The sequence below is a fragment of the Rhodococcus sp. IEGM 1318 genome (assembly GCF_033142465.1).
GTDB classification, from domain to species: domain Bacteria; phylum Actinomycetota; class Actinomycetes; order Mycobacteriales; family Mycobacteriaceae; genus Rhodococcus_F; species Rhodococcus_F qingshengii_B.
Window position 1 is genome coordinate 312,900 of the sequence record NZ_JAWLSC010000006.1, and the last position, 57,505, is coordinate 370,404.

The window sequence follows — 57,505 nt, forward strand, 5'->3', positions numbered from 1 at the left end:
TTCGCGCTGGGCGGCGATTTTCGCGGCTTCGCGGAGCGCGGTGGACGCAGTGTCCGAACCCTCGACTCCGACAACAACACTGTTATGTTCGCGTGAACTCATGTGCCCACCTTCCTGAAGAAGTAACCGAGCCACTTTCACTCTAACCATCCCACTTGTCCGGCTTTTTTGGGGTCGCCCCCTCTCGATTTCGGGGACTTAAGTCCCCGAAACTGTTGACGGATAGGAGAATTAGCAGAGCAATCAGGACCAGGTGTGAACAGGATCTCCCGTGCGCATGTTCTCCACGTAACCGCGGAGCATTCCGGTGAGCGCAGTCGAGCGGTCCGCGCCCGAGGCCTCCGCCCGCGCAACGTGCGCTCGCTGCCAGGCCGCACCGGTCTGCCTATTCATGCACCGCCCCTCGATGACGCCGAGGTACCGATCGCGGGCGGCGGCGGACAATCCGAAGTCCGCCAAGCCCTCGTGCGCCAACGGCAGCAACCTTCGCAATATCAACTCGTCGGCGCCGACCCAGCCGATCTCCGGCCAGTACAGGGTCGCATCCAGTCCGTATTTGGCGCCGATGTGCAAGTTCTCTTCCGCCGCCTGAAAGGACATGTGCGACCACAGTGACCGCTCCGCGTTCACCAATGCCCGAACGGTTCCGTAGTAGAAGGCTGCATTGGCCATGATGTCGACGACGGTCGGTCCGGCCGGCAGTACGCGATTCTCGATACGCAAGTGCGGCTTGCCATCCGAGCAGTCGTACACCGGTCGATTCCACCGGTAGACCGTGCCGTTGTGCATCTGAAGCTCGCTCAACTCCGGAATCCCGCCCGCCGCCAGCACTTCCAGTGGATCGGTGTCCGACACATCAGGCAGCAGGGCCGGGAAATACCGCGAGTTCTCCTCGAACAGGTCGAGCACCGAGTGGATCCACCGCTCACCGAACCACACCCGCGGACGCACACCTTGGTTCTTGAGCTCGAAAGTTCGGGTGTCCGTGGCCTGTTCGAAGATCGGAATGCGTGATTCGTGCCAGAGTGCCTTGCCCGCCAGGAAAGGAGAATTGGCGGCCAACGCCACTTGCACTCCGGCCAGACACTGAGCGGCATTCCAGTGCGCGGCAAATTCTTCCGGCGCCACCCGCAGATGCAACTGCATGGACGTACACGCCGCCTCCGGCACCACCGAATTGGTATCGGCCCGAAGAAGTTCCACGTCGCCGCCAGGTAGCGCGACACCTTCGACGTCGAGTTCGATGTCCTCTCCTCGCGCGGCAAAAATCTGCTCGTTGAGCAATTCGTAGCGCGGGTTGGCCGTGATCCACTCTCGATCGAGATGCTCGAGCTGCAATGTCGGCAGCATCCCGATCATCACCATCTCAGCGTCGTGCGCATGGATTCGTGCGTCTGCGACGTCAAGGGACGCCCGCAGTTTCTTTTCCAATTCGAAAGTCGCGTCACCGGTGAGAGGGCCGGGTTCGACGTTCATCTCGACGTTGAACTGTCCGAGTTCGGTTTGGAAAACCGCAGCGTCGTCTATCGATTCGAGTACTTCACGATTCGACATCGCAGGAGCCATGTCCCCGTTCACCAGGTTGAATTCGATCTCCATACCCAGCAGCGGCGCGGGCCTGTCGACGGCGTCCCGAAAGTCACCACCGTCGAGCATCTGCTTCATGGCGTCGACGCACGAGCGCACCTTCTTACGAAAGAGCCTGCGGTCGGCTCTGGTGAATTCTCTTGCCGTGACCTCTGCACCCATCGCACGTTCCCCCTTCGACGATCAACGTCACTGAAGGCTATCCGGCCGGGGTCACCGACAAACGGGAACTGCGGTGGCACCAGGAAGAATTTCCCGGTACCACCGCAGTTCTGCAAGAAGTTTTCTTACGAGTTGTCTACCCAGGTGACCGCCACGCCGCGGGCCTGCAGCCACGCTGCCGGATCGACCTTTGCGCCGTTCTCGGCGACCTCGAAGTGCAGGTGGGGGCCGGTGGACTGGCCACGGTTACCCACGGTGGCGATCTGCTGGCCGGCGTTGACTCGCTGACCGACGTTGACCTGGTAGTCGTTGACGTGGCCGTACGTGGTGACGGTGCCGTCGTCGTGCTGGACACGGACCCACAGGCCGAAACCTGACGCCGGGCCGGCGTCGATGACCTGGCCGTCGGCTGCAGCCAGGATCGGCGTACCGATCGGGGCTGCGATGTCGAGACCGCCGTGGTGTGCTCCCCAGCGCGAACCGAAGGTGGAGGTCAGCGTTCCGGACACCGGCTGTACCGTGCGAGCCGACGGGCCGGGATTGATACTGCCGAGGAACTGCTGTGCCTGCGTGTTGAGGTCAGCTGCAAAATCGGGAAGCTCAGGAATGTCGAGAGCGGGAAGAGCTGCCAATTCAGCCGGAACGACAGCGCCCTCGGGAAGCAGACCCTGCGGGATTTCGAAGCCCGCGATGGTCTGTGTTGCCGGCGCCGCAGCAGCGGTTCCTGCACCCATCTGGCCTGCCCCGACGAGGAGTGCACCGGTAGCCGCAGCTACGACGCCTGCCTTGACACCGGCACCAGGGCCAGACGACGCGGTGCGGTGGCGGCCGCTTGCTACCTCGGGATCGATCTCGAAGACAACATCGTCATTGCCCGTGCGGTGGTGGTTTCCCACAGTGTGTACTCCGTCAGTCGTCGGCGTGCAGCGTCCTTCTGATGAAGCCCGCTCCTCTGTCTGCCGAAGAATGTAACAGTTTGATCAAGGCGGCCGCCACCGTTACCCGATCTTGACCAAAACTATTTCTCGCCGTTCTGTCGGCTGGCGTCCAGTTCTGACTTGAATGCGTCGTATCGTGCCCGGTGAGCGGGTCGGCGACGAATGATCGCCCACGCGATACCCAGAACCACGAACCAGATCGGTGTGACGACAAGTGCCTGCAGGGTGTCGTCCTTGGTTGTCAGCGCCCAGAGGATGAAGACGAAGAACGCGAGCACGACCCAGCACATCACGACGCCGCCGGGCATCTTGAACTTCGACGCCTCGTGCAGGTGCGGACGACGCTTCCGGTACACCATGTAGCTCGCCAAAATGATCGTCCACACGAACATGAACAGCAGCGCCGAGATGGTCGTGACGACGGTGAAGGCCTCGATCACGGAATCGCCCGAGAACAGCAGGATCAGCGACGCCAGCAAGAAGATGCAGGAGAACATCAGGGCGTTCGCGGGGACCTTGCGCGAGTTCAGCTTGCCGAGTGCCCGCGGTGCGTCGCCCTCCTGCGCAAGGCCGAACACCATGCGCGAGGTGGAGTAGATACCCGAGTTGGCCGAAGACGCAGCGGAGGTCAGCACGACGAAGTTGATGACAGATGCAGCGATGCCGAGGCCGGCGAGTGTGAACATGGCGACGAACGGACTCTTGTCTGCGCTGATTTCACGCCACGGTGTCACCGCGATGATCACGGTCAGCGCAATGACGTAGAACAGCAGCACACGAATGGGGATGGAGTTGATGGCCTTCGGCAGGTTCTTCTCCGGGTCCTTCGCCTCGGCTGCTGTCGTGCCGACCAGTTCGATACCCACGAATGCGAACACCGCGATCTGGAAGCCGGCCACGAAGCCCATGAATCCGGTCGGGAACATGCCGCCGTCGTTCCAGAGATTGTCGATACCGGAGGTGGCACCGTTCGGCGCCGTGAACCCGGAGACGACCATGACGATGCCGACGATGATCAGGCTGACGATGGCGATGATCTTGATCAGCGCGAACCAGAACTCGGTTTCACCGAAGGCCTTCACCGTCGGCAAGTTCAAGAGGAGTAGTGCCGCGATCGTCAGCAAAGCGGGAATCCACGCCGCGAGACCTGGCCACCAGTATTTGAAGTAGCCGGAAATCGCGATGACGTCAGCGATGCCGGTGACGATCCAACAGAACCAGTACGTCCAGCCGGTGAAGAATCCTGCCCAGGGGCCCAGCAGATCAGCGGCGAAGTCCGAGAACGACTTGTACGCCATGTTCGAGAGCAGCAACTCCCCCATCGCACGCATGACGAAGAAGAGCATGAAGCCGATGATCATGTATACGAAGATCACGGAAGGCCCGGCGAGAGAGATCGTCTTGCCCGATCCCATGAAGAGTCCGGTACCGATGGCCCCACCGATGGCGATCAGCTGGATATGCCGGTTGGACAGCTGACGTGAGAGGTGGGGGTCTTCGCCGGACAGCTTCGTCAAATCTGGTGTATTCGCGTGGTCGGACACGGAGGATCCCCCTCGTCGTTCGGTTCATCCGGAGCGTCGAAAACACGCCCGTCGGGGGAACCTCGGAAAATGTGCCCTCTCAAAGTACGCGTGCACTGGCTCACATCACGCATCGGAAAGCGGACGCCGATAACCTGTCGAGGTGAACACTGACAGCACGGCCCATCAAGACGGACATATCGCCGCGACGCTGTTCGATTTCTCCGGAACCCTCTTCCGTTTGGAAGAGAGCGACGATTGGAATGGGCACCTCGTCGATCACCAAGGTGACCCGCTCGACGTGCATGCTCAAGCCGAGCTGATGCGCCGGATGACCGCGCCGGTGGGTAGAACCGTCGAGATGGACGAAGCCGGGATCTATGCGTGGGAGAACCGCGACCGGGATCCGAAGTTGCATCGTCAGGCTTACCTCGACGTGTTGAGCAAGTCCGGAGTGCCCGATCCGGTTCGCGCCGAGGCTTTCTACGCCCTGCTGGTGGATCCGGACCAGTGGTCGCCGTACCCGGATACCGGCGAGGTCCTGAAGTCATTGTCGGAGAAGGGTATACGAACCGCAGTCCTGAGCAACATCGCCTTCGACATCCGACCGGCGTTCGTCGACCGAGGCTGGGATGTCTGGGTCGACGAGTTCGTCCTCTCGTTCGAGGTGGGTGCCGTCAAGCCGGAACCCGCAATCTTCGAATACGCCCTGGCACAACTCGATGTGGATGCGGCACAGACATTGATGGTCGGCGACAGCGACGTGGCCGACGGCGCTGCCCGAGACGTCGGTTGCCAGTTCGCACTCGTCGATCCCCTGCCGACGACCGAACGCCCGCACGCACTGCTCGACGCAGTCCGAAAGTTCGGCCTTCTGTAGGGAGCGCTCAAACGCCTTCGGTGAGTTCGCGCAACGACGCGTAGCGCTCGCGCACGTGGGGAGCTGGTTCGGCGTCGAATCGTCGCTCTTCCGGTTTCGGCCACACCGGCGGCTGTGCGTCCCCGGACAGTGCCCATGCTGCTTGCCTGCAGGCCCCCTCGGCGACGTACTCACCCGGAGCAGGGATCACGACCGGCACCCCGAGAATTGCCGGCGCTATCTCACAGAGAGCACGAGACTTCGCTCCGCCTCCCACGAGGAGAACTCGCTTCACCTCGACACCCTGACGAACCAGATCGTCGACGCCATCGGCCAAGCCGCACAGGAGACCTTCGACTGCGGCTCGTGCAAAGTGCGCAGGCGTCGAGTTCTGCAAACGGAAACCGTGCATGGCTCCCGTGGCATCGGGCCGGTTGGGCGTCCGTTCACCCTCGAAGTACGGAATCATGACCAGACCGTCGTTTCCGAGGGGCGCGGTCAGCGCCAACCTGGACAGCTCGGCGTGATCGACGCCGAGAACGGATGCCGTCGCATCGAGGATGCGGGCGCCGTTGATAGTGCACACCAACGGCAGGTGCAGTCCGGTTGCGTCTGCGAATCCTGCCACGTTTCCACTGGGATCGTTTGTGGGCGTGACTGATACAGCCGACACGACGCCGGAAGTTCCGATCGAGATGATCACGTCACCGGGGACTGCGCCCAAACCCAGTGCGGCTGCGGCATTGTCACCCGTACCCGGTCCGATGATTCCCCCGGAGTGAGTGCTTCCGATCTTTTCGTTCGGCGCTGCAACTCGGGGAACCTGTGGGATTCGATCACGAAATGCCAACGCCAACATATCGGTACGGTATTCGCGCGTCGAGGCAGCGTAATAGCCGGTTCCACTGGCGTCGCCCGCATCTGTCGCAAGTTCCTTCAACGAACCTGACCCGCCCAATTTCCAGGACAGCCAGTCGTGCGGAAGACACACTGCGGCAGTGCGATCGGCGTTGGCCGGTTCGTGATCTGCCAGCCATCGAAGCTTGCTTGCCGTGACCGCGGCGACCGGAACGACTCCGACGGCGTCGGCCCATTCCTTCGATCCGCCGAGTTCGTCGACCAGATCGGACGCAGCCTTCGCCGAACGAGTGTCGTTCCACAGCAACGCCGGCCTGACGACCTCGCCGCCGTTGTCCAGACACACCATGCCGTGCTGTTGAGCTCCGACGGAAACGGCTGCAACGTCGTCCAGCCCACCCGCCGCGGCGATTGCACTGTCCATCGCCTCGAGCCAGCGTGCCGGATCGATCTCGGTACCGACTGGATGAGCCGCTCGCCCTTCTCGTACCAGTTCGCCCGAATCGGCGTCACGGACAATGACTTTGCACGACTGGGTAGACGAATCGATACCGACAACGAGCGTCACACTGGAGTCCTTTCCGAAGGACCGTCAGCTCGCGTTGGCGACCGCGGGCATCCGGTTGCTGCGCTTACGCAGCGATCGCACATATTCTGCGCGCTCGGTCTCCGTCATTCCACCCCAGATGCCGTACGGCTCGTGGACGGACAGTGCGTGTTCGCGGCACTGCTGGAGTACAGGGCACGTCCCGCAGACCTTCTTGGCGTTGCGTTCACGGTTCTCGCGAGCATGTCCGCGCTCGCCGTCCGGGTGGAAGTACACCGCGGAGTCATGCCCACGGCACGCTCCCTGCAGCTGCCAATCCCACACTTCGGCGGTCGGGTACGGCATCGGTAGGTGCTTGTGCATGATGGCGACCTCAATTCCTTACTCAGATGAAACGAATTCGGGTGACTCGGGGCTTACGCCGGGTCGGACTTATCGACGCCTGGCCGATCGGCCGAGTCGATGCGCACAGACGGTTGCGAGTTCGCCGGTGACCGGCGGAGTCAGCGCTACGACGCCGTCATCGAGAATCGCCTGCAGCCTGCGGAAATACTCGTCCGGGGCGAGGCCGAAGGTTACAAAGATCTCTTCGTCAGGTCCACCGTCGAACTGCTGCCACTTACGTGCGAACTCGACGATCTCTTGTGTATCGGTGCGGCTCATCAGGCTCTCCCCTGTTTGTGCGCCCTGCTTCACAGAAACTGCGACTCGTCTCCTCGGACGCCCGTGGCAGTGAGTCAAGACACAGACTATGCCTACTTCTGCTTTTTAACAAGACCTACTTACGTCTTTTTGTGGACAAAGTACGGGAACTTTCGCACGCTGAAGTTACTGACGAGGAATGCTTGAATAGGACAATGACCCGACCGTCCACGACTCCGGCTACCGCGGGAGAGGTATTCACGCTGATACGCAGCGGTTCCGCGACCACGCGCAGCGAGATCGGGAAGCTCACCGGGCTGTCGAGGACGGCGGTATCGGCCAGGGTTGCAGCACTTCAATCGCTTGGTTTGATCGCCGATGACGACGAGGGCCCGTCGACAGGCGGTCGGCCGCCATCCACTCTCACGTTCGCGAACTCGTCCGGCGTGGTTCTCGTCGTGGCAATCGGTCGATCGCGGGCACAACTTGCAGTCACCGACCTGGCGGGCACGATCCTCGCTGCAGAAGACATCGACAAGTCGGTCGGGGTCGGCCCCGACGAACTGATGCCCGAAATTGCCGAGCATCTTTCGTCACTACTGACCCAGGTCCAACGCACGTCTACCGAGGTCATCGGAATCGGACTGAGCATTCCCGGAACGGTCGACGTCGCCGCAGGAGCGAGCCTCGACTCTCCGATGATGGCGGGATGGGACGGAGTTGCCCTCGCCCCCTACTTGGCATCGGTGACGACGGCACCACTGTTTGCCGACAACGATGCCAACGTGATGGCTCTGGCCGAATTGAGCGAACGCCGCGAGAGCGCGCCCAACCTCCTGATGATCAAGGCATCGACCGGCCTGGGCGCGGGAATCGTCCTGGGCGGAGTCCTCCAGCGCGGTTCACTCGGAGCCTCCGGCGAGATCGGGCACACGAAAACTGCTGCGGCACGGGGCATGAAATGTCGGTGCGGCGACGTCGGCTGCGTCGAAACCGTCGCCAGCGGTTGGGCTCTCGTGCATGCCCTCCGAGATCAGGGCCGAAGCGTCGGGCACGTGCGTGACGTGGTCCGCCTCGCTCTGGACGGCGACAGCGAAGCACGCCGGCTCATCAGAAGCAGCGGTCGACTGATCGGCGACGTCATTTCCGGCGCGGTCAACCTCCTCAATCCCGAGGTCCTGATCATCGGCGGCGACATGGCCGAGGCAGACGAACTCTTCCTCGCCGGGCTTCGAGAGTCCGTGTACGGCAATGCAACGGCGCTTGCCACCCGAAAGCTGCAGATCGCATCGGTCAGCCACGGCGCACAATCCGGCATTCTCGGCTGCGCGGTTCTTGTCCTCGACCACCTCCTCAGCGCCCGGGAAATCGACCTGCGCATTGCCACGTCGCCCCAAAACTGAGCACCTGATTTCTCGCACGCTCCGCACCGGATAATCAGACCTTCCCGACACCTCTTGTGTTGACGCGCACACTTCTGCATAATTCATTACCTACCGATCATTCGGTTGCCGATATTGACAATGGGATCGCGCAGGAACGCTCCGAGTCCGCCACAAGCATGCACCGAGCACACCGGCAACGTCGCAGATCGAACAGTATTTCTCCCCTGTTCCGACTTCGCAGTTCACCCCTTCGGTGGACCACGTGACTGGCAGAAAGTAGCTCGATGACCACTACCAGAACTGGCACCAAACCCGCCGCGAAGGAGTACGACCGCGCCGCGATGGCGTCGATGGTCGGCACCACCGTCGAGTGGTACGACTTCTTCATCTACGCCCAAGCCGCAGCGCTGATCTTTGCGGACCTGTTCTTCAGGCCGATGGGCTCGGCAGGTCAGATCGTCTCCTACGTCACGGTCGGCATCAGCTTCGTCTTCCGTCCACTCGGCGCCATCGTCGCCGGCTATCTCGGTGATCGACTCGGCCGAAAGCGCGTACTGGTGGCAACTCTGGCAATGATGGGCGCCGCGACGGTCCTGATCGGTGTGCTGCCGACGTATGCCTCGATCGGAATCTGGGCGCCGATCCTGCTGATACTTCTCCGAATCGTGCAGGGATTCTCGACGGGCGGTGAATGGGGCGGGGCCGCTCTTCTTGCCGTCGAACACGCACCCACCAAACGCCGAGGGTTCTTCGGAGCATTCGTCCAGATGGGTGTACCGCTCGGAATGTTGCTCGCCACCGGCGTTTTGGCACTGTGCACGTTCACCCTCACGGACGAACAGTTCACCACCTGGGGATGGCGAGTGCCGTTCCTGCTCAGCGTCGTGTTGATCGGCGTCGGCTTCTACATCCGAAGCAGGGTCAGCGAGTCACCCGTCTTCGCCGAACTCAAGGAACGCCGCTCCGAGAGCAATACGCCTATCCGCACGCTGTTCAAGAAGCACCCGAAACAGGTCGTACTCGCTGCCCTGTCCTTCGTCGGCACAAATGGCAACGGCTACATGGTGATCGGTGGATTCATCGTCGCGTACGCCACCAAGACGTACGGCTTGGGTAAGACGGAACTACTGATTGCCACGCTCGCCAGTGCCGTCACGTGGGGCGTGTTCACCATGATCGGCGCCTACTGGTCGGATCGGCGCGGCCGCACCACGGTGATGAACGTGGGCAACCTCGCAATGGTCCTGTTCGCGGTGCCGTTCTTCCTCCTCATCGACACTGGAAATCTCGGCTGGATCTATGTGGCGATGATCCTCTTCTCGGTCGGACTCGGGCTGTCGTACGGACCTCAACCGGCATTGTTCGCCGAGCTGTTCCCGGCTTCGATCCGTTACAGCGGTGCGTCGATCTCCTACGCCGTCGGCACCATTTTCGGTGGCGCTTTCGCGCCAACCGTTGCGCAGTGGCTCCTCGGCAGAACAGGTGGCACTCTGGCCATCTCGATCTATCTCGCCCTGTTGGCCGCGGTGTCCTTCGTCGCCACGATGCTCATCAAGGATCGATCAGGACGAGACCTGATGCTGTGATCAACCTCGACGTGGACGCCGCACGGCGCCGCGATGCCGGAGTTCGTCAGCCGAATTTTCGAATGGCGAACTCCGGCAACTTCTTCGCACCGTTCGCGGTGCGCACGATCTTGTGGTTCTTGCCTCGCATCAGCGCCAGTTGGATCCGCGATTCGATCCAGAACGCGCCGCGAGGCGAGCGGTTCCAGGTCTTGTGCAACAACGTCTTCGTTGCTGCGACCGCGTCCGGTGAGCGAGTCATGATCTGCGACAGCAGTTCCTGCGCCGGCTTGAGTGGATTGTCGCTGACTCCGCTCACGAACCCCCACTCGAGAGCCTGATTTCCGTCGAACAGTTCAGCAGTCATGGCGAGGCGTTTCACGACGTCCATTGCCGCGAGTTCGCGCATCGTGACCGTTCCGGTCATGTCGGGGATCAATCCCCACTTCGCCTCCATCACCGAGAACGTGCAATCGGGGGTGGTGAATCGAAAGTCTGCGGCGAGCGCCAATTGCAGTCCCCCGCCGAAGCAGTGCCCGTGAACGACCGCGATGACGGGCACGGGCAATTCGCGCCACACCCAGCACGCGCGTTGAAATAGGTTGGTCTTCTGACCTGGAAATTTTGCAAAGGCCTTGGCCATCCGCATCGGTTGCTTGCCCGCAGAAGCGAAGTCCAACCCGGCAGAGAATGCGTCACCCGCGCCTTGCAGAACTACACCCCGAATCGAACGATCGGTTTCGATCGTTCGAGCGGCATTCACCAGTGCGTCGAGCATATCCAGATCGAGACCGTTGAGTTTCTCCGGTCGGTTCAGCGTTACGTACGCCACCGACTGCACTACCTCGACACGAACACGATCACTCACGGCAACTCCTCCGATTCGACATATCCTCGACGAACTTACCTGAGAGTAAGTTCGTCGGGGATATGTCATGCCATCTCGGCAAGAAGTTCCATGGTCGCTTTCCCGGCCGGATCCGAATCAGTGGATGAAGGCACGGCCACGACGGTGTCCACACCCGCCGCTCGGTACGCCTCGAGCTGCTCACGGGCATCGGCCGGAGTTCCGACGATTCCCACCGTCGCCACCATGGCGTCGGAGACCTGACTCAAGAGCTCGCGAGGCGCGGTCCCGGCCCTGGCTGCCTCGATCACGTCCGCGAAGCCTGCGCGGACGAACATGTCCGAGTATCCGGGGGCAGCGAGATACGGCACGAGTCCACGTCGGAGTTGATCGATCGACATTTGAGTTGGGCCTTCGGTTGCCACGGCCGCCGGCGACCAAACCGACACCTGGGGCATCGCCGTTTCCATTTCAGCCGCGATTTCCTTGCACCGTGTGATCAGACGACCGGCCTGCTCCGCACTCACCAGATTGAGCACTAGTTCGTCGCCCAACTCCACCGCGGCGCGAAGGGCCCGGTCTCCGAAAGCTGCAACTATGAGCCGGCCGCCCGGCGGTTGAAGACGCAGCCTGTATCCACTGGTGCGCATCACCGTGCCGGCGACTTCGCCCCGCTCGCCGTTCATGAGCGATCGCACACCGCGGGCGGACTCCGCGAGCGCTCGAGCTGCCCCGGATCTGCTTCGTCCATGCCATTTTTCGACCACGACAGTGCTGGACGTGCCCAACGCTATCGACACAAGACGCCCGGTCAGGCCGGCCACCGACGCCGCCCCGATCGCGATCATCGCCGGATCACGAACCGTCACCGCGAGCGGGCCGACCACCAGTTCGGAGTGCTCGAAGCCGACGCCGACTGACGTCGCCAGTGCAAAGGCGTCGTACGTCGCCATCTCCCCCACCCACACTCGGCCGAACCCCAGTTTGTCGGCAAGGCGCGCAGTGACAGTCACTTCACGCGGCGGACGGTCCTGCCACAAACCCAGGGAGATGTCGATAGTCGGCAATCCTCTTTGTGAAGTCCCTCTACTCGAAGTCCCGCTACTCGAAATCGTCGACAAGACCCATTCCCTTCAAGAGTGTCGGACGGTCGTAGTATTCGAGCCACTCGGTGATCCGTCCGTCTGCCATGGTGAGGATTCCGACAACAGGCACGACGCCGTGGGTACCGTCGAAGTGGAAGTCATCGACTCGCTGCACGAATACCCTGCCGTCGATCACGCCGAGAGATTCGATCGTCAAGGTGATCCGTTCGCACTTGCTTGCCAGCAACGCAATTCGGCCCGCGACAGCTTCCTTGCCGACAAGAGGTTCCTGCATCACGCTGTGGAGCACACCGTCCTCGGCGAACAGATCGACGACGCGTGTCCAATCCATGACGTCCCAGGCCTGGAACATCTCACGCGCCAGCGCAAGTTTTTCACTGTCGTTCATCACACTCATGCCACACTCTTCTGTCGAAGTTCACGCTTGAGGATCTTTCCGGTCGAATTGCGCGGCAACTCTTTCCGAATTTCCAGCCGTTCGGGAAGCTTGTACGACGCGATGCGCTTGTCCTTCAGGAACGCGACCAGAGCGTCCAGCTCGAGTTCCGTCTCGGGCCGCAGCGTGACCACTGCTGCGACGCGCTCACCGAGCACTTCGTCGGGGTCGCCGATGACGGCCACATCCGCCACGGCCGGATGCTCGGCGATCAATCCCTCCAGTTCGGCTGGGGCGATGTTCATTCCGCCGCGGATCACGAGGTCCTTCCCCCGGTCCAGGTAGCGGAGGAACTGCCCGTGATCACCGGCAATCTCGAAGATGTCTCCGGTGCAGAGGAATCCGCGTTCGTCGAACGGTGACGGCCGATCGCCGAGATAGCCGGCAAAGACCGTCGGTCCGCTGATGCGCAACTCACCCGGGTGCCCGACTTCGGTGATGTCCTCGCCGGTGACCACGTCGACCAAGCGAACGTCCATCCAGTCCGAGATCCTGGTGCTCCAGCGAAAGTTCTCGACACCGAAGCGGGGGAAGTACCGTGCGCGGTCGTCCGGATCCGGCATGTCCGCAGGCGAGGAGAGCAGACTGATTCCTTCGTTGGATCCGAAAAAGTTGATGACTCCGATTCCGTACCGCTCCTGCCATCCCCGCACCATCGGAGGTTGCAGTGGCACCGAACCCGAACCGATCCGAGTCAAGCTCGACAGGTCGACTGCCGCGAGCATCGACTCGTCGGCGAGCAGCATCCACAACAGCGCAGGCGGCGCTACCGTGTACGTCACTCGCTCGGCCTCGATCTGCCCGAGGAACACTCGAAGGTCGAACGGGTGGTGCTGTACCAGTACACATCCCGTGCGGAGCCACGGCAGGAACATTCCGTTGATTCCGGCCATGTTGACCATCGGGAACGGGTTCAACAAGACGTCGCCGACGACGATGTCGGGAGCGTCGATCGTGGCCCAGCAGATGGCCAGCCACTCGTAGTGCGAACGTGGGACACCCTTCGGCTCGCTTTCGGTCCCGGAGGTCCAACAGATCGTCATCGCATCGTTGGGGTCGTTCGGATCTTCGGTGTTTCGTTCATCCAGTTCACTTCGCTGCGCTTCGGTCGCAGTCCGAGGACTCAGCCCCACGACGCCGGCGGGAAGCTGAGCCGGAAGCTCGGACGCGGGAGCGTAGGCGAACACCGATCTCAGAGAAGGAATCCGGGATCTGATTGCAGCGATCTCCGTAGCAGGGAGTCTGTCACCAAAACTGGGTACGGTGACAAATGCTGCAAACGCAGCCTGGTTTGCCATTCCTTTCACTTCGCGTTCGCGGTACTGCATCGGCAAGGGTGAGACCACGATCCCCAGCGACCACGCTGCAAGATAAACCTCGACCAGTTCGACGGTGTTGGGCATCTGCACACCCAGAACATCGCCCCGGCCCAAACCCACCTCGGAGAAGCGGGCAGCGAGCGCGATGACTTCGCTCTCCAGTTGGTTCCAACTGAGGCGTCGTGGATCTCCGCCGGACAACTCGCTCCGGTTCGCCGGATCAACTACCGCGAGTTCGTCGCCGCGGGCCCGCACCTGTGCCCGGAACACCTGATCGATTGTCTCGTCGGACCACCACCCCTTCGAGGTGTATTCGTCCACCTTGCCGCGAGGATGCAATCCCCTGTGTGTCTTGTTCATTCGCGCACTCGCCTCAGTTCTCGTAACGGCCGGAAATGTCGATCACGTCGCCTTGCTTCTCGAACGCCTGGGTAGTGGCATTCCACTCGAACGGCTGGAATGCCAAGATGCCCAGCGCATGATCGGCGGTCATGGTGAACTTGATTCCGTCGATGAACATCGGCGGGTGGTAGTCCTGCGTACGCGCGGCACTCATGATGGTGGCGCGAGAGAGTCCGTCAGAAGACTCAGAGGCCCGAGTGAAGTTGTCCACCAACAGGTCACCGATGGCCCATCCGTTCACGGTGTAGCTGTTGGTCGGGGAATCGGCACCGTGAGCCGCCGCTCCGGCAAGGTAGTCACGTACTGCCGCGTCGTCCTTGTAGAGAGCGTTGTTGGGATCCTTGAGCCACACCATCACCTGCTGCCCGTCTGCAGCATCACCGGCGGGCGCGTACAGGGTCGCACCGTCGACGCAGTTCGACGGCTGAATCACGGTGTCGGGCTTCCATCCGACACGTCCGATCGCCTGAGTGATCGCGAGGCAGTCGGTAGTGACACCGGCGACCACCAAAACCTCGGCGCCGCTGGCCTTGAGAGTCGAAGCCGCCGTCTTGGGGTCGGTCAGCGCCTCCTCCGCCGTGATCTCGAAGTTGGTTCCTTCGATCGCGGATTTGAAGCCGTTGGCGATTCCCTGTCCGGATTCGGTCTGGTTCGTGGCCAGTGCGACCTTGGCGCCGTTCGGATACTTCTTCTTCAAGCTCTCGACCACTACCTCCATCTCGACGCCCGGATCCGGTAGATACTCCGTGGTCCACGGGAAGTCTTCGATGACCCGGAACTCGGGCATGCCTGCCTGCGCGAAGAGCAGCGGCACGCAGGCAGTGGTCTGATCATCCGCGATGGCGTTCAACTGTCCGGCCCCGAAGGTACCCAGAACGTCGACCTTATCCTTCTGAATGAACTCTCCGACGTTGGCTTTGGCGCGCTCCGGGGAGAATGCATCGTCCTTGACCACGACGTCGAGCTTGACGCCGCCGACGCCGCCGGCCGCGTTCTCCACCTCGAACCGTGCTCGCATTCCTTCGATCACGTTGCCGACGGCATCGGCGAGCGGGCCTGACGTCGGCCCACTCCATCCCACCGTGAGTTTGTCGGTGATCGGCGCTGCGGCACCGCTGGGATCACTGCAGTCGTCGACCGATACTGCGCCGGCCGATGTCGACGTGTTGCTCTCTGCGTCGGAGCTACCTCCGCAGGCCGAAAGGAGTAGTGCCGCAGCGGCGATGACTGCGGGAATCGTGGTCTGCCTTTTCATATCGTCCAGTTCCTTGCTGTGAGTTGAGGGAAACGAGAGTGGGCGAGGGAGACGGCACTCAGGTGCGAGGTTCACCCTCGCGATACTTGGGATGATCTGCGGGAACCACGAGGACGAACCGTCGGAGCACGCTGTTGATCCGACCGACGATTCCGTCCGGCATCAAGAACACGATCGCGATCAGCACCGCGCCGAACACCACTCCCGACACGGGGCCGTCTGTGACGCTTCCGGTGTAGTACGGCAGGAACACCACTGCCGTTGCCCCCACGATCGGGCCGAATTGGGTTGCGATTCCGCCCAACACCAGCCCGGTGATGAACTCGATAGACTTCATCAGCGAGAAGGACTCGGGAGAGAGCGCGCCGATGTACATCGTGAACAGCGAACCTCCCAGGCCGGTGATCGCGCCGGAGAGCCCGAAAGCGAGAATCTTGACCCGCGCGACGTTGATGCCGTTTGCGCTCGCCGCAATCTCGTTGTCGCGCACCGCGACCATAGCCAGACCGAATCGACTCTTGACGAGATTGCGAATCAGGAGCATGACAATTGCCAGCGTCACGACCGAGATCCAGAAGATCCAGAGATAGGTGTCCGCGCGAGTCAAACCCGTCCATTTCGGCGGGACCAGTAGATTTGCACGAACCACCATTCCAGCGGCACCACCGGTCAGATCCCCGGTCTTGCGGATCACTTCGGGAAACGCCACAGCGACGGCGAGTGTCACGAGAGCCAGATATAGCCCCATGATCCGCAACGACGGAAGCCCGACGAGAAGCCCTAGTACAAAACATAATACGACTGCAATCGGGATCGTGGTCAACGGCGAGTATCCGCGATCGACGATCAGCACGCCGGTCGTGTACGCGCCGAGGCCGAAGAAGGCAGAATGGCCGATCGACAGCAGTCCGGTGTATCCGCTGACGATATTCAGTCCCGCAATGGCAATCGCGATGATGAAGACGCTCGTGAACTGCCCCACGCGAAACGGCGCACTTTGTGAAGCGAGAAGCAAGGCACAGACGGCTGCCACCAGCAGAACCAGTTGGAGTATCCGGTACGACGTCGAACCGGCGACCACCACGCGCGGCTGCCTGACCGCCTTTTCGGCGACGGCGGGTTCATTTCTCTCGGCAAGCGTCGTCATACTCGCTCCAGTTTCTTGGTACCGAACAGTCCATTGGGTCTGACGAAGAGGATCACCACGATGATCAGCAGAGCGGATGTCTGCTGAAGCGAACCGCCGATGGCCGAAATGTAGCCGCTGAGCATCGATTCCAGGACACCGATCGTCAACCCGCCGACCACGGCACCGACAAGACTGTCGAGTCCACCGAACAGTGCGGCCGCAGATGCTGCGATGAAGATCGGAAACATGGTCGTGAGACCGAGTTGTTGCGGCGAGAGCGGAGTGACCAGGACACCTGCCAGTGCGCCGATCGCTGCCGCAACACCCCAACCGATTGCGAGTATCCGGCTGGTCGGAACTCCGGCGAGAGTGGCAGATTCGGCATTGTCCGCGACGGCACGCATGTGCAGACCGACTCTCGTCTTGCGAAAGAGCAAGGACATCAACACAAGTAGGACAACGAGCGCCACCAGTACGCCCAGTGCGTCGCCGTAAACACGCGCACCCCCCACCGAGATGTAATCGGTCGGACCGTTGGGGAACGGGCTCGGCATGATCTTCGTATCGCTCCCCCACAGCATTCCGGCCAACGAGTTGAGCCCGGTGAACAATCCCAGTGCCACGATCAGCACTGCCATGTCGCTTCGACGCTGAACCGGCCGAATGAGCAGACGCTCCATCAATGCTCCGAGCAGGAATCCCAAAGCCAGGGCCGCTCCGATCGCCGACCAGATCGGCCAGGACATCGTCGTCAGCCACCAGGCGACAAAGGTTGTGAACAGGGCCAACTCGCCCTGAGCGAAGTTGATCGTGCCGGTGGCGCGAAACACCACCACTAGTGCCAGCGCGAGAATTGCGTAGATCGATCCGTTGGTCAATCCGGAGATGAGTCGTTCCAGAAAGAGTGTCACCGTTTACTCCTGGTACCCGAGGTAAGCGCTGCGCACGACGTCGTCGGAACGAAATTCCTCGGGCGTTCCGGCAGCGACGATGGTGCCTACGTCGAGCAGGAAGACCTTCGACGCGAGTTTCATTGCGAGATCGGCATTCTGTTCCACGATCAGCAGTGCAGTTCCGTCGCTGCGGTTGATCGCACCGAGCGTGTCGAACAATTCGGCAATGACGATGGGTGCCAGACCCAGGCTGGGTTCGTCGCACAGAAGCAGTGTGGGACGACTCATCAGTGCGCGCGCGACCGCAAGCATCTGCTGTTCGCCACCCGAGAGTGAGCCCGCCAGTTGCGTCGAGCGACGACCGAGTACCGGAAATGTCTCGCACCACCGCTCGATGTCGGCTGTGATCTCAGCCTTGTCCTTACGCAACGCAGCGCCGACGAGCAGGTTGTCCCGCACCGACAGTTGACCGAGAGTTCCGCGGCCTTGCGGGACGAGGCTCACGCCGGCGGCCACGGCGCGTTCCGGTTTGGAACCCAACGGCGAACCGTTGAAGGTGATCGTTCCCTGATGCGGAATCAAACCGGCCAGCGCACGCATCATGGTGGTCTTTCCGGCGCCGTTCGCACCGAGAACAACAGCGACCCCACCAGGTTCTACATCGAGCGAAACCCCGTGCAGTACATTGCCTCGCCCGTAGCCGGCATGCAGATCGTCGACCTTCAAAAGCGTCATGCGGCACGTCCCAGGTACGCGTTGATAACGGCGTCATCCTGCTGGATCTCCACCGGAGTTCCCTCGGCAATCTTGTGGCCGAAGTTCAGGGCTACAACGTGATCGGAGATCCCGAGCACCAATCCCATGTGGTGTTCGACCAGAAGCGCACCGAAGCCGAAGTCGTCGCGGAGCGAGACGATCAGTTCTCCCAGTTCCTTGACTTCACTGTGCGTGAGCCCACCGGCAGGTTCGTCCAGCAGGAGTAGCGACGGCTCGGACATCAATGCTCGCGCCAGCTCGACGCGCTTGAGTGTTCCGAACGGAAGGCCTGCCGCAGGTGCGTTCGCGACGTCGACGAGTTCGAGGCGTTCGAGCAGATACCAGGCCTTATCTCGCAGTTCTCGGACTCGAGCGCGCGCTGGAGGCCAGCCGAGAAGCCCGCTTGCCAGACCGAAGCGACCCCGAGACGATCCACCGACCATGGTGTTGTCGAAGACGCTCATGCCGCTGAACAGTGCGAGATTCTGGAAGGTTCGAGCGATCCCGGCCGACGCGAGCGCATAGGGGCGCAGCCCGAGTAGATCGGTTCCCTGCCAGGTGATGACGCCCCGGCTCGGCTCGTAAATCCTTGTGATGCAGTTGAACAGCGTGGTCTTACCAGCGCCGTTGGGTCCGATGAGCCCGCAGATCTGACCGGCGCGGACGTCGAAGCCGACGTCGTCGAGAGCGGTGACACCGCCGAATTCGATCGATACGCCGGAAAGCGTGAGTACAACCGGCGCATTCCCGGGTTGTGCGGGTGGTGTGGTTCCAAGCATTGGTTTCACCTCCTCGTGACACTTCAATTAACAGTGTGATAGAGATTACTACAGTAAGCAGAGGCACTCCGTCAACGTGCGACTCCTCTCCGGAGCCGAGAAGGGACATCATCGTGAGGTCCAACGACATTCGCGCAGTCGATACCGGCGGGGGCCCGGGCACTCGGGAGTACAGCCCGATCGAAGCCCTGGTCGCCAAGCAGGAAATCTACGAGGTTCTGGCGCGTTTCCTCCGAGCCGCAGATCGCGGCGACGTCGAGGGCGCCCGGCAGTGCTACCTACCAGGTGCAACCGAAGACCACGGCGGGGTCTTCACCGGCACTGCCGACGACTACGTCGACCACATCGCCGGGGCCATCACGCACCCGCGGTCGCTGACGACCCACGCCCTGACCAACGTCTTGATCGAACTCGACGGGGACACCGCACACGTCGAGTCCTACGTGCTCGCATTCGCACGAATCAAGCACTCGCACGGCATAGCCGACACACTCACCTCGGCGCGCTTGATCGACCGCTTCGGCTTCGAGGACGGCAGGTGGGGAATCCGCCACCGCGCACTGCGGTGGGACTGGAACCACGACATGGCCACAGCCGAAGGCTGGATCTTCGGGATGCTCGCACCCGAATCGTCATTGAAGAAGAGCAAGAAATATCCCGACGACCTCATCTACACCCGACAGGCACAGGAGCACTCATGACAACGTTTCGCGGAACTCCGATAGGGGGCGCTACCGTCCTCGTCACCGGCGCCAATCGAGGCCTCGGGTTGGCCTTCGTCCAACAGGCGAAGTCGATGGGTGCAACCAAAATCTATGCGGGGGTGAGAAATCCCGACGATGCACCGGCCGAGCTCCGAGCCACCGGAGCACACATCGTCGAACTCGACGTCACCGATCCAGGACTCGTCGACGCTGCCGCCGCGAAGTGTGGTGACACAACGGTCGTCGTCAACAACGCCGGACTGTTCACCGGGAATCGGCTGATCGAGGCCGACGACAAAGCGGCTGCACGAGCCGAGATGGAGGTCAACTACTTCGGGCCGCTGACGATGATCCGAGCCTTCGCGCCGGTGCTCGCCGCCCGCGGCGGAGGATCGATAGTCAACGTCCTCTCGGTGGCCGCAATCGCTCCAACCGCCTTCATGGGTGGCTACTCGCCGGCCAAGGCGGCCGCTCTGTCACTCGGCGGAATCGCTCGCGCCGAACTCGAACCGCACGGCATCACTGTCACGTCCTTGATCGTCGGCAGCGTCGACACCCGCATGGCGTCACATGTGCAGGGCCACAAGGAAAAACCCCTCGACATTGCCGCGACCGGACTCGCCGCCATGCAGCGCGGTGAGTGGACGTGCGACACCGATTTCATGGCAATCGACGCACGTGCGCGCCTCGCCCGCGACCCGATTCGGTACGAACGCGGACTGGGCAAGCTCCTCTTCGCCGGCGAATTGACCACCCGATCATGAGCGCTCCGATTCGTGTTGCCCAGTGGGCGACCGGTGCCATCGGCAAGACGGCACTACGCGGAATCATCGATCGTCCCGACCTCGAGTTGGTCGGCCTGTACGTGTACAGCGACGCCAAGGCCGGTCGCGATGCCGGCGACATAGCCAGACGCGCGCCGACGGGCGTGATCGCGACACGCAGCGTGGACGAGATCATCCGCTCGCGCCCACAGGTTCTCATCCACAGTCCACGTTTGCAGATTCCGTACGAACGACACGACGACGATCTGTGCCGTCTGCTTCGCGCCGGGATCAACGTGATCACGACGGCCGGGCAGCACTTCCCCCGCGCACACGGCATCGAGCGCGAGCACATGTTCGCCCACGCATGCAAGGAAGGTGATTCGACGCTCTTCGGCGTCGGGGTGAGCCCGGGTGTCATCGGTGAGCGATTGGCGTTGGCGCTGACGGGAACATCGATCGAACTCGACCGCATCACGATCGACGAGGTGCTCGACGCTCGCGGCATGCCTGACCCCGACTTCGCGTTCAATGTCATGGGGATGGGCTCGCCCCCGGAAGAACTGGACGGCACCGGGCCGTTGCCCTCGCTGTACGCGTCGCTGTATCTGGAAACCATCGCGTTCATGTGCGAACGACTGGGCATCACCTACGACGAAGTCGTGTCCGATCACAGGGTCGTCGCGGCGCGAACGGATCTCGACGTCGCCGCCGGACGCATCGCCGCGGGAACCGTCGGAACCACCGAATGGCGCTGGCACGCAATCGTCGACGGAAAGCAGTTCCTCACTCTGGCCATCATCTGGACCATGGAACCCGATCGCGAGGAATACGTGGGGCGCGATCAATGGGAGGTCCACCTGTACGGCAAACCCGAGATCGTGATGACCGTCAATCTCGTCGAACCACAGGATCCGCACAGCCGGACAACCGCCGGTCAGTTCATCACCGCGGGCCCGGCACTACGCGCCGTCGAGCATGTACTCGCTGCTCCCACCGGCATTTTCGAACCCCCTGTCTTTGCCCCCTTCAGATTGGAGCATTCAGCATGACAACTCAGCCGACAGCCGTAGGTTCGACTGCCACCCGTGAACCCGGCACCCGCGAACCTTCTGTGAACGCGCTCCTACCCGATGGACGCCCCGTGCAGAATCTCGAAGACTTGCTGCGCAGCCGGGCGATTGCCAGTCCGGAGAGCACCGCCGTCATCTCCGATGACGGTCGTACCAGTTTCCGCGAACTGGACATCGAAGCCAATCGTGTCGCGAATGCACTTCTGCGCGGTGGTGTTCGACCAGGTGACCGGGTGGCGTACATCGGCGCCAATGCACCGTCCTTTCTCTCCGTTCTGTATGGATCTTCGAAGATGGGCTCGATTCTGACGGCCGTCAACAATCGGCTGGCACCGGGCGAGGTCGACTACATCCTGAGCAACAGCGAGCCGACCGTCGTCGTACTCGGAGCAGGCGATGAGGGCCTCTCCGGCGTCGCTGCGGCGGTCGGTAGCGTCCGGACCGTCGTCACGGTGGACGGCGCCGGAAACTCGGTCTCGTGGAACGACTGGCTTTCCGGTGTCGGGGACGACGATCCGGGGGCGTCGCGCCGTCCCGACGACACAGCGCTGATCTTCTACTCGTCAGGAACCACCGGCCACCCCAAGGGAATCGAACTCACCGGCGCCAACCTCGGCCGCGCACTCGCGACCATGTATCACCTGCTCGATCTCGACACCGATTCGGTGGCCATGTGCCCGGTTCCCTTCTTCCACGTAGCCGGACTGGGTCTCGCCCTGGTCACGACGCTCGGCGGCGGTGCCCTCCTTCTCAAGACCATCGCCGGACCCCTCGAACTGGTGGCGCTGATGCAGGAGTACGAGGTCACGCATGCGGTTGCCGTTCCCGCGGTGATCAGCGTCTTGACCTCGCTCCCTGCTGTACGCGAGGCGGATTGGAGCGCCCTGCAGTTCTTGGTCTACGGAGCCGCTCCGATGCCACTGCCGCTGTTGCAGGACGCCACCAAAGTCTTCGGATGCAGTTTCCTGCAGGCATACGGACTCACCGAATCGACCGGCGGCGTCACGATGCTGACCCCTGAAGATCATCGGGCGACCGACGAGTCGACCGCGCATCGGTTGAAGTCGGTCGGGCAGCCGATGTTCGGCGTACCCATCCGCATCATCGATCCCGTGACCCTCGAAGACGTCCCAGTCGGTATCCGCGGCGAGGTCGTCATCGGCGGCGCTCACGTCATGAAGCGCTACTGGCGCAACGAGGCGGCTACTGCCGCCACCATGTTGGACGGGGGCTGGCTTCGCACCGGAGACGGCGGATCGTTCGACGAGGACGGGTATCTCTATCTCCACGACCGTCTCAAGGACATGATCGTCTCCGGCGGTGAGAACGTCTATCCCGCCGAGGTGGAGAGCGTTCTCTCCGGCCACCCCGGAATCCGGGAGGTCGCCGTAGTCGGCGTTCATTCCGATCGCTGGGGTGAGACTCCCATTGCGGTGGTCGTTCGAGCCGGCGACTCTGGTGCCGCCGAAGCCGAGATCATCGAGTGGTCACGCGAGCGGCTGGCTCACTTCAAGTGCCCCAGTGCAGTTCGGTTCGTCGAGGAGCTGCCACGCAACGCGAGTGGAAAGCTACTCAAGACTCGCTTGCGACAGGACTTCGCCTGAGTCCATGACAAGAAATCGGGGTCGATCGCTTCGAGCGATCGGCCCCGATTTCTGTCGTTCGATGTGAGGCAAGCTTCAGCGTGGGTGAATCCGGAACTCGACGCCGCCGAGACTCAGACCGGGCTCGACGGCAGAGGCGCCGCTCGACGCCGCCAGATCGATTGCACTGAGCATCGACCGCTCCCCCGGAACGAACGACACGACGCGCGATCCCAGCGTGATCGAGAGTGTTTGCCTCGAAGCCGATTTCTTTCCGAACACTTCGGCCCAGAGCGTCGCCGTCTTGGCCGGAGCGGGAGAGGACACGTCGACCCCGAGGATGTCGTCGACCCATGGATCGACCGAAACCTCCTTCTCCGTCTCGTCCCAGAACCACTCGTCGGCGTCGGGAATCTCGTCGAGTTCTACGAGCAGGCCGAGATCACCGGGATGGAGCTGGACGATCCGGTGCCCGTAGGCCTCGAGATCGGCCACCGTCCGAACACCGACCGCGGCTGCACGTTCCAGATAGGGCGCGATATTCGATACCTGGATCGAGAGTGCATAACCGCCCTCCCCTCCGCCCTTTCGGATCCATCTCGCCAACGAGACAGTCTCGTCGAGCGGTGCGACGATCTCCAGAAAGGCTTGCGGCCCGACGGCAAGGGTCTCGTCGGCCAAACCGATGTCTTCGAGCAGTGGATCCGCGAATCCTGGTGCCAGATTCAACGCTTCACGTAATTGCCGGCCGGTCTTGTCCAGATCTCGTGCACCGATCACCACCTGCCGCAAGATCTCCCACGTGCCCGTGCCGGGCGCGTCCGTCACAGTCCGACCGCTTCGGCGGCGGTGTCGGCGGTCTGCCAGCGACGAAGCTCGGCCCCCGGAGCCCACGTCGAATGGGTACCACTCGAAATCCGTTCGGGGAGGCGAAGTTTGCACAGTGGACCATCTCCGACGCGGGCGGCGTCGAAGATCAGACAGAAGGACGCATCCTCGTTCATGTCAGTGGTCAACGTGATGAGATAACCGTCGTCTTCCGCGGTACCGCCCACACGTGGCGCCATCGACGTCTCGCTGCCGTACACACCGTCGCCGAAGGAGAATCGCTCCTCGTTCCCCGTCAGCAGGTCATGTTTGACCAAGCCGTCGAACAGGAACCACGACGGTTTACCCGAAGCCGCATATGCGTATCGGTACTTCTCCCCCGCGAAATTCCCGTTCATCATGCCGAATTCGGTGATCGAGTCACTGAGCTGCTCTTCACGCGTGGCTCCGGTGACCAGGTTCAAACGCCAGCGGTGCAGTCGGGTCTGCATACGATCGAGAGCGAGGAAGCGGAAGGCGCGTTCCCACTGATTGCCCATCCCGTTGTCCGACGGCTCCGGATCGCCCTGGTAGAAACCGTCCAGAACGATTTCGTCCCCCTCTTCGTAGGCGTTCACGAAGTGCAGGACATACGTCGGATCCGCCTCGAACCACTTGATGTCAGCGGTGTTTCCGCGGCGTGGGATGACTCCGAGACGGAGCGGGATTTCGGGATGGAAATTCGCGACGTGCGCGCCCTTCTGGAGCAGAACCGGATCCCAGAACAACGGGCAGTCGTTGAGGATCGCGTAGTTCTCCGTGAAGGCCATGTCGTGTGGCAACCGCGGACCGGGAAGTGGGACATCGACGTAGTGGACCAACTCGTTGGCCGAGTCCACGACGCCGTAGTGCATGTACGGGGCTTCCTTGCTGTAGTTGAAGAACAGCATTTCTCCGGTCTTGTCGTCCACCTTCGGATGCGCGGACACGCCCCATTCGAAGGGGAACTTGCCGTTCCAGCTTTCCTTTCCGAGTGTCTCCGCCGACATCGGATCGAGCCGATACAGATCCCCACACTGGTAGAAGCTGGTGAGAGCAGTCCCCCGGTGAACGACGACGTCAGTGCTGGACGCGTCCTTCATCCGGGTGCGCGCACCCTTGCCGCCCTCGGGGCGACTGAGTTTGGGAGACTCCGCGAGCCCGGCCCACAAGGCGCCGCCGGCGTCCTGCTCGGCCGCCAATCCGTCCGTACGTACGAATCGGTTGCGGTAGAACGACTCTCCGTCGCGGAAGCCCACGATGTGAATCATGCCGTCACCGTCGAAGGGGTGATACGCCTTCATCGAGGGATGAAGCGGATTCTCGGTATTTCGCAGGTAGACACCGTCGAGGTCTTTCGGAACCTCACCGAACACAACTTCGAGGTTGTCCGCTTGGAACTCGGTGGTCTGCGGTTGCCACGGACCGGTGCGATACGGGTGATCGTCATCGGCGGGAAGGGTGGACAACAACTTGCCTACGATTTCGACGTCCATGGAATTCTCTTTTCGACTGATGGGGAAAGACTGGGCTGCAATTCAGGAAACGGCGTCGACGACAAAACTGACGGTGGTGGCCGTACTTCCGCCGAAGTTGAGCGTCGCAAAGCGGTTTGCGCCCTCGACTTGGAAGCCGCCGGCCGTTCCTGTCACCTGATGGGCCGCATCGAGAAGCATGCGGACACCGCTGGCGCCCACCGGATGACCGCCGCCGATCAGACCACCGCTCGGGTTGATCGGTAGCTTGCCGCCCATGGCGATGTCTCCACTCTCGATGGCTTTCCAGGACTCGCCAGGCGCCGTCAGACCGATGTGGTCGATCGCGAGATATTCGCTCGCGGTGAAACAATCATGTGTTTCGATCCCGTCTATCCCGGCCAGATCGACTCCGGCCCGAGAGAAGGCGTCCATCACCGCATCCCGAACGTGTGGCATCACGTAGGGATTCTCCGCGTCACGCGCCAGTTTCTGATCGAGGCCCAAACCGACGGTGCGGTGGCCCCAGCCCGCGATCTGAGCCAGAGGAGTCGCCGCGGCGCCAGGATGCTCACGAAGGTACTTGTCCGTCACCAGCACCACCCCGGCACCACCGTCGGTCACCTGACTGCAATCGAATCGTCGAACACTACCTTCCACAACAGGATTGGTAGTGTCGTCACCACCCGCATTTCCGAGCAGATCGGGCACCGACCAACCGCGTGTCTGTGCGTTGGGGTTGTTCTTCGCGTTCGCGAAATTGATCTGCGAGATCGCGCGCAGGTGAGATTCGTCGATCCCGTAACGGCGCCCGTATTCCTTCGACACACGATCGAACATGTACGGCCACATGAATTTTGCTTCCCGACCTTCGTGTCCGACCCAGGCTGCGGCACCAAGATGACCCGCTGCGTCGTCACCCGGAACTGTCTTCTCCAGTTCGATACCCATCACCAGAGCGGCGTCGTAGTTCCCGGCACGCAGGTCTGCCATTGCGGCGAGTACCGCGATACTGCCCGATGCGCATGCCGCCTCGTGTCTGGACGAGGGCACACCCCAGAGTTCCGGATGGACGGTGGCAGGCATCGCACCCAGCTGACCTTGGCCGGCAAACAACTGGCCGAAGGCATTACCGACGTGAATCACCTCGATGTCGGTCGCAGGAACCTTCGCCGCGGCCAGCGTGCGGTTCACCACCTCTTCGGCAAGGTTCGCGAAATCGAGTTCCTCACGGGTGAAGTTTCGTGCGAAGTCGGATTGGTACCCGCCGAGAATCCAAATGTTCGAAACAGTCATGACCTCTCCCCTTGCCGATCCGGCCCCGGTGACGTCACCGAGATACCCGTGTATCGGCGGTTGTAATTTCATCGCAACCGTACTACAACTAGCAGAGTAACTCTACTAATTGAAGGGTTGAAAATGACTGATGCTTTTGTCCTCGACTACGTGCGCACGCCGCGCGGTCGAGCATCGGCGCGAGGCGCCCTCCACGAACACAGCCCCGTGGATCTTGTCGTCCACCTGGCCAAGGCTCTGCAGGGTCGAACAAACCTCTCCGCAGACCAGATCGACGACGTAGTTCTCGGTTGCGCATCACAGGTGGACGAGCAGGGCGCGAACATCGCGAGAACTGCCGCACTCCTGGCAGGTTGGGGCGACTCCGTTCCCGGCGCGACTCTCAATCGATTCTGCGCATCCGGTGTCGACGCAGTCGGCCAGAGCGCAGCCCGCATCCGAAGTGACGACGTTTCCCTCGTCGTGGCAGGCGGTGTCGAAAGCGTCTCCCGCACCCCGATGTTCAGTGATCGCGGACCACTGTGGACCGACCCGGCGACTATCGCGCAGATCGGCTCCATCCATATGGGTGTTGCCGCCGACTTGAATGCCACGATCGAGGGGTACTCCCGCGACGAGTTGGATGCCTACGGCGTCGAAACCCAGCACAAGGCTGCCGAAGCGTGGCGCAACGGGGCGTTCGAGCGGTCGGTTGTGCCTGTTCCCGGAAAAAACGGCGAGGCGGGAATCGCACACGACGAACTGGTCAGGGCAGACACGAGCGCAGAGGGACTCGCAGCACTTCCGGCCGCATTCGAAGGACTCGGCGCCGGAGGTCAGGACGCTCTCGCGCTCGCCGCCTACCCAGAGGTCGGAAAGATCGAGCACCTGCACACCGTCGGATCCTCGCCCGCCATGGCCGACGGAGCGGCACTCCTACTCCTCGGGTCCGAGAAAGCAGCTGCCCGAGCCGGTTTGACACCTCGCGCACGGATCATCGGGTCCGCGTCGACATCGGTGAATCCGGTTCTCATGCTCACGGCAGGTCAGAGCGCCGTGGAGGCCGTCATCGCGCGAGCCGGACTGCGTCCGCAGGACATCGACGTGTTCGAGTTCGCGGAAGCCTTCTCCGCGCTCTGCCTACGGTTCCGTCGGGATCTCGACGCCGGGCCGGACCGGATGAACCCCAACGGCGGAACGATGGCGATGGGCCATGCATTCGGCGCTACCGGAGCAATTCTTGTGGGCGCGTGCGTCGACGAACTGGTTCGAAGCGACGGGCGATACGGCGTGGCCGCGGTCAGTGGCGCTGCAGGCGTCGGAGTTGCCGTGCTCGTCGAACGGATCGCCTCATGACCGCCAGTGGACTCTCCGGTCGCGTTGCCGTCGTCACCGGAGGTGGTAAGGGCCTCGGCCGTGCCGTCGCGCTGCATCTGGCAAGCCGAGGCGTCACGGTGATCGTCAACAATCGAAATCGCACACTCGATTCGAGCGACCGAGGCCCCGCAGATCAGGTTGTCGACGAAATCCTCGAAGCCGGCGGACAGGCCGTTGCCAACCATGACGACGTCACCGACCCCGAAGTCGGTCGAAAGTTGGTGGACGACGCTCTCACTCGGTTCGGACGACTCGATTTCTGCATCACCAGCGCCGCGGTCAGCGGTCCGCAGATGCTCCACCGCACCACTGCCGAGAACCTCAGTACCGTCATCACGACGAACGTCGTCGGGACCGCACTGGTTGCAGCCGAAGCTTCCCGCGTGATGCGCGAAGCCGGGTTCGGACGCATCGTGATGATTGCCTCGACCGCAGGACTGCACGGTGAGCCCACCGTATCTGCTTATGCCGCAAGCAAGGGAGCCGTGATCGCCCTGGGCCGCACCGCAGCGGCAGAAGGTGCGAACCGCAACGTCTTCACCAATGTCCTTCTTCCCTATGCCACTACGCAGATGACCGAATCCGGAATGAACCCCGAATTCGTCGACATCATGGGAGCCGACTTGGTCGCACCGGTAGTCACCGCCCTTGTCGATCCCGAGTCCGCTACCAACGGTCAGGTGATCGTCACGGCAGGGAACGGCGTGCGTTCGGCCGACGCCGTCGAGGGATCGACCGAATTCTTACCTACCACCACCGAACTCGATGCCACGGCGCTCGATGCACTGCTCGTAGCCAGTCGACTCGGCACACCTCACACCTATCCGAGCGCACAGGAAGCCTTCGCGGACTTCGCTTCCGAACTGCTCGACCACCACAATCGGAAGGCGCACGCGTGACCGACATCCCACTGGGCGATCTAGCACTGAACTTCGGAGTGAGTGCACTCGCCGTACTCGTCTTCATCGCTGCAGTGATGGCCGTCGCCATCCGCATGAACAATCACTCGATCATCGATATCTGTTGGGGGCCAGGCTTCGCCGTCGTCGCCGTCGTCTCGTACCTGACGTCCATCGGATCGGAAGGAAACGATCTGCGTCGCCTCGTTGTCCTTGCACTGACCGTGGTGTGGGGGATGCGACTGGGGTTGTACATCGGCTTCCGAAACCGGGGGCACGGACAGGACAAGCGGTACACTGCCCTACTCAAACATCAACAGGGACCGTTGGTTCCGTTCCTGATTCGGAAGATCTACGGACTCCAGGGCGTCCTCATTCTCGTGGTGTCGCTGCCCGTCCAGTTCGCGATGTACGAGTTTCGTGCCCTCGGCGTCGTCGGCGCGATCGGTATCGCCATCTGGGCCATCGGCTTCGCCTTCGAATCGGTTGGCGATTACCAACTTTCCCGCTTCAAGGCTGATCCTGCCAATACCGGAAAGGTGATGGATCGTGGATTGTGGGCCTGGACTCGGCACCCCAACTACTTCGGCGATGCGTGCGTCTGGGTCGGACTGTTCATCCTCGCACTCGGTGATCCACTGGCGCTGATCACGATCATCTCGCCGATCGTGATGATCAAACTGCTGGTGAGCTACAGCGGTAAGGCGTTGCTCGAACGTGGCATGCGCAAGAGCAAGGGACAGGCTTACGACGACTACGTCGCCCGGACCAGCGGATTCTTTCCCCGTCCACCCCGCCCGGCACGAAACCACGCGTCGTGACCGCCCCCACTAGTGGCCTCGCCGACGTCTTCGACCTGGAATCGACCGGCCCGGACCGGTGGCAAGGGTCGAACGACGGTGTTCGACTTCCTCAGTTGTTCGGCGGCCAACTGGTCGCCCAGTCGATTCTCGCAGCCGGACACACGGTGACCGACGGCAAAGCGATCAGTTCCGTCCACACGCACTTCCTGCGCCCCGGGTCGACGAATTGCGCGACCGAGTTCTCGGTAGATCGTCTTCGCGACGGAAAGCGCCTGTCCACCAGAGTCGTCGACGTCCACCAGGGCGGACGACTCGTCTGCCGTTCGACGGTCTCGTCCTCCTCGATCGACGAGGGCATCACTCACAGTCGTGCCGTCCCCGCAGCACTCCCGCCCGAAGAGTGCGTGACGTTGCAAGAGTTGGCCGAGGCGGACGGTGGACTAGGAGAAGTGTGGGAGGAGTTCTCCGCCATCGAGATTCGTGTGTCACCACTCGATTCGCAGTCCCCCACGACACATTCGGCGGCGCCTCCGCGCAACATCTGGATGCGTTCGGCGCAGCGACTGAGCGAAGATCCACTGATTCACGTGGCTGCTCTCGCCTATGCCAGTGATCTGATGCTGATGGCAACCGCACTGACTCCGCACGGCTACGACATCGGGCAGGAGCACTCGCTCGACACGGACTGGACTGGTGTGTCCCTCGATCACACGATGTGGTTTCAACGCCCTGTGCGGGCGGACGAGTGGCTCCTCTTCGAGCACTCGACCCCCACAGCTCACGCCGGCAGAGCAGTCGTGAATGCGGCGGTCTTCGATCGATCCGGACTCCAGATCTGCCAGATCACTCAGGAAGCGTTACTCATTGCCCGTACCGAGTGATTCCCGACTCTTTCTGCAGACCACTCGGTACGCTCTCGCGGTGCCGCTGGGTTCGCGGCCTATGATTTCGGGGTGGTACGAGTGAATGCAACCGACTCTTCGACACCCACGGCGTCGGTGGGCGTCACCGAGTTGCCCGCAGGCGGACCCAACGCACTGGCCGTCACGCTCGGGTTGTTGGGGGACGAGTGGAACCTCTGGATTCTGCGGTTCGCCTTGTTGGGGTCGCGGCGCTACAACGACTGGCTGGCACTGGGGGGAATCTCCAACTCCGTGTTGTCCGCACGGTTGGCAATCTTGACGTCCGGCGGAATGCTCGAGCGTCGTGAGTATCAGCAGAACCCGCCCAGGCACGAATACTCGGTCACCCGCAAAGGGCAGTCGATCTGGCCCGTCCTCATCACCATGTGGTCGTGGGAGAAGCAGTGGGCGCCCAATGAAACCGCGCCGCTACCACCACTGCGGCACAGCACCTGCGGAAACGACTTCACCCCGATCCTGCGCTGCAAGGAGTGCGGCGAGGACGTGGACGTACGGTCTCTGGACTCCGAAATGGGCCCGAGTGGCGACTTCTCACGCAGTGTCCCCGAAGCAACATCGCGGCGACGCTCCACCAAATCCGAACGCCGACCGGAAATTCTGGCTCACACGATGGAACTCGTCGGCAATCGCTGGTCAGCGGCGATCATCGGTGCAGCTTTCCGAGGCGCTCGCCGCTACGGAGAGTTCGCCGAGATCACCGGGGCACCACCGGCGATAGTCGCCGATCGCTTGAAGCACCTCACCGAGATCGGTGTGATGGAAACGCGGCCGCTTCCGGATCGCCCACAGTGGTCTGAGTATCGACTCACCGCCAAGGGCACGGCGTATTTCCCCGTAGTGATGTGCATGATCGCCTGGGGCCAGCGTTGGTTCAGATCCGCGGACGGCCCCGACATCGTTCTCCATCACAAGGCCTGCGGTAAGCGATTCGAAGCACGCTTGGCTTGCAGTGTGTGTGGTGAGGAATTGAGGTCTTCGGACATCGAGGCGATCGACCTCACCACCTCGGTTCACGTACCCGGGTCAGGCTGGTCCTGAGGTCCTCGCTCAGCCGGTAGTGCGGATCCGGTCGAAGCTCCGGCCTCGGTGTTCGAGCGGCAACCTGTCCCCTCGCCCGAACAGTTTGTTGCGCAGCGTCCCTGCGTCGTAGTCGCTCTGGTAAGCGCCCCGTTTGGTCAGCTCCGGAATGACATGCTCCACAATGTCTTCGAAGGTCCCGGGCGTCACCGCGTACGCGAGATTGAAACCGTCGACGTCGGTCTCGGCAATCCACTCCTGCAACTCGTCGGCGACCTCCGCGCCGGAACCGACAACGATCGGGCCCAGTCCTCCGATGCCCGCCCACTCCGCGATGTCTCCCACCGTCCACTCGCCACCCTTCTCGTCGGCCTGACGAAACGATGCGACCGCGGATTGAATGGCGTTGCTCTCGACGTTCCCGATCGGCTCGTCCGCTCGGTATCCGGAGAGGTCGATTCCCATCCACCCCGAGGTGAAAACGAGCGCGCCTTCACTACTGGCGTAACTGCGGTAGTCCTCGAGCTTCGCCCGCGCCAACTCCGGGGTTCGGTCGGTGATGATCGTCAACAGTGTGTAGATGCGGGCCGAGTACGGATCGCGTCCGACCTTGGCCAGCTCGTTTCGGATGCGGGCAACGGTGTCTTTGAGAATCGCCTTTGTCGGTGCACCGACAAAGATCGCCTCGGCATTCTCGGCGGCGAACCGAACCCCGCGAGGCGACGCGCCGGCCTGGAAGATGACCGGCGTCCGCTGCGGAGAAGGTTCGGAGATGTGGATACCCGGAACCGTGAAGTGCTTGCCTTCATGCTCGATCGGATGAACTTTGGCGGGGTCCGTGTAGACCCCGGTGCTACTGTCACGCACCACCGCGTCGTCTTCCCACGACGTTTCCCACAACTTGTAGAGAACTTCGAGGTACTCGTCCGCGTAGTCGTAGCGATCGTCGTGCTGGAGTTGGTCGTCCTCGCCCATGTTCCGTGCGGCCGACGGGAGGTATCCAGTGACCACGTTCCACCCGATTCGCCCGTTCGTCAGGTGATCGAGGGTGCTCAAGCGTCGAGCGAACGGGTAGGGATGCTCGAAAGCTGTACCTGCGGTGATACCGAAGCCCAAGTGCTCGGTCACGGCAGCCATCGCCGACGCCAGCAGTAGTGGGTCAGAGACCGGTACCTGCGCGCCCTGCCGCAACGCTGCGTCGTGGTTCCCGCCGTAGACGTCGTACGTTCCCAAGACATCGGCCAGGAAGAGTCCGTCGAATCGTCCACGCTCGAGAAGTTTCGCCAATTCCGTCCAGTACCTCAGATCCGTGTACCTGGACGACTGGTCCTCGGGGTGGCGCCAAAGACCTGGCGATTGGTGGGCGACGCAGTTCATGGCAAAGGCGTTGAAGCGGATTCTGCGGGTCATTCCCGCACCATGCCGCGCCTACTCCGCGGTGACCACCATTGCGATCAGTGCGATCGGTTCGGCCGGCAGCTTGCACGCGATAACACCGTCGACTTCGCCACCGCGTCGGCGGGCCGCTACACTGACTAGCGCAGCTGTGACGCCTGAGGCTTCGTGCCGACAGGCCTAGCGGAGGCAACAGCAGCATCGAGAAGCGAAAACCCCGGCAGCACAGGGTTTTCAGCGCTTGTCGGTGCGCTCCCCGCCCTCGTAGCTCAGGGGATAGAGCATTCCTCTCCTAAAGGAAGGGTCGCAGGTTCGAATCCTGCCGAGGGCACCAGGTGGGACTCTCCCCACATCGGTGCGACCAACGTGCCATTCTTGAATTCATGACGACGCCTCACTCCACGGCTACTCCCCCGAAGAACATGTCTTTGATCCCGGGTGGGACGTACTGGATGGGCTCCGAAGACTTCTATCCGGAAGAACGCCCAGTTCATCAGGTCACAGTCGACGAATTCTGGATGGACACGACGGCGGTGACGGTCGCCGAGTTCCGTCGCTTCGTGAAGGCAACCGGCCACGTCACCACTGCCGAAATCGCTCCGGATGCCGCCGACTATCCCGACGCCGACCCCGCCCTCCTCGTTCCGGGATCGTTGGTCTTCACTTCACCACCCGGTCCGGTCTCCCTCGACGACTACACCCAGTGGTGGTCGTTCACTCCCGGCGCCGACTGGCGCCATCCCGAGGGAGCCGACAGCAACATCGGGGGACGTGAACGGCACCCGGTCACCCACGTGTCGTATTTCGACGCCCAGGCCTACGCCGCGTGGGCCGGCAAGGAACTCCCGACGGAGGCCGAGTGGGAGTTCGCCGCCCGCGGCGGACTCGATCGCCAGGCCTACGTGTGGGGCGATCACGACGCTCCGGGCGGGCGGCCTGGTGGCAATGTGTGGCAGGGACAGTTCCCCTGGGAGAACCTGCTCGAGGACGGGTACGAGCGCACCGCGCCAGTCGGAAAGTTCCGGCCCAACGGCTACGGACTGCTCGACATGGCCGGAAACGTGTGGGAATGGACGGCCGATCACTACACGTCCGATCACGCCCACAGTTCGAAGAATGTCGCCCCTGCCTCTTCGTGCTGCATTCCGCACAATCCACGCGCGGAATTCGCCACGAAAGCCTTGGCGGGCGAACCTTACGCGCGACGGGTGATCAAGGGCGGCTCACATCTGTGTGCACCGAACTATTGCTTGCGCTACCGCCCTGCCGCGCGGCAGGGCGAATCCGAGGAGTCCTCGACCTGCCACGTCGGCTTCCGGTGCATCATCCGCATTCCGCAGAGGTAAATCAGAAGGGCACGTCTCCGAGGATTGCTACCCGCTCCATCACGCGGCGATGAGGAAAATAGTCGCTCGCAGCGTAGTGCTGGGTAGCCCGGTTGTCCCAGAAGGCAATGGAATTCGGCGCCCATTTGAAGCGGCACTGAAAGTCCGGGACCTTGACCTGTGCGAACAACAGGTTGAGCAGATCGTTACCTTCGGCAGGATCCATATCCGGAATGTGGGTGGTGAAGAGGCTGTTGACGAACAGCGTCTTACGCCCGGTTTCCGGATGCTTACGGACCATCGGATGCAGAACCGGTGGGTACTGCTCCTTCATCTGCTCCAACTTCTCCGGACTCATGCCGCGTCCGAAGGACGGCACAAAATCGTGGATGGCGTCCTTGCCGTCGATCAATTCCTTGATCTCGTCCGGGAGGCAGTCGAAAGCATTTCCCATATCCGCCCACAAGGTGTCGCCGCCGGCCGGCGGCACGTCGATCGCCCGAAGGACCGAACCGAGCGGCGGTGTCTTTGTCCAGGTGACGTCGACGTGCCAGATGTTCTCGGTGCCTGGACTGTCCTCTCCGCGTTCGAATCTGACGACGGCCGGGACCTCTCCCTGCGGGAGAAGTGGATGAATCTCGAGTTCACCCCAATGGGCGGCGAAGTCACGATGATTCAGACTCGAAATCGGCTGGTCGCGGAAGAAGACCACTTTCCATTCGAGTAGGGCCCGACGTAGATCCTCGATCTGATCCTCCGACGGATCGCGTAAGTCGATATCGCTGATCTCGGCACCGATGAACGGTGTGACGGGTGTCAGAGTGAACCGCTCGTACGGGTTCGATTCAACGCCTTCCGGATTTCGCCGCATTCCGCGTGGTCCGAATTCGATTGTGTGATTACCGATTCGAACTGTGCGCGATGATTTAAGGGTAGCCATCAAATGACTCCGTCCTGTCGTGTCCTGAAGGGTCACACGTCAGTCGACGCGTGCACCCGCTTTGCTCGTGTGTGCTTTGGGGTGCAGTCAGGGCTCCCACCGCGAGATCAACCAGATGGTCCACCGTCGTATCGAAATCTGTCTGCAAAACCAGGTTTTCGTCTTCGCGGCGCTGCTCGAAGATGGCCAGAGCGGAGACGCTCATGTTGAACGTCAGATCGATCCGTTCGACCGCGACGCGGCGAGGTAGATGCGGCAACGCCCGCGTCAACCTGATGACAACTTCGTTGATCCCCTCGCTGACCTCGCGGAACTCAGCACTCTGCGTATCCACCGACGGTGAGATTCGGGCAATGAACCTCGCATAGTTGGAACCGTCGACCGTCGCCAGAAAATCTGCCAGCGGGTACAGAAAGGCTTCGACCAATGCGCGGACCAAGTCGGTCCGCCCACTGGCGTCGATGTCGTCGAGATACGTCAGTCGCGCTGCGTTGATCTGATCCATCCGATGCCGGAATACGGCCAGCACCAGACCGTCTCGGCCACCGAAGTGATACTGAACCGCAGAGTTGTTGCGCTGTCCCGCCGCAGTCGCCACATCCCGCATGGACACTTCGTGAATACCGTGTTCGGCGAACATCCGCTCGGCGACGGCGATCATGGCGTTCTTGGCGTCCAGCGAGGCGGGCATGCACCGACCATATAAGTCGCTGTCTTAATTCTGCAAGACCCAACCCCTGTGAGTGGTTAAGGAGTGCAGGGACTCTTTAACTACTCACGGGGGTTATTGTCCCAGTCAGCGAGACCTACGGCGTCAACTGAATCCGGACCGATACGCTCCAAATTAAGACGACTGCTTAATCGACCCGATTTTGCACACGCCAAGGAGCCTGCTGGTGAATCGCCATTCCATCCCGATCATTCCCGAGACGCCGAACGTCGCGGCCGCCGTGTACTACCCCGATCAGAATCCCCCGTACACCCGCCCGGAACCGCTTCGCCCACCCGCCGGTGCGCCGAACGTGCTGCTGATCATGATCGACGACGTCGGATTCGGGGCGCCCTCCGCGTTCGGTGGCCCGTGCCGCACACCCACCGCCGAACGATTGGCCGAGACCGGCGTGAAGTACAGCCGATTCCACACCACCGCTCTGTGCTCACCGACGCGCGCTGCCACGTTGACCGGGCGCAATCACCACAGCGTCGGCATGGGAGTCATCTCCGAAATGGCGAACGCTGCACCGGGATACAACGGGACCCGGCCCGCTTCCGCAGCGACAGTTGCCCGCGTCCTGCAGGGAAACGGCTATGCGACGGGCGCTTTCGGCAAGATGCACCAGACCCCGACTTGGGAGACAACCGCGGCGGGGCCGTTCGATCGATGGCCGATCCGTGAGGGTTTCGACAAGTTCTACGGATTCCTCGGCGCCGAGTCCGACCAGTTCACGCCAGTGCTCTACGAGGACTTCACGCTGGTGGACTTGCCGAAGACACCTCAGGAGGGATACCACCTGTCCGAGGATCTGGTCGACCACGCGATCGAATGGGTCGAGGGTGTCAACACGATGGACCCGGACAAGCCGTGGTTCTGCTATCTCCCCTTCGGTGCTTGCCATGCCCCACTTCAGGTCCCGGACAGCTACCTGGACAAGTACGCCGGCGAATTCGATCACGGATGGGATCGCCAACGCGAGATCACCCTCGAAAAGCAGAAGAAACTGGGCGTCGTCGCTCCTGATACCGAGTTGGCCCCGTGGGCTCCAGGGCTCCCGCACTGGGACGAACTCGACGACGACCAGAAGAAGGTTTCGGCACGTCTGATGGAGTTGTACGCGGCGTTCCTCGAGCACACCGACGACGAGGTCGGCAGGCTCGTCGACCGGTTGCAGGACATGGGTGTCCTCGACAACACCCTGGTGCTCTACATGATGGGTGACAACGGCGCCTCCGCCGAAGGCGGAATGGAGGGCTCGTTCAACTACCTCGCCGGCCTCAACGGTTACAAGAGTGCGACATCCGACGTACTGGCGCGCTACGACGAATTGGGGACCGAAACCAGCTACCCGCACTATCCGGCGTCGTGGGCTCTGGCCCTCGACACCCCGTACCAGTGGGCCAAGCAGGTTGCGTCCCACTACGGTGGTACCCGAAACGGTCTGATCGCCCACTGGCCCAGGGGGATCGACAAGCCAGGCATCAGGGAGCAGTGGCATCACTGTGTCGACATCACGCCGACAATCCTGGAAGCTGCCGGTATTCCGGCACCGACCAGCGTCGACGGGGTCACCCAGAAACCGATGGAGGGCGTGGCGATGAACTACACCTTCGCCGAGCCCGACGCCGAAGAGCGCCACACCACACAGTATTTCGAAATCTTCGGCAACCGCGGAATCTACGATCACGGCTGGACAGCAGTCACGGCGCACCGCGCCCCCTGGCTGATGGCCACTCACGGCCTCGAACTCACACCGATGAGCGAAGATCGTTGGGAGTTGTACGACACCTCGGTCGACTGGTCGCAGGCCCGCGATCTCGCGGACGAGCATCCCGAGATCCTGGCCCGGCTCAAGGAAAAATTCCTCGTCGAGGCCGCCAAGTATCAGGTACTGCCGTTGGACGACAGAACGGTCGGCCGCCACGCCACCGCGGAATCACGACCACCACACCCGATGATTGGCCGCAAGACCCTCACGCTGTACCCACACATGAACGGCCTGGTCGAGAAGGCTGCACCGACGTTCTTCAACCGCTCGTACACGCTGACCGCGAGTCTGGGGAGCGTTGCGGACGGCATGCTGGTCAGCCTCGGTGGTCGGTTCGGCGGATTCGCTTTGTACGTACTCGATTCCGTCCCGGTCTACTGCTACAACTTCAGCGGTGGAGGCCGAACCTACGTTCGCGGGCCGGGTCAGCTGAGTGCCGACGCCAGGGAGGTATCCGTTCACTTCGAGTACGACGGCGGCGGAATCGGCAAGGGCGGAACCGCCACCCTGAGTGTCGACGGCGAGGTTGTCTCCGAGGGCCGGATCGAGAAGACCACGCGGGCGATCTTCAGCATGAACGAACAACTGGACGTCGGCATCAACCGGGGAAGCCCGGTCGCGGAGGAGTTCGCCGAACACGGCACCTTCCGTTACCGCGGCACGTTGCGCAGCGTGACCATCGACTTGCGCTCCACACGCGACGTCGTGCCCGCGGAAGAACGGGAGAAAATCTCACTCGCCGTGCATTGATCGACCCGGCGATGCTGGCGGATTGTGCAGCCGCGCGCGATATCTGCCGCGCGGCTGCACAATTACCCTGCGTCTATCCGACCGTATACATCTGCAGGCATGGCCCCACCGGGCGAGTCTCCACGATGTCGCGGGCCTTCTCACGCGCCGCGTTGAACTCCCAGGGCGCACTCGTACCTGGCACTCCGAATCGATACCTACTCAACGCGCACGAGCGCTGCGGCTCCGGTAGACGATCCAAGGCAGGCACCGAGTCGACGGAGAGCCCGTGTAGATAGGAGACATCGATGCTCTTACCGCCCTCGAACCGCTCCACGTTCTTCTGCGCGATGTACGCGTCGGGGTTGAACACCGCGAATGCCAGCAGAGCAAGGGCAGAAGTGGCGAGAACAGCTGTGGGCAACCACTTCCCGGACATCCGGATACCTGCGATGAGCAACAACACGAACACGAATCCCAGAAGCAGCTCTGTCGCGAAAACGCTGACGCGCAGCACCGTGAAACCGTACTGATTCTCGTACAACCACATCCGGTGCACGGCTGACGCCACGATCACCAGGCTGAAGAGGCACAGTGCACCCAACAGACCGCGGGCCAGACGCCTCGATCCAGCGTCGCGACGGTCGATGAACCGCACTGCGACGGCGATGACGAGCAGCGTCAGCACGGTTACCGCCATGAGCTGCCAGAAGCCCTCACGCGCGTAGTCCGCATAGGTCAGTCCGTCGGTCACCTGAACGTGCTCGTCTCCCCCGAACAGTGTCTTCGTCTGCACTGCAACAAAACCGAGGAACAGGACGTTGAGCACTCCGAGCGGGACCGCCCATTCCCACATCGGCAACGGCGTCGCCGGCGCAGGCGCAAATGCGTCCACCGTCGGCGTTCTGCGACGCAGATACACCGCAACCAGTGTGCCGAACGCCATCACGACACCGGCGAAGATTCGTGCCACCGGGTTGGACACCGAGATGGCAGGAGCGAAGCCGCCGAAGATCTTCGCGAACTCCGGATCCGCACTCACGAACAAAGATCCGAAGATCAGCAGGAGGACAACCGACACCGCGCTCACGACGACAACCCGCGCCGCCGGCACCCGCGGAGCAGAGCGGGTAGCGAGTTTTCGACGACGAACAAAGTTCACCGTCCGGTGGGGCGCCCGCCAGGGTGCCACCGTTCCCAGGAGTATCCCGGTCCACGTCCGCCCGCCGATCAGAGTCCACGTGAACAGAACCCACGCAGCTACGACGCAGATGAACACCAACCACTCCGCACCGCGAACGGCGGCAACACCCAGCAGTGCGAGCATCCCGATGGCGGCGACCCACTGCGGCACGGTCATCCGCGGAGGCGTCAGAATCCCGAAGACGATCACCACACCGGCACCCACGATCACGTACGCGATACTCGCGAACCCTGGGTCGAGGATCAGGGCCGCAAGCACCCCTACTGCGGCCGCACCGAGGAGCATCGAGCGGGTAGCCATCGACGTGCGATCGGGACGCCAGAACCGGCTGGGACGCTTGGGTTTTACGGCCGGCATCGGCGGTTTCGGTGGAATTACTATCGGAGCGCTCATGTGATCTCCTATGTTTCTGGTTCAATTTTTCAGGTTCGGAAGTACAGACGAATGCCGATGAAGGCATGCGCCATCGCGAGATCTCTCGATCTCGTCAGGGACTTTGATTCAGTTCTGCGGCAGCACTACTCGAATGCAGCATCCCGACGGGGCATCGACGACGGCGATCCTGCCGTCATGTAATTCGACCGCCCACTTCGCGATCGCGAGACCGAGCCCGGTGCCCCCGTCGGTCGATCCGCCGCGGATGAAGCGGTCGAACACTCGCTCTCGTGCTTGTAGTTCGATGCCGGGGCCGTCGTCGTGTACGTCGAGCACCAACTCCCCAGTGCTGCCGGTACGTACTCGGATGGCAACTTTGGTGTCGACGTTCCCGTGCTGAACCGCGTTGTCCACCAGGTTGGTCACCACCTGATGGAGGCGATCCGGATCGGCGACCACAGACAATTGCGGAGGCTTCACGTCTATCTCGATGTCGCCCGCACTCACACTCGACAGCTCGCTTAGGAACGGCTCGACCTCGAAACGGCGGCGCTTCAACGGCATTGCGCCACCCTCCAGTTTCGAGAGATCGAGAAGGTCGGCTACCAGCGCGCCCAGTCGTTCCGTCTGCCGCAGCGCCGATTTCATCATCGCCGGATCCGGTTCTTCGACACCGTCGACGACGTTTTCGAGCATGGCTTGCAAAGCGGTAATGGGCGTGCGTAGTTCGTGGGAGACGTTGCCGATCAGCTCGCGGCGGTACCGGTCGTCAGCCCCGAGGTCCTCGGCCATCCGATTGAACGCATGGGCGAGTTCGCCTACTTCGTCACGAGAAGTCGCTCGCACTCGCCGCGAATAGTCTCCTTGTGCCATGGCCTTCGCCGCTGCTGTCATCTCACGAAGCGGCGAGGTCATTCCGTGTGCGAGGACCTGCGTAACAGCCAGAGCAACAACCAAAGCCGTCAGCAGGGCGAAACGAAACGGTTGTTGCGACGTCAGCCAAAACCCACCGGAGGCGAACAACAGTGCTGCGACAACCAAGAGCCCGACCTTCACCTTGAAGGATCGCATCGGGTCCAACGGCCGCGGCCACCGCGCAAAGACTCTGTCGACGCCGCTCATCGCGGCACGTCCCAGGCGTACCCGACGCCGTGAACGGTCCGGATCACGGAAGGTCCGAGCTTGCGTCGTAGCGCCTTGACGTGGCTGTCGACGGTCCGACTACCCGCTCCCTCGCCCCAGCCCCAGATCTCCTCGAGCAGCGACTCCCGCGGGATCGCGGCTCGCGGCCGTTCCGCCAGATAGGCGATGAGATCGAACTCGGTGCGAGTCAGGTGAACCTCTTGGGCATCACGGCGTACTCGACGCTCGGTCAGGTCGATCACGACGTCGCCGAACTCGAGGAGGTCGGCCACCGGGCGAGCAGCGTGCTCCGCACGATCAGCGCGCCGAAGCAATGCCTGAACACGGGCGACGAGGACACGCATGCTGAACGGCTTGCTCAGATAATCGTCGGCCCCGACACCGAGACCGATCAGCATGTCGGTTTCATCGGCACGGGCGGTCAGCATCAGCACGGGCACCGGGCGCACCGCCTGGATACGGCGGCAGACCTCGAGTCCGTCGAATCCCGGCATCATCACGTCGAGCACCACCAGGTCGGCGTCCATCTCCTCGCAGCGGGCCACCGCACTGGGACCGTCGAACGCCAGCTCGACGTCGTAGCCCTCGGCGCGCAGCCTCGCCGCGATGGACTCGCAGATACTGACCTCGTCGTCGACCACGAGCACTCTTCGCTGACTCATGGAACTGACTGTATTCGGCCGTCGTGGATGAACCTGGGAGGACTTGTGAAGGTTCTGTGCAGGTTCTAGAACCTGCGGATGTTGTTGATCGGCAGATCCGTGAGGGGTGTCAGTCCGGTCGGAACACCAACACCGTAGGCGTTGAACACCATTCCGAACCCAGCGTAGATACCGACGTGCGTCGCTCCGGGATAGAACGTGATGACGTCGCCGGGAGCGAGGGCCCACCGCGGAACCGGCTGTCCGACGTTGGCCTGCTGTTGGCTGGTCCGTGGCAGATTCACCCCGGCCTGCCGAAACGCCCATTGCACCAGCCCGGAGCAGTCCCACGAGTTCGGCCCGACGCCGCCCCACTGGTACGGCTTTCCGGTCTGAGTGCTCGCTGCCGCCAGCGCGATCAGGCCTGCCGGACTCGGGATGGGCAGGGCGGCTGATCCACTGCTGATGCTGCCCGCGCTTCCCAGGCTGCCGGAGCTCCCGCTACTGCCGCCACTGCCGAGGCTTCCCGGATCGGCCGAGGCAGGGGCAGCGGAGAGCAACAGGACACTTCCGGTCAGCAGAGCCGCGACCGTTCCCGTGCGTAGTGTCGACTTCTTCATGCATCCGTCCTTCGTGGGAGTCGTTTCGGCGCGCGGCAGCGCACCTCGATAGCCGTGAACTGGTAAGACACGTGAAAACAAACACTTCGTTCGGATGTTAACGGCGTGGACGTGGCGTTCGGACAGGAATGATTGATCCGATTTGTCGGTTTTCAACAAACAGGCCTTACGTCCCGGCCTGGCGGAAGATCAGGGAATGATGGGGGATTTCCTGGATCCGATCCAGCGACGAGATCCATAGATTCGACTCATGCGCTCATACCTGCTCGTCGCCGCGGTCATCATCGGAGCCACCACGGTGCTGATCGGTTGCTCGACGCTACAGCGCGCAGTGGAGATTCAATCGGATCTCGACGGACTCACCAGGTCGGGTGTCGTCGGGTCGATCGCAACACTCGACGACGGCACCACGACGGCTGTGATGACGAGCGGCGTGCCCAACCGGACCAACGGCGATTCGATCGGCAAGAACGACCGCGTCCGGATCGGAAGTGTGACAAAAACATTCACCGCTTCGCTTGTTCTGCAGTTAGTCGCCGAGGGTACGATCGACCTCGACGCACCGATCGAGCGGTACCTTCCGGGGCAGCTACGCGGGACCGGGATAAACGGCAGCGCAATCACCGTGCGGCAGCTGCTGCAACACCGCAGCGGCCTTCCCGAATTCGCCGGAGAACCCGGAGCCGACGAATGGATTGCCGCAAACGAGAACCGAACGCTGACGCCGTCCGCCGCGGTCGCCATCGCCCTCGGCAAACCGGCGCAATTCGTCCCCGGAACGTCGTTCGTCTACACCAACACCAACTACATCGTTCTCGGAATGCTCGTCGAATCCGTGACCGGCCGCAGCTACGCCGACGAACTTCAGTCTCGGATACTCGATCCGCTGGACCTGGAAGACACGTACCTCCCGCCGGCCGGTGAGCGCGACATCAGGGGCGACCACATGACGGGCTATCAGGATCTCGACGGTGGCCTGACCGATGTTTCCCGCACGGAACCGTCGGTTCCCTGGTCTGCCGGAGCGATGGTCTCGACGGGCGCAGACCTGAATGCCTTCTGGCGTGCACTACTCGACGGGCAGGTGGTGCCGGCCGAGCAGCTTGCCGAGATGACCACCCCTCAGGTCGCCGCCACCGAAGCAGAGGGACTCGGATACGGATTGGGCGTCGGCGCCACCGAACTTCCCTGCGGCGTCACCTATATCGGCCACAGCGGTGGGATCTACGGGTACTACACGCTGTCCGGTGCGACGCCCGATCGTGCGTTCACCGTGACGCTGACATCGACGCCGAAGGACCAGCCGGACACCGTCGCGATACTCTCGCACGCGCTCTGCCCCTGACGCTGTTACCAGTACTGATGACGCTGCCCGTCGGTATCGGCGACGAAAATGACCGCGTCGGCGCCCTCCAACTCCGAAGGTTTCAGCGGCAGATGCCCTGGCAGGATCGCTTCTCCCGCGGTGATCGACGGGCCGAGCGCGGCTCGCAGGGCCGGAGTCGAGAACAGGGCACGCCGACCGGTCGCATCGGCCAACGCTCCCTGCAGAGTGCCCGGATCACTGTCGGGATTGGCGTCGGTTGCCAAGAACACGTAACGCTCCCCGAGGACAAGTCCGACGAGCGAACCGGCGCTCCCCCCAACTGACCACATCATCGCTGACCGGCATCTCGGACTGCACTCGCAGGAGATGAGCGTTGTGGGCAAACAGCAGACTCGGCCCGCGTCGCTGCTCCTGAGCAACGACGGCCAGCAGGTTCTCCGCCATCATCTCGGCACGCAGGCTGAGCAGAGTGCCGATGCGATCAGGAGCGGAACTCGCCATCGCGGCGTGGTATCGCAGAAGACCCACAGCGGTGCGTGCGTGTGCGAGGGCCAGGTCGTACCCGGTCGGGTCGGCGGACCGCAGCACAGGTGCGGCGCGCCGCAGGACGCTGCCGAGGTCGTCCGCAATGATGCGCAGGGCGCGAGCATGATCGGAGTTGCCGACGGACGCAGCCGGATCGAACATCGCCGCCGGGTTGGTCCAGTCGGTGTCCTGCCCGAGCAGAAGGTCGACGTCATCGAGAAAGTGCGGCCGCAACGCGGCGGGAAGGAAGTCACCTATCGCTGACAGTGCGCGGCGTGGGCTCGGAGCGCCGGAATACTCGACCGGAGCATCGAAGCCGTAGAAGCGAACTCGGTCAGCCGGAGCGCGGCCGTGGTTGTACTCGCGTAGCCATTCGACGAGTTCGCGGTTACCCGGTACCGCACCGAATCCGTGACTGAAGCCTGTGACGAGGACTGTCTCGATGTCCGCCTCTCCCCCGCTCACGTAGTCGTCGACAAGGAATGCCGCAAAGGCATCTGTTTCGAGCACGATCGACCGATACCCTCGTTCGACCAGCTGGCCGAGAAGTTCGTTGCGCAGCAACGGAAAAGCCTTGATCCCGTGAGTCGGCTCGCCGAGGGCGAGCAGAGTCGGCGCCTCGCTTCGCGCTGCGAGCAGGTCGTCGACAGCACGGCCAAGACTTGCCGAGTCTTCGAGATGGCGGCCGATTTCAGTCAGTGTCGAGGCAGTAGACATGGATATCCCTTTCGAAGGTGGACTGCCTTCGACAGTATCGTTGAAGGTTCGAGTGAAACTTTTACTACAATTACCTGGGGCAGATCACTGAAAGCCTCAATCGGAGGTAATCAGTGCGGCCCATCGATCTTGCCCGTGAACACGGATTGTCCGCACAGGCGATCCGCAATTACGACGATGCGGGCATCCTTCCTCCGACCGAGCGCAGCAACACCGGCTACCGGCGATACACGCCTCTGCACGCGCAGGCCCTGCGTACTTTCCTTGCGTTGCGCAGCGGTCACGGACACCAACAAGCTACGGAAATCATGCGGGCGATCAATCAGGGCGACACCGAGTCCGCCTACCGCCTGATCGACAGTGCTCACGTGACGCTGCGCGCCGAGCGTGGCACTCGCACCGAGGTAGCCACTGCGCTGGGGACTCTGTCCACCACGGCACCGGCACTGGTGCACGGACCAGCGTTGACGGTGGGTGAACTCGCGCGCCGTCTCGGCGTTCATCCGGCGACACTGCGCACGTGGGAAGAGCACGGCATTCTGCGTCCAGAGCGCGAACGATCAACGGGTTATCGCGAATACGGTCCGGAGTGTGTGCGCGACGCCGAGATCGCGAGGCAACTGCGACGCGGCGGCTACCGACTGTTGCAGGTCGCCCAATTCGTCGATTCGCTGCGCGAGGCCGGCGGAGCGGACGCATTGGCAGCGTTCCTCGACTCCTGGCAAGACCGGCTGACCATACGCAGTCGCAACCTTCTCGCCGGTGCGGCTCAGCTCGATGCCTATCTCACGATGCTCGCGCAGACCGAGCAGGTTTGCCGATCGACAAATGGCCACGGCGTCAGTTCACAAGCCGCGCAAGGCTCCTCACCATCCCGCTGACGGTGTCGGTCGACGGCCACGGGAATTCCGGGAGATCGGCCCGCAACATCACCTGTCCGTGCAGCGAAGTCCAGATCGATACCGCATCGACGAAAGTGTCTGTGCTGGTCGACCTCCCAGCGGCGACGCACGCGTCGAGGTTGGTCACCAGCGTGTTGAAGGCGGCCAGTCCTCGCGTATCCGATTGTGGTGACTGACCTTTCGGCCTGGACCACCCGAACAAGACCCGGTACCGAGCGGGCTCGGAAATGCCGAACTCGACGTATGCCGAGCACCCGGCATACAGACCCTCGACCGGGTCGGGGTGTGCGGCAACGGCGTCGGCCACGGCGAGATGCAACTGCTCCAGCGATTCGGAGACCACCGCTTCGACAATGGCGTCGCGATCGGAAAAGTGTCCGTAGATAGATGGTGCGGATATCCCGACTTCGCGAGCGACCGATCGGAGCGTCACTGCCTGATCCGATCCGGTGCGGGCGATGAGCGTCGCCGCTGCGGCGACGATCTCTCCGCGGAGCCGTGCGCCGCTTCCTCTCGGATTTCGGGCGCGAGTACTCCGAGAACCACTCGCCCCAGTTTCATCGGCATCTTCGGAAACATCACTCACCCGACAAACTTTACACATGTAAGGCGAAGGGGTACGTTCTCATAACTAAACATTCGTAAGGTTACATTCGTAAGGACATGATGAATTCCCTCGAACCCAATGACCGGCGACGATGGGCAGCACTCGGCGCCCTCTGCACATCCCTCGTCGTAGTCACGATCGACAACACCATCCTCAACACCGCTATCCCGACCCTTGCCCGCGAACTGCAGGCGACCACCGTCGACCTGCAATGGATCACCAACGCATACACATTGGCGTTCGCCGCCTTGCTCATCACGGCAGGTGGACTCGGCACAAGATTCGGTCACCGTCGGATACTTCTGACCGGCCTCACCTTGTTCGCCCTCGGGTCAGCCTTCGCTGCCCTCTCTCACACGTCGTTGCAGCTGATCGGCTGGAGAACAATGATGGGAGCCGCCGCCGCACTGGTCATGCCGGCGACGCTGTCACTTGCCGTCTCGATGTTCGCCCCGCACGAGAGAGGGCGGGCGATAGGAATCTGGTCTGCAACCGCCGGACTGGGAATCACGATCGGCCCCGTAGTCGGTGGCGTACTTCTCGAACATTTCAGTTGGGGAAGCGTCTTCTGGATAAACGTCCCATTGGTCGCCGTTGTGATAGCCGCGACGGTTTCTCTTGTGCCCTCAGCAGGGGGAATGGTGAAGGGTTCCTTCGACATCCCCGGACTCCTGTTGTCCGCCGGCGGACTGGCTTTGATCGTGGATGCCCTCACCCAAGCAAGCCTTCGCAGATGGTCGTCGCCCATCACGGTGCTGGAGATCGTCAGCGCAACAGCACTTCTCGCCGGGTTCGTCTGGTGGGAGCTGCGGGTCCCGGCGCCGATGACAGACGTGCGCATCTTCACCAGCCGAGTGTTCAGCATCTCCAATGCCATCTTGGCCGCAACGTTCTTCGCCTTGTTCGGTGTTCTCTTCACGTACACGCAATACCTCCAATTCGTTCGCGGTTACGGTCCATTGGTTGCCGGCGTCGGTGCAGTTCCGTTTGCACTGGTGATGGCGGCTGTCGCCTCCAGCAGCCATCGTGTGGTGGGCCGATTCGGGGTGCGCAGTTCGATCGCGGGCGGCCTCACGGTCATGTCCGTGGGACTGTTGGTCTTGTCGATCGCCGCGGGTAGGTACGCACCGTTCGGGGTCTTGGCTGCGATAATGGCACTGGTTGGCGCCGGGATGGGGTTGGTCATGGCTCCGGCAACAACTGCGTCGATGTCGTCGGTTACGCCCCAGCAGGCTTCGATGGCAAGTTCGATTAACAGTGTCGTACGGGAATTGGGTGGAGTTCTGGGCGTCGCCATCGTCGGGACAGTCGTAGCAACGGTTTTCCGGTCCCGCTTCGAACCCGGAGTCAGCGCTTCCACAGTCGATCTGGCGCAGATCCACGCCGACGCTCCCCCGGTGAGCATTGTGGCCGAAGCAGCGAATCAGGCTTACACTTCGGCGATGTGCATGGGAATCCAGATCTGTGCCGCAGCAGCGTTCCTCGGTGCGTTGGCCGTTATTGCCTTGTTTCCCGCACCACGTCGCCCGGCTTCTTGTCCTCCCGCAGACCCCGCCAACTCGGATGACGTAGACGCTCGGTCTTCGTCCAATCCATGAACCGCACCTCACCGACGAGTTCCGGTTTCACCCACACTGCTCCCTTTCGGTCGTCGGCGGGCAGTTCCTCCTCGAACGGACTTTCCTTCTGACGCAGCGGTTCCAGTGTCGCAAGTAAGGACTCCAAATCACGATCGCTGAAGCCGGTACCGACGCGCCCCACGTAGGTCAATCCGTCCTCACCCGGAATTCCCATGAGCAGCGCCCCGATCCCCTGCGCTCGATTGCCCTGCCCGGTGCGCCACCCACCGATCACCACCTCTTGGGTGCGCCAGTTCTTCACCTTGATCCAACTCGACCCACGCCACCCCGGAAGGTACACCGATGCAAGACGTTTGGCGACAATCCCTTCCCACCCGGCATCGGCACTCACCTCCAACGCGTTCTCCGCCGTACCCTCGATCTGTGGGGGTACCTCGAGTTCACCGACCTTGCCCGCCAACGCATTCAACACGGTACGGCGATCCGAATAGGACTTCCGCAGCAAAGACACTCCGTCGAGGTACAGAAGATCGAAGGCCAGAAAAACCGGATCCCCACCGCGCTGCAGCAGACCGAAATCGGTGACACCCGCCTCGTTGTACGCCACCACTTCGCCGTCGAGAACCACGTCATGACCGTCCAGGGTCTCGGCCAACCCGGAAAGGGCGGGATAGTCCCGAGTCTTGTCGTTACCCGCGCGACTGCGGAGTGACATTGCGCCCGAACGGTATTCGAGAATCACTCGAATACCGTCCCACTTTCCTTCGAAAGCCCACTCCTGCGGGTCGAGACCCTCGAGCGTTCCAGCGGTGGCAAGCATCGGCTCGAGATTCTTGGGAAACTCCGTTCCGAAACTCGCGTTCTGGTCCTTCATCAGATGCATCAACCACTGGTCACCCTTTGTCCGGATCATCGCGAACCGTCCCTGCACCCGCTCCCCGCTCAGGCGCACGATCACCTCGTCTTCACGCCACTTCTCGGTCTCGTATGTTCCGGAATCCCAGATCGTCATCGAACCGCCGCCGTACTCCCCCTTCGGAATCGTGCCCGAGAACGTGGCGTATTCGAGCGGATGATCCTCGGTGTGCACGGCTAGCCGATTCTCTCCGGCACTGGTCGGCACACCCTTCGGGACTGCCCAGGATACGAGCACACCGTCCCTCTCTAGACGTACGTCGTAATGCAATCGTCTGGCGTGATGTTCTTGAATCACAAAGGTATTGCCCGCTGTCTCCTTGGCCACCGCAGCCGGGATCGGCTCGGGCGTCCGATCAGGCGATCGTTTGTTGCGATAGTGCGTCAACGTGTCGGCAACAGCCGCCGAGACCGGCGGATCCAGATCGGCCAGCAGATCACCGTCTGATTCGACGCGCTCCAGCACCTCGTCGAACAGCAGGTGGCGCAGCTTCGGATCGTCGAGTTCGTCCCAACTACGCGGCGCGGCAACATAGGGTTGATCACGACCGCGCATCGAATAGGGCGCAATGGTGGTCTTGGCGGCGTTGTTCTGACTCCAGTCCACGAAGATCTTGCCGGCCCGGACATTTCGAGCCATCGTTGCGGTGACGAGATCCGGGTGAAGCTTCTCGAGTCCGGTGGCGATCTGCTTGGCGACAGTCGACGCACCACTGCCGTCCAAAGTTCGATCCAGCGGAACGTAGAGGTGGATTCCCTTGCTACCACTGGTTACCGGATAAGCAGTCCACCCCAGAGTTGCGACCAGATCTCGAATCGACCTCGCAACCTCGGCGCACTCGGTCAACCCCACGCCCTCACCCGGGTCGAGATCGAACACCAGACGTGTCGCCGGGCCACGCTCGGAACCGTCGAACCGCCATTGGGGAACATGCAATTCGAGTGCCGCCTGCTGCCCCAACCACGCCAGGGATGCAACGGAATCGAAGATCGGGTACGTGACAACACGATCCGAATGTTGCAGCGACGCTCGGGTAAGCCACCGCGGCGCAGACGACGCAAGGTTCTTTTCGAAGAAGGACTGGCCATCGACACCGTTCGGCCAACGCTTACGAGTACCCGGCCTACCGATGACGTGCGGAAGCATGACTGCGGCGATACGGGTGTAGTAGTCGATGACTTCGGCCTTCGAGGTCCCACTCTCGGGGTAGAGGATCTTGCCCAGATTGGTTACGGGCACGGTTGTGCCGTCGAGAGTGATCTGACCCCGATCCGTCGTTGCCATTTCCTCATTGTGCTGGAAACCGCTGTGCCTGGATAGCGCTGTGTCTGGCAGTAGAAATCTGGTGGATCGGAAACCTGCCGCAGCGCAGGGCCACGGGTGAGACTGGATTTTCGATGGGAGAGGAGACCACGATGACCGTTCGCAGTTCACCGGGGCCGTTAGTGGAAAACAACTGGCGGACGTTCGCCACCTGTAAGACGGTGGACCCGGCGGTGTTCTATTCGCCGGGTGAAGAACGCGGACGCAATCGGGCCGCACGGGAAAGTTCCGCGAAGCAGGTGTGCTTCCGCTGCCCAGTCATCCGGGACTGCCTGACTTTTGCACTCGAGACCGCTGAACCGCACGGAGTCTGGGGTGGGACGACGCCGTCTGAGCGCCTTGCGCTACGACGCTCAGCTGCGTGAACAGGTCCCGCACGAGACCCCCGTCACGTCCGTACCGGACAAACAGGCAAGATGGCGCCCATGACACGACGCGCCGTTGCCGTGACCGCGATCTTTGCTTCCTCGATCTTGTTGGGCTCGTGTTCGTCGCAGCCGGAGGCACCTGCGGCAGCGGACACCACGACCACGGTTCCCGAGGCCTTCACCAAACTGCCCTCGACCACCGCGGTGGACAAGTGCGGACCCCAGAGCGGGACCACCCTCGAAGACGGTGTCTTGACCATCGCCACCGATTCACCGGCGTACGCACCGTGGTTCGTCGACAACAATCCGTCGAACGGCAAGGGCTTCGAGGGCGCGGTGGCCCGCGCCGTCGTCGACAAGCTCGGATACACCACCGAGCAGGTTCGCTTCACAACGGTCGCCTTCAACGACGCGTTGAAACCGGGCCCCAAGGACTTCGACTTCGACGCCAATCAGTTCACGATTTCCGGGGAACGCCGCGAGAACGTCGACTTCAGCTCGCCGTACTACGCAGTGGCGCAGTCGGTGATCGCCTCACGCGGAAGCAAAGCCGCTGGTGCAAAGAATCTTGCGGATCTTGCCGGCTACCGCTTGGGCGCTCAGACGGGTTCCACCAGCCTCGCGGCGATCACCGACACGATTGTTCCGACCACTGCGCCACGCGAGTTCGCGACCACGGACGACGCGAAAGCAGCGCTGGCCGCGGGCGAGATCGAGGCGCTGGTCGTCGACATCCCGACGGGATTCCACATCACCGAGAACGAACTCCCCGGGTCCGTCATCGTGGGTCAGTTTCCGCGGCCCAACGCGGTCACCGAATTCTTCGGTTTGGTGCTCGAGAAGAACAGTCCACTGACCGCGTGTGTCTCCGCCGCCGTGGATGCGCTCTACGCCGACGGCACCCTCGAGAAGCTCGCGACCGAATGGATCACGGACAGCGCGGACGCACCCGTACTCGAGTAATTCAGCCGGCGCGCCCACTGATCGCGCCGACGAAGACCTTCGGGATGTCTGCCGGTATCGGAGCGAAATGACTGTTGCCGCCGGCGAGAGCCGAATCTGCTCGAGCACATCGGTATAGGCGTCATCGGTGACGCCGATGATGATCGGCACCGGGCGCGTCGGGTCCTGTTCGCGAGTCACGGTGTCGAGGAGTTCCCGCAGCGCGATACCTGTCGAATCGTCGTTGGCACCGTCGGTCAGCAGTATCACCGAATTGATCGAGGCCGGATCGGAGGACTGTTGCACCGACCGATACGCGGCGAGAACGCTGTCGTACAAACCTGTTCCGCCGCCGACGATCGAAGAGAGATTGTCGATCTGAGACAGTAGTTTGCTCCGATGGTCCGTCTCGTCTTCGGTTGCATCCATACGGGCGATGGGTTCGAGTTCGCGGTAGTCCGTCCCGTCACCGAGGTCCACGGAGAATGCCCAGGGGCCCAATTGTGCGTTGCCGGGAAACATTCGGATCGCGATGTCGCCGGCCTGCGCAGTCGCGGCCATACAAGTGATCCCGGCCTGCATGTAGTCCATGGACCCCGAGACGTCGACAACTGCCAAGGCGCGCGATGGTCTGACAGAATCTCGTACCGCGCGAGGGCCTTGGTGACCACAGCCGGATCGGACGGCACCAGCGACAAAACCTTCCCCACTCCACCGGCGACCAGTGGGGCCTGATCCGCGCCGCGGAACCCGAGGCCGGCGAGCACGGAGCGTCCGGTGTCCGATGTCAGAGCCGCCGCCAGCGGTTTGCCGGCTTCGTCTGTCCTCGACGAGTCTGCACCCACACTTGCCATCGGGCAGTCCATGAAGACCGAACCGACGGCCGGCGCGGACGCGGCGAGTCCACTACGTCGAGCGAATCCTTTCCAGCGGGAACCGCACCGGTAACCAACCGATGCCTGGTTTATTTCGCCGAAAAGAATCCTAACTCATATTAGCGGCGAAGTAGCTCTACGTTTGTATCTCGACAAACTAGGTGTAGATCTGGACAAACTGGGCCAGTGACTTCTCCACATCGCCTTTGAGCGCCCGCGCCACACTCGAACCGATCGGGCCGAACAACGGCGCGCCGCCCAACTCGACTGTCAGCGCGAGTTCCGACCCGTCGCCCTTTGCCTTCACGTCGAGTTCGAGACCGAGCTGGACCCCGCCCTTGCCGTCTCCCTTGAGCGAGATCGCCTTCGGAACGTCGTATTTCTTGATGGTCCACCGAACGCGGTTGCGCAGGCCCTTCACCGTCACGACCGAGCTGATCTCGGTACCGACACCCAATTGCTCGGGAAGTTCACTGCGCCATCCGTCGTGAACCACGAGCCAGTTTTCGTATCCACTGAGATCGGACGCCTTGTCCCACACTTCCTGAGGAGGAAGCGGAACATCGATTTTCACTGTGAGCTTTGCCATGGCAGAACAATAAGCCCCGTGCGCCTTTTCCGTAACCAGAGGTACCAGAAAGACGCACGGGGGCTTTGCCCCTCTTAGTGGCTGACAGCCTTTTCGACGCCGACGCCGGTGAGGGAGCGAACTTCCATCTCTGCCTGCTTTGCCGGGTCTTCGATCTTGTTGCGTCCGATGTACGTACCGACAATGCCGAGGACGAATGCCAGCGGGATCGAGACGATACCGGGGTTCGAGAGTGGGAACCACGCGAAGTCGGAGTTCGGGAACATCGACGACGCCTTGCCCGACACTGCCGGGGAGAAGACGATCAGCGTCAAGCAGCTGATCAAACCGCCGTAGATGCTGAAGAGTGCACCGGTGGTGTTGAACTTCTTCCAGAACAGCGAGTACAGCAAGGTGGGCAGGTTCGCCGAGGCAGCCACCGCGAAGGCGAGAGCCACCAGGAAGGCGATGTTCTGCCCCATCGCCATGATGCCGAGAACGATGGAGACAAGTCCGATGACCACGACGGTGATTCGAGAAACTCGAACCTGCTGCTCCTCGGTTGCGTTGCCGCGCTTGATGACACTGGCGTAGATGTCGTGAGCGAACGACGCCGACGCAGTGATCGCGAGGCCGGCGACGACGGCGAGGATGGTCGCGAAGGCCACCGCGGAAATGATGCCGAGGAAGATGGTGCCGCCGAGTTCGAAGGCGAGCAGCGGAGCTGCCGCGTTCTCCTTACCGGGTGCCGCCAAGATCTTGTCCGGTCCGACCATACTGGCCGCGCCGTAGCCGAGGACCAGCGTGAACAGGTAGAAGGCGCCGATCAGCGCGATCGCCCAGGTCACCGAGCGGCGAGCTTCCTTGGCAGTGGGTACCGTGTAGAAGCGCATCAGCACGTGCGGCAGGCCGGCGGTGCCGAGCACCAAAGCGATTCCGAGAGAGATGAAGTCGAGCTTCGTCATTCCGGACAGCCCGTACTTCGCACCGGGCCCGAGGATGTCGCGTCCCTGCACACCCTTGGTGGTGGAACTGTTGACCATGTCCTGCGCATTGGCGAGCAACTGAGAGAAGTTGCCGCGCACTGCCCACAGTACGAGCACGAACATGATGCCGGCTCCGGCGACCAGCAGAACCGCCTTGACCATCTGTACGTAGGTGGTGCCCTTCATGCCGCCGACCAAGACATACACGATCATCAGCACACCGACGATCGCGACGACGATCGACTGTCCCACTTTGCCGTCGATGTTGAGCAGCAGCGCGACAAGTCCACCGGCGCCGGCCATCTGAGCAAGGAGGTAGAAGAGGGAAACTGCCAGAGTGGACAGGGCTGCCGCCATGCGCACCGGACGCTGCTTGAGCCTGAAGCTCAGGACGTCGGCCATCGTGAATCTTCCGGTGTTCCTGAGCAATTCGGCCACCAGAAGCAGCGCAACCAACCAGGCGACAAGGAATCCGATGGAGTACAAGAAGCCGTCGTAGCCGTACACCGCGATCGCCCCTGCGATACCGAGGAACGACGCCGCCGACAGGTAGTCGCCGGCGATGGCGAAGCCGTTCTGCGGGCCGGTGAACTGTCCACCGCCGGTGTAGAAGTCCGATGCCTTCTTGGTGGTCCGGCTGGCGCGGATGACCAGCGTCATGGTCACGACGACAAACGCGAGGAAGATCGCGATGTTGAAGGCGGGGTTTCCTACGTCCGTTTCGGACGCGGCGAGTGTGGTGATCACTGTGCGGGACCTTCCAGTTCTTCGCGGATGGCGGCGGAGCGGGGATCGAGCTCACGGCCGGCGAACTTCACGTACCACGCGGTGATGGCGAAGGTGGTGACGAACTGCCCGAGGCCGAGGATGATGCCGAGATTGATGTTTCCGAGGACCTTGGTGGCCATGAAGTCGTGGGCGTAGGTAGCCAGGACGACGTACACCGCATACCAGAGCAGGAAGAATGCAGTGATGGGGAAAACGAACTTGCGCAGACGCGTTCGGAGTTCCTGGAATTCGGGACTCGCTTGCATGTCTATGAATGCCTGGGCATCCGGGGTGCGTCGCTCTTGCGGCGACCCCTCACTGATTTCTGCTGTGGACACTGCCGGCTCCTCGCCTCGCGTGTGAAGTGAACTACACACAGACGTTAGTGAGATTGGAGTCACATGAAGACGCTGTGGTGGCAGTCACACGCTGAGCAGTCGCGCGCTGCGCCGAACGGTCCGGCAGGCGCGACCAACGGCATGAGCCCTGGGCGATGAAAGTCAGGGTTGGCGGAGATCGTCTTCGCGATCGGAGCCCATTCCGAGCCGTTCGGGGGCGTGCATCCGCGTGAAGATTCGCGCAATATCTGCCGGTACTTGCTTTGCCGACGCCTTGCTCACGACGATCATCGTGAGGAACGCCAGCGGCACGCTCACCGCGGCCGGGAACGCAAAAATGGCTGCCGGCCAGCCACCGAGGACGTTCTCCGACAAACCGCCCAGAACTGCGACGGTAGCGGCGGTTCCCGCGACGAACCCGCCGACCACCATCCCCGCCCCCGCACCGACGGCGGTGAGGCCGCGCCACCAAATGCCCAACACGAGCAGAGGGCAGAGCGTCGACGCCGCGACCGCGAACACCAACCCGACGGTTCTCGAGAGGTCGACCGACACCACCGCAAGCGACAGCACGAGCGGAACGACACCGGCCAGGAGTGCGGCAATGCGGAAATCCCGAACACGCCCGCGGAGGACATCGGTACTGACGACCCCTGCGATGCTGACGAGCAATCCGGACGACGTCGACAGGAAGGCCGCAATGGCACCGGACGCCACGAGGGCTGCCAGCAGTTGGCCGCCCCACCCCGAGAACACCGACCCCGGAAGCAGCAGCACCGCGGCATCCGAGGTACCCGTGATCAGAAGTTGCGGAACATACAGGCGAGCGAAGACACCCAAGAGTGTCGGAAACAGGTAGAACACGCTGACCAGACCGACAACTGCGAGCGACGTCAGACGAGCGGCCCGACCGTCGGGATTGGTGTAGAAGCGGACGAGAACGTGAGGCAGGCCGAGCGTTCCGAGGAATGTGGCGAGCATCAGCGAGTACACCTGATACATCGGGTGCGGCCCACCGAAACCCCAACCTGGGGTGATCCAGTCCGAGTTCTGCGCAGGTGCTCCGGCGACGACGGGGACCGCGGCTCCCGCGTCGAGGACCATGGACATGCCTTCACCGAGGGTGTGCTCCCCCGGCCCCAGGGTGACGGTACCTTCGACCGCTCGCCCGTCGACCGTGCCACCGCTGACCGTCACCGGCTCGGACACCTGGACCACGACGTCGGTGGTGATGTCCACCGTCGTTGCAGTAGTGACCGTCGGCGGCATCGAAGCGCCGACGTCGTGGTGATCTCCGAAGAAGTAGAAGGTCAGTGCCACAGCGGGAATCGCGACGGCGGTCAGTTTGAGCCAGTACTGGAAGGCCTGAACGAAGGTGATCGAGCGCATCCCGCCGCCCACGACGTTGGCGATGACGATGACCCCGACCGCAACACCGCCGATCCAACTGGGAACACCGAGCAGGATGTTGAGCGTCAGGCCCGCGCCTTGGAACTGTGGAATCAGATACAGGATGCACACCATCGCGACCACGAGCATCGCGAGCTTGCGCAATCGCGGTGAGCCGAGACGGAATTCGGCAAAATCGGGGACGGTGTACGCTCCCGAACGCCGAAGCGGCGCTGCGACGAACAGAAGCAGTGCGAGGTATCCGGCGGTGAATCCGATGGGATACCAGAGGGCGTCTGCACCGTATTTCGCGACCAGCCCGGCGACGCCGAGAAACGAAGCAGCAGAGAGGTACTCGCCGGAGATGGCCGTCGCATTCCACCGCGCGCTGACGGTTCTGGACGCCACGAGAAAGTCCGAGGTGGTGCGAGCGAGCCGAACTCCGTAAATGCCGATCGCCACCGTCGCCACAGCCGCTGCCACGATGCCGAGCACCGTCAATACCGGGATAGGTTGTCCTCCCACAGCGCCGCGCTCAGTCGTCCACGATGTCGGTGAAGTCCTGCTCGTTTCGTTCCGCCCGACGCACGAACACCCAGCCGGTGATCAACAGCAAGGGATACACGGCGCCGCCCATCACGAGCCACGGCAATCTGATTCCCAGGACAGCGACGTCCGACAGCGTCGGGAACAGGTGCGTCAGAAGCGGTACTGCACAAAGGAGCCCGGCTGCGACGACGGCAAGGCGGATCGCCAGCCCCAACTGCGCGCGAACGAGACCCCAAATCATGG

55 protein-coding genes, 1 tRNA gene and 1 pseudogene (2 of these 57 only partly in view) are annotated in these 57,505 nt (G+C 62.3%); 21 read left to right on the top strand and 36 right to left on the bottom strand.

Annotated features, from left to right (window positions below; all coding sequences use genetic code 11):
* From R4P65_RS16795 to cycA, 4 genes are all read right to left on the bottom strand, one after another.
* Positions 1-102 carry the start of a universal stress protein gene (locus R4P65_RS16795; RefSeq protein ID WP_020970378.1) on the bottom strand. 792 nt of this gene lie to the left of the window's left edge, so 102 of the gene's 894 nt are visible here — the first part of the coding sequence; the start codon lies at positions 100-102; its stop codon lies beyond the left edge, outside the window.
* Between the two features lie 141 nt (positions 103-243).
* On the bottom strand, positions 244-1,749 hold the full coding sequence (locus R4P65_RS16800) for a glutamate-cysteine ligase family protein (RefSeq protein WP_317827347.1): 1,506 nt from the start codon (positions 1,747-1,749) through the stop codon (positions 244-246).
* 125 nt (positions 1,750-1,874) lie between these two features.
* Positions 1,875-2,645 (bottom strand): M23 family metallopeptidase, encoded by a 771-nt coding sequence (locus R4P65_RS16805; protein ID WP_317827348.1) that lies wholly within the window; start codon positions 2,643-2,645, stop codon positions 1,875-1,877.
* 122 nt (positions 2,646-2,767) lie between these two features.
* The gene (cycA, locus tag R4P65_RS16810) at positions 2,768-4,231 is read right to left on the bottom strand and encodes a D-serine/D-alanine/glycine transporter (protein WP_317827349.1); all 1,464 of its coding nucleotides are present in this window, start codon (positions 4,229-4,231) and stop codon (positions 2,768-2,770) included.
* Positions 4,232-4,373: 142 nt separating this feature from the next.
* Between cycA and R4P65_RS16815 the strand changes: the two genes are divergently transcribed.
* Complete coding sequence (locus tag R4P65_RS16815) at positions 4,374-5,090, top strand: HAD-IA family hydrolase (protein ID WP_317827350.1); 717 nt, start codon at positions 4,374-4,376, stop codon at positions 5,088-5,090.
* Between the two features lie 7 nt (positions 5,091-5,097).
* On the opposite strand, the gene xylB is transcribed toward R4P65_RS16815, so the two are convergent.
* The 3 genes from xylB to R4P65_RS16830 form a co-directional block, all read right to left on the bottom strand.
* On the bottom strand, positions 5,098-6,495 hold the full coding sequence (xylB, locus tag R4P65_RS16820) for a xylulokinase (RefSeq protein WP_317827351.1): 1,398 nt from the start codon (positions 6,493-6,495) through the stop codon (positions 5,098-5,100).
* 24 nt (positions 6,496-6,519) lie between these two features.
* The gene (locus R4P65_RS16825) at positions 6,520-6,837 is read right to left on the bottom strand and encodes a WhiB family transcriptional regulator (RefSeq protein ID WP_230814392.1); all 318 of its coding nucleotides are present in this window, start codon (positions 6,835-6,837) and stop codon (positions 6,520-6,522) included.
* A 69-nt stretch (positions 6,838-6,906) separates the two neighbouring features.
* Positions 6,907-7,137: a DUF3263 domain-containing protein gene (locus R4P65_RS16830; RefSeq protein WP_230814393.1), complete on the bottom strand. Its 231-nt coding sequence runs from the start codon at positions 7,135-7,137 to the stop codon at positions 6,907-6,909.
* A gap of 194 nt (positions 7,138-7,331) precedes the next feature.
* On the opposite strand from R4P65_RS16830, the gene R4P65_RS16835 reads away from it, so the two are divergent.
* Together R4P65_RS16835 and R4P65_RS16840 are read left to right on the top strand one after the other, a co-directional pair.
* Positions 7,332-8,519 carry an ROK family transcriptional regulator gene (locus tag R4P65_RS16835; protein WP_317827352.1) on the top strand — a complete coding sequence of 396 codons (1,188 nt, stop codon included), beginning with the start codon at positions 7,332-7,334 and terminating at the stop codon, positions 8,517-8,519.
* 266 nt (positions 8,520-8,785) lie between these two features.
* Positions 8,786-10,087 carry an MFS transporter gene (locus tag R4P65_RS16840; RefSeq protein WP_317827353.1) on the top strand — a complete coding sequence of 434 codons (1,302 nt, stop codon included), beginning with the start codon at positions 8,786-8,788 and terminating at the stop codon, positions 10,085-10,087.
* A 46-nt stretch (positions 10,088-10,133) separates the two neighbouring features.
* On the opposite strand, the gene R4P65_RS16845 is transcribed toward R4P65_RS16840, so the two are convergent.
* The 9 genes from R4P65_RS16845 to R4P65_RS16885 all read right to left on the bottom strand — a co-directional run bounded on the left by R4P65_RS16845 (position 10,134) and on the right by R4P65_RS16885 (position 18,988).
* Positions 10,134-10,934, bottom strand: a complete 801-nt coding sequence (locus tag R4P65_RS16845; protein ID WP_317827354.1) for a crotonase/enoyl-CoA hydratase family protein — start codon at positions 10,932-10,934, stop codon at positions 10,134-10,136.
* Positions 10,935-10,999: 65 nt separating this feature from the next.
* The gene (locus tag R4P65_RS16850; RefSeq protein ID WP_317827355.1) at positions 11,000-11,980 is read right to left on the bottom strand and encodes an LLM class F420-dependent oxidoreductase; all 981 of its coding nucleotides are present in this window, start codon (positions 11,978-11,980) and stop codon (positions 11,000-11,002) included.
* A gap of 34 nt (positions 11,981-12,014) precedes the next feature.
* A complete protein-coding gene (locus tag R4P65_RS16855; protein WP_317827356.1) occupies positions 12,015-12,416 on the bottom strand; it encodes a nuclear transport factor 2 family protein in 402 nt (133 codons plus the stop codon).
* Entirely contained in the window at positions 12,413-14,134 is a 1,722-nt protein-coding gene (locus R4P65_RS16860) for a class I adenylate-forming enzyme family protein (RefSeq protein WP_317827357.1), read from the bottom strand. The genes R4P65_RS16855 and R4P65_RS16860 overlap by 4 nt, the downstream gene beginning before the upstream one ends.
* A 13-nt stretch (positions 14,135-14,147) precedes the next feature.
* Positions 14,148-15,431, bottom strand: a complete 1,284-nt coding sequence (locus tag R4P65_RS16865; protein ID WP_317827358.1) for an ABC transporter substrate-binding protein — start codon at positions 15,429-15,431, stop codon at positions 14,148-14,150.
* 58 nt (positions 15,432-15,489) lie between these two features.
* Positions 15,490-16,578 carry a branched-chain amino acid ABC transporter permease gene (locus R4P65_RS16870; RefSeq protein WP_317827359.1) on the bottom strand — a complete coding sequence of 363 codons (1,089 nt, stop codon included), beginning with the start codon at positions 16,576-16,578 and terminating at the stop codon, positions 15,490-15,492.
* Complete coding sequence (locus tag R4P65_RS16875; RefSeq protein ID WP_317827360.1) at positions 16,575-17,471, bottom strand: branched-chain amino acid ABC transporter permease; 897 nt, start codon at positions 17,469-17,471, stop codon at positions 16,575-16,577. The genes R4P65_RS16870 and R4P65_RS16875 overlap by 4 nt, the downstream gene beginning before the upstream one ends.
* A gap of 3 nt (positions 17,472-17,474) precedes the next feature.
* Complete coding sequence (locus tag R4P65_RS16880; RefSeq protein WP_317827361.1) at positions 17,475-18,188, bottom strand: ABC transporter ATP-binding protein; 714 nt, start codon at positions 18,186-18,188, stop codon at positions 17,475-17,477.
* Positions 18,185-18,988 carry an ABC transporter ATP-binding protein gene (locus tag R4P65_RS16885; RefSeq protein WP_317827362.1) on the bottom strand — a complete coding sequence of 268 codons (804 nt, stop codon included), beginning with the start codon at positions 18,986-18,988 and terminating at the stop codon, positions 18,185-18,187. Before R4P65_RS16885 ends, R4P65_RS16880 begins: the two co-directional genes overlap by 4 nt.
* 113 nt (positions 18,989-19,101) lie before the next feature.
* On the opposite strand from R4P65_RS16885, the gene R4P65_RS16890 reads away from it, so the two are divergent.
* Genes R4P65_RS16890 through R4P65_RS16905 form a run of 4 tightly spaced genes read left to right on the top strand, consistent with a single transcriptional unit; the run spans position 19,102 to position 23,133 of the window.
* Positions 19,102-19,689, top strand: a complete 588-nt coding sequence (locus R4P65_RS16890; protein WP_230814405.1) for a nuclear transport factor 2 family protein — start codon at positions 19,102-19,104, stop codon at positions 19,687-19,689.
* Positions 19,686-20,456 carry an SDR family oxidoreductase gene (locus R4P65_RS16895; RefSeq protein ID WP_317827364.1) on the top strand — a complete coding sequence of 257 codons (771 nt, stop codon included), beginning with the start codon at positions 19,686-19,688 and terminating at the stop codon, positions 20,454-20,456. Before R4P65_RS16890 ends, R4P65_RS16895 begins: the two co-directional genes overlap by 4 nt.
* Complete coding sequence (locus R4P65_RS16900) at positions 20,453-21,508, top strand: dihydrodipicolinate reductase (RefSeq protein WP_317827365.1); 1,056 nt, start codon at positions 20,453-20,455, stop codon at positions 21,506-21,508. The genes R4P65_RS16895 and R4P65_RS16900 overlap by 4 nt, the downstream gene beginning before the upstream one ends.
* Entirely contained in the window at positions 21,505-23,133 is a 1,629-nt protein-coding gene (locus R4P65_RS16905) for an AMP-binding protein (RefSeq protein WP_317827366.1), read from the top strand. Before R4P65_RS16900 ends, R4P65_RS16905 begins: the two co-directional genes overlap by 4 nt.
* A gap of 75 nt (positions 23,134-23,208) precedes the next feature.
* Here the strand turns inward: R4P65_RS16905 and R4P65_RS16910 are convergent, their stop codons facing one another.
* Genes R4P65_RS16910 through R4P65_RS16920 form a run of 3 tightly spaced genes read right to left on the bottom strand, consistent with a single transcriptional unit; the run spans position 23,209 to position 26,729 of the window.
* Complete coding sequence (locus R4P65_RS16910) at positions 23,209-23,940, bottom strand: hypothetical protein (RefSeq protein WP_317827367.1); 732 nt, start codon at positions 23,938-23,940, stop codon at positions 23,209-23,211.
* On the bottom strand, positions 23,937-25,454 hold the full coding sequence (locus R4P65_RS16915) for a carotenoid oxygenase family protein (RefSeq protein ID WP_317827368.1): 1,518 nt from the start codon (positions 25,452-25,454) through the stop codon (positions 23,937-23,939). Before R4P65_RS16915 ends, R4P65_RS16910 begins: the two co-directional genes overlap by 4 nt.
* A 42-nt stretch (positions 25,455-25,496) precedes the next feature.
* Positions 25,497-26,729: an acetyl-CoA acetyltransferase gene (locus R4P65_RS16920; RefSeq protein WP_317827369.1), complete on the bottom strand. Its 1,233-nt coding sequence runs from the start codon at positions 26,727-26,729 to the stop codon at positions 25,497-25,499.
* Between the two features lie 123 nt (positions 26,730-26,852).
* On the opposite strand from R4P65_RS16920, the gene R4P65_RS16925 reads away from it, so the two are divergent.
* The 5 genes from R4P65_RS16925 to R4P65_RS16945 all read left to right on the top strand — a co-directional run bounded on the left by R4P65_RS16925 (position 26,853) and on the right by R4P65_RS16945 (position 31,748).
* Complete coding sequence (locus R4P65_RS16925) at positions 26,853-28,064, top strand: acetyl-CoA C-acyltransferase (RefSeq protein WP_317827370.1); 1,212 nt, start codon at positions 26,853-26,855, stop codon at positions 28,062-28,064.
* Positions 28,061-28,984 carry an SDR family NAD(P)-dependent oxidoreductase gene (locus R4P65_RS16930; protein ID WP_230814413.1) on the top strand — a complete coding sequence of 308 codons (924 nt, stop codon included), beginning with the start codon at positions 28,061-28,063 and terminating at the stop codon, positions 28,982-28,984. Before R4P65_RS16925 ends, R4P65_RS16930 begins: the two co-directional genes overlap by 4 nt.
* Positions 28,981-29,805 carry a DUF1295 domain-containing protein gene (locus R4P65_RS16935; RefSeq protein WP_230814414.1) on the top strand — a complete coding sequence of 275 codons (825 nt, stop codon included), beginning with the start codon at positions 28,981-28,983 and terminating at the stop codon, positions 29,803-29,805. The genes R4P65_RS16930 and R4P65_RS16935 overlap by 4 nt, the downstream gene beginning before the upstream one ends.
* A complete protein-coding gene (locus R4P65_RS16940) occupies positions 29,802-30,668 on the top strand; it encodes an acyl-CoA thioesterase (protein WP_317827371.1) in 867 nt (288 codons plus the stop codon). The genes R4P65_RS16935 and R4P65_RS16940 overlap by 4 nt, the downstream gene beginning before the upstream one ends.
* Before the next feature lie 81 nt (positions 30,669-30,749).
* A complete protein-coding gene (locus R4P65_RS16945; RefSeq protein ID WP_317827372.1) occupies positions 30,750-31,748 on the top strand; it encodes a helix-turn-helix domain-containing protein in 999 nt (332 codons plus the stop codon).
* A gap of 9 nt (positions 31,749-31,757) precedes the next feature.
* On the opposite strand, the gene R4P65_RS16950 is transcribed toward R4P65_RS16945, so the two are convergent.
* On the bottom strand, positions 31,758-33,137 hold the full coding sequence (locus R4P65_RS16950) for an LLM class flavin-dependent oxidoreductase (protein ID WP_317827373.1): 1,380 nt from the start codon (positions 33,135-33,137) through the stop codon (positions 31,758-31,760).
* 243 nt (positions 33,138-33,380) lie between these two features.
* Between R4P65_RS16950 and R4P65_RS16955 the strand changes: the two genes are divergently transcribed.
* Both R4P65_RS16955 and R4P65_RS16960 read left to right on the top strand, forming a co-directional pair.
* Positions 33,381-33,456 (top strand) — tRNA-Arg (locus R4P65_RS16955).
* 49 nt (positions 33,457-33,505) lie between these two features.
* Positions 33,506-34,468, top strand: a complete 963-nt coding sequence (locus R4P65_RS16960; protein ID WP_317827374.1) for a formylglycine-generating enzyme family protein — start codon at positions 33,506-33,508, stop codon at positions 34,466-34,468.
* 1 nt (position 34,469) lies between these two features.
* Here R4P65_RS16960 and R4P65_RS16965 read toward each other — a convergent pair whose 3' ends face one another.
* Together R4P65_RS16965 and R4P65_RS16970 are read right to left on the bottom strand one after the other, a co-directional pair.
* Positions 34,470-35,387 (bottom strand): TauD/TfdA dioxygenase family protein, encoded by a 918-nt coding sequence (locus R4P65_RS16965; protein WP_230814427.1) that lies wholly within the window; start codon positions 35,385-35,387, stop codon positions 34,470-34,472.
* Positions 35,374-36,078, bottom strand: a complete 705-nt coding sequence (locus R4P65_RS16970; RefSeq protein ID WP_230814428.1) for a TetR/AcrR family transcriptional regulator — start codon at positions 36,076-36,078, stop codon at positions 35,374-35,376. The genes R4P65_RS16965 and R4P65_RS16970 overlap by 14 nt, the downstream gene beginning before the upstream one ends.
* 205 nt (positions 36,079-36,283) lie before the next feature.
* Between R4P65_RS16970 and R4P65_RS16975 the strand changes: the two genes are divergently transcribed.
* Complete coding sequence (locus tag R4P65_RS16975; protein ID WP_317827375.1) at positions 36,284-38,620, top strand: arylsulfatase; 2,337 nt, start codon at positions 36,284-36,286, stop codon at positions 38,618-38,620.
* A 73-nt stretch (positions 38,621-38,693) separates the two neighbouring features.
* Here the strand turns inward: R4P65_RS16975 and R4P65_RS16980 are convergent, their stop codons facing one another.
* From R4P65_RS16980 to R4P65_RS16995, 4 genes are all read right to left on the bottom strand, one after another.
* A complete protein-coding gene (locus R4P65_RS16980) occupies positions 38,694-40,196 on the bottom strand; it encodes a DUF4173 domain-containing protein (RefSeq protein ID WP_308251480.1) in 1,503 nt (500 codons plus the stop codon).
* A 108-nt stretch (positions 40,197-40,304) separates the two neighbouring features.
* Positions 40,305-41,300 (bottom strand): HAMP domain-containing sensor histidine kinase, encoded by a 996-nt coding sequence (locus R4P65_RS16985; RefSeq protein ID WP_317827376.1) that lies wholly within the window; start codon positions 41,298-41,300, stop codon positions 40,305-40,307.
* A complete protein-coding gene (locus R4P65_RS16990; RefSeq protein ID WP_317827377.1) occupies positions 41,297-41,983 on the bottom strand; it encodes a response regulator transcription factor in 687 nt (228 codons plus the stop codon). Before R4P65_RS16990 ends, R4P65_RS16985 begins: the two co-directional genes overlap by 4 nt.
* Before the next feature lie 65 nt (positions 41,984-42,048).
* The gene (locus R4P65_RS16995) at positions 42,049-42,582 is read right to left on the bottom strand and encodes an NlpC/P60 family protein (protein WP_317827378.1); all 534 of its coding nucleotides are present in this window, start codon (positions 42,580-42,582) and stop codon (positions 42,049-42,051) included.
* A gap of 250 nt (positions 42,583-42,832) precedes the next feature.
* On the opposite strand from R4P65_RS16995, the gene R4P65_RS17000 reads away from it, so the two are divergent.
* Positions 42,833-43,927, top strand: coding sequence for a serine hydrolase domain-containing protein (locus R4P65_RS17000; RefSeq protein ID WP_317827379.1), 1,095 nt, complete (start codon positions 42,833-42,835; stop codon positions 43,925-43,927).
* A 5-nt stretch (positions 43,928-43,932) separates the two neighbouring features.
* Here the strand turns inward: R4P65_RS17000 and R4P65_RS17005 are convergent, their stop codons facing one another.
* A complete protein-coding gene (locus tag R4P65_RS17005) occupies positions 43,933-44,178 on the bottom strand; it encodes a hypothetical protein (protein ID WP_317827380.1) in 246 nt (81 codons plus the stop codon).
* The gene (locus R4P65_RS17010) at positions 44,144-45,151 is read right to left on the bottom strand and encodes an erythromycin esterase family protein (RefSeq protein ID WP_317827381.1); all 1,008 of its coding nucleotides are present in this window, start codon (positions 45,149-45,151) and stop codon (positions 44,144-44,146) included. Before R4P65_RS17010 ends, R4P65_RS17005 begins: the two co-directional genes overlap by 35 nt.
* Before the next feature lie 113 nt (positions 45,152-45,264).
* Between R4P65_RS17010 and R4P65_RS17015 the strand changes: the two genes are divergently transcribed.
* Positions 45,265-46,032 (top strand): MerR family transcriptional regulator, encoded by a 768-nt coding sequence (locus R4P65_RS17015; RefSeq protein WP_317827382.1) that lies wholly within the window; start codon positions 45,265-45,267, stop codon positions 46,030-46,032.
* Here R4P65_RS17015 and R4P65_RS17020 read toward each other — a convergent pair.
* Complete coding sequence (locus tag R4P65_RS17020) at positions 45,992-46,639, bottom strand: TetR/AcrR family transcriptional regulator (RefSeq protein ID WP_317827383.1); 648 nt, start codon at positions 46,637-46,639, stop codon at positions 45,992-45,994. The two genes, R4P65_RS17015 and R4P65_RS17020, sit on opposite strands and share 41 nt — an antisense overlap.
* 77 nt (positions 46,640-46,716) lie before the next feature.
* Between R4P65_RS17020 and R4P65_RS17025 the strand changes: the two genes are divergently transcribed.
* On the top strand, positions 46,717-48,258 hold the full coding sequence (locus R4P65_RS17025; protein WP_317827384.1) for an MFS transporter: 1,542 nt from the start codon (positions 46,717-46,719) through the stop codon (positions 48,256-48,258).
* On the opposite strand, the gene R4P65_RS17030 is transcribed toward R4P65_RS17025, so the two are convergent.
* On the bottom strand, positions 48,158-50,440 hold the full coding sequence (locus R4P65_RS17030) for an ATP-dependent DNA ligase (protein ID WP_317827385.1): 2,283 nt from the start codon (positions 50,438-50,440) through the stop codon (positions 48,158-48,160). The two genes, R4P65_RS17025 and R4P65_RS17030, sit on opposite strands and share 101 nt — an antisense overlap.
* A gap of 131 nt (positions 50,441-50,571) precedes the next feature.
* On the opposite strand from R4P65_RS17030, the gene R4P65_RS17035 reads away from it, so the two are divergent.
* Together R4P65_RS17035 and R4P65_RS17040 are read left to right on the top strand one after the other, a co-directional pair.
* Complete coding sequence (locus tag R4P65_RS17035; protein WP_317827386.1) at positions 50,572-50,844, top strand: WhiB family transcriptional regulator; 273 nt, start codon at positions 50,572-50,574, stop codon at positions 50,842-50,844.
* Positions 50,845-50,904: 60 nt separating this feature from the next.
* Positions 50,905-51,810 (top strand): transporter substrate-binding domain-containing protein, encoded by a 906-nt coding sequence (locus tag R4P65_RS17040; RefSeq protein WP_317827387.1) that lies wholly within the window; start codon positions 50,905-50,907, stop codon positions 51,808-51,810.
* A gap of 138 nt (positions 51,811-51,948) precedes the next feature.
* Here the strand turns inward: R4P65_RS17040 and R4P65_RS17045 are convergent.
* A pseudogene (locus tag R4P65_RS17045) lies at positions 51,949-52,380 on the bottom strand (hypothetical protein); the annotation flags it as partial.
* Between the two features lie 186 nt (positions 52,381-52,566).
* Between R4P65_RS17045 and R4P65_RS17050 the strand changes: the two are divergent.
* Entirely contained in the window at positions 52,567-52,737 is a 171-nt protein-coding gene (locus R4P65_RS17050) for a hypothetical protein (protein ID WP_317827388.1), read from the top strand.
* An 84-nt stretch (positions 52,738-52,821) separates the two neighbouring features.
* On the opposite strand, the gene R4P65_RS17055 is transcribed toward R4P65_RS17050, so the two are convergent.
* The 5 genes from R4P65_RS17055 to R4P65_RS17075 all read right to left on the bottom strand — a co-directional run.
* Entirely contained in the window at positions 52,822-53,253 is a 432-nt protein-coding gene (locus R4P65_RS17055) for an SRPBCC family protein (protein ID WP_317827389.1), read from the bottom strand.
* Positions 53,254-53,327: 74 nt separating this feature from the next.
* Positions 53,328-54,965 carry a cation acetate symporter gene (locus R4P65_RS17060; protein WP_230814441.1) on the bottom strand — a complete coding sequence of 546 codons (1,638 nt, stop codon included), beginning with the start codon at positions 54,963-54,965 and terminating at the stop codon, positions 53,328-53,330.
* Entirely contained in the window at positions 54,962-55,324 is a 363-nt protein-coding gene (locus R4P65_RS17065) for a DUF485 domain-containing protein (protein ID WP_003939976.1), read from the bottom strand. Before R4P65_RS17065 ends, R4P65_RS17060 begins: the two co-directional genes overlap by 4 nt.
* A gap of 162 nt (positions 55,325-55,486) precedes the next feature.
* Positions 55,487-57,238 carry a cation acetate symporter gene (locus tag R4P65_RS17070; protein WP_230814443.1) on the bottom strand — a complete coding sequence of 584 codons (1,752 nt, stop codon included), beginning with the start codon at positions 57,236-57,238 and terminating at the stop codon, positions 55,487-55,489.
* 10 nt (positions 57,239-57,248) lie between these two features.
* Positions 57,249-57,505: the 3' portion of a hypothetical protein gene (locus tag R4P65_RS17075; RefSeq protein ID WP_317827390.1), read on the bottom strand. It continues 115 nt past the right edge of the window; only the last 257 of its 372 coding nucleotides appear in the window; its start codon lies off the right edge, out of view — the gene reads right to left on this strand; the stop codon is at positions 57,249-57,251.

What these genes read in the sequence shown, in the direction of transcription:
- R4P65_RS16925 (WP_317827370.1), top strand. Translation starts at nt 26,853, where the DNA reads ATGACTGATGCTTTTGTCCTCGACTACGTGCGCACGCCGCGCGGTCGA.
- R4P65_RS16825 (WP_230814392.1), bottom strand. Translation starts at nt 6,837, where the DNA reads ATGCACAAGCACCTACCGATGCCGTACCCGACCGCCGAAGTGTGGGAT.
- R4P65_RS16930 (WP_230814413.1), top strand. Translation starts at nt 28,061, where the DNA reads ATGACCGCCAGTGGACTCTCCGGTCGCGTTGCCGTCGTCACCGGAGGT.
- R4P65_RS17035 (WP_317827386.1), top strand. Translation starts at nt 50,572, where the DNA reads ATGACCGTTCGCAGTTCACCGGGGCCGTTAGTGGAAAACAACTGGCGG.
- R4P65_RS16965 (WP_230814427.1), bottom strand. Translation starts at nt 35,387, where the DNA reads ATGGCTACCCTTAAATCATCGCGCACAGTTCGAATCGGTAATCACACA.
- R4P65_RS17030 (WP_317827385.1), bottom strand. Translation starts at nt 50,440, where the DNA reads ATGGCAACGACGGATCGGGGTCAGATCACTCTCGACGGCACAACCGTG.
- R4P65_RS16960 (WP_317827374.1), top strand. Translation starts at nt 33,506, where the DNA reads ATGACGACGCCTCACTCCACGGCTACTCCCCCGAAGAACATGTCTTTG.
- R4P65_RS16915 (WP_317827368.1), bottom strand. Translation starts at nt 25,454, where the DNA reads ATGGACGTCGAAATCGTAGGCAAGTTGTTGTCCACCCTTCCCGCCGAT.
- R4P65_RS16970 (WP_230814428.1), bottom strand. Translation starts at nt 36,078, where the DNA reads ATGCCCGCCTCGCTGGACGCCAAGAACGCCATGATCGCCGTCGCCGAG.
- R4P65_RS16835 (WP_317827352.1), top strand. Translation starts at nt 7,332, where the DNA reads ATGACCCGACCGTCCACGACTCCGGCTACCGCGGGAGAGGTATTCACG.
- R4P65_RS16990 (WP_317827377.1), bottom strand. Translation starts at nt 41,983, where the DNA reads ATGAGTCAGCGAAGAGTGCTCGTGGTCGACGACGAGGTCAGTATCTGC.
- R4P65_RS16920 (WP_317827369.1), bottom strand. Translation starts at nt 26,729, where the DNA reads ATGACTGTTTCGAACATTTGGATTCTCGGCGGGTACCAATCCGACTTC.
- R4P65_RS16870 (WP_317827359.1), bottom strand. Translation starts at nt 16,578, where the DNA reads ATGACGACGCTTGCCGAGAGAAATGAACCCGCCGTCGCCGAAAAGGCG.
- R4P65_RS16950 (WP_317827373.1), bottom strand. Translation starts at nt 33,137, where the DNA reads ATGACCCGCAGAATCCGCTTCAACGCCTTTGCCATGAACTGCGTCGCC.
- R4P65_RS16865 (WP_317827358.1), bottom strand. Translation starts at nt 15,431, where the DNA reads ATGAAAAGGCAGACCACGATTCCCGCAGTCATCGCCGCTGCGGCACTA.
- R4P65_RS17055 (WP_317827389.1), bottom strand. Translation starts at nt 53,253, where the DNA reads ATGGCAAAGCTCACAGTGAAAATCGATGTTCCGCTTCCTCCTCAGGAA.
- R4P65_RS16830 (WP_230814393.1), bottom strand. Translation starts at nt 7,137, where the DNA reads ATGAGCCGCACCGATACACAAGAGATCGTCGAGTTCGCACGTAAGTGG.
- R4P65_RS16880 (WP_317827361.1), bottom strand. Translation starts at nt 18,188, where the DNA reads ATGACGCTTTTGAAGGTCGACGATCTGCATGCCGGCTACGGGCGAGGC.
- R4P65_RS16980 (WP_308251480.1), bottom strand. Translation starts at nt 40,196, where the DNA reads ATGAGCGCTCCGATAGTAATTCCACCGAAACCGCCGATGCCGGCCGTA.
- R4P65_RS16840 (WP_317827353.1), top strand. Translation starts at nt 8,786, where the DNA reads ATGACCACTACCAGAACTGGCACCAAACCCGCCGCGAAGGAGTACGAC.
- R4P65_RS17010 (WP_317827381.1), bottom strand. Translation starts at nt 45,151, where the DNA reads ATGTCTACTGCCTCGACACTGACTGAAATCGGCCGCCATCTCGAAGAC.
- R4P65_RS16855 (WP_317827356.1), bottom strand. Translation starts at nt 12,416, where the DNA reads ATGAGTGTGATGAACGACAGTGAAAAACTTGCGCTGGCGCGTGAGATG.
- R4P65_RS16800 (WP_317827347.1), bottom strand. Translation starts at nt 1,749, where the DNA reads ATGGGTGCAGAGGTCACGGCAAGAGAATTCACCAGAGCCGACCGCAGG.
- R4P65_RS16905 (WP_317827366.1), top strand. Translation starts at nt 21,505, where the DNA reads ATGACAACTCAGCCGACAGCCGTAGGTTCGACTGCCACCCGTGAACCC.
- R4P65_RS16895 (WP_317827364.1), top strand. Translation starts at nt 19,686, where the DNA reads ATGACAACGTTTCGCGGAACTCCGATAGGGGGCGCTACCGTCCTCGTC.
- R4P65_RS16985 (WP_317827376.1), bottom strand. Translation starts at nt 41,300, where the DNA reads ATGAGCGGCGTCGACAGAGTCTTTGCGCGGTGGCCGCGGCCGTTGGAC.
- R4P65_RS17000 (WP_317827379.1), top strand. Translation starts at nt 42,833, where the DNA reads ATGCGCTCATACCTGCTCGTCGCCGCGGTCATCATCGGAGCCACCACG.
- R4P65_RS16900 (WP_317827365.1), top strand. Translation starts at nt 20,453, where the DNA reads ATGAGCGCTCCGATTCGTGTTGCCCAGTGGGCGACCGGTGCCATCGGC.
- R4P65_RS17025 (WP_317827384.1), top strand. Translation starts at nt 46,717, where the DNA reads ATGATGAATTCCCTCGAACCCAATGACCGGCGACGATGGGCAGCACTC.
- R4P65_RS16860 (WP_317827357.1), bottom strand. Translation starts at nt 14,134, where the DNA reads ATGAACAAGACACACAGGGGATTGCATCCTCGCGGCAAGGTGGACGAA.
- R4P65_RS17040 (WP_317827387.1), top strand. Translation starts at nt 50,905, where the DNA reads ATGACACGACGCGCCGTTGCCGTGACCGCGATCTTTGCTTCCTCGATC.
- R4P65_RS16885 (WP_317827362.1), bottom strand. Translation starts at nt 18,988, where the DNA reads ATGCTTGGAACCACACCACCCGCACAACCCGGGAATGCGCCGGTTGTA.
- R4P65_RS16995 (WP_317827378.1), bottom strand. Translation starts at nt 42,582, where the DNA reads ATGAAGAAGTCGACACTACGCACGGGAACGGTCGCGGCTCTGCTGACC.